We start from the raw sequence: 56,557 nt of genomic DNA on the forward strand, positions 1-56,557 counted from the left end.
TTAGTCAGAGCTAAAAGCTTAATAGAAACGACGTTAAAATCAGAGGAAGAAAACTTTAAAGACACTTTGATGAAAGGTATCAATCTCCTGGAGAAATTCACTACAGATTTAAAATCGGGCGATACTTTGCCTGGAGAATCAGCGTTTAAGCTATATGACACCTACGGATTTCCTTTGGATATTACACTTGATATTTTAAAAGAGAAAAAAATAAATTTTGACCAAAAGGGTTTTGATGATGCAATGGGAGAACAAAAAGAGAGAGCACGTGCTAAATGGGCTGGATCTGGTGAAAAATCTGTTGAGCAAGTATGGTTTGATTTGATCAATAAATTTGGCAAAACAAAATTTGTTGGTTATGAGTTCAATGAAGTAAGTGATGCGAAAATACTAGCTATAGTTTCCTCTAAAAATGAAGTAATTGATTCTGCAAAGGAGGGAGAAAAGATAACCATTATACTTGATAAAACACCTTTTTATGGCGAGTCAGGTGGACAAGTGGGAGATACTGGCAATCTGATCAAATCTGATAGAAGTATTATTATAGTCGAGAATACCAATAAGGTTAATGACCTATATTTGCACAGATGCATAGTTAAGTTCGGTTCAATTTGTAAAGGTAACACAGTTGCAGCAAGCATTGACAAGGAAAGAAGGCAAACCTTAAGAAGAAATCATTCAGCTACACATCTTCTGCACTTTACACTCAGAAAAATTCTAGGTGATCATGTCACTCAAAAAGGTTCCCTAGTTGCACCGGATAAGTTACGATTTGACTTTAGTCATAACACTCAAGTTACTCAGGATCAGCTATTCTTAGTAGAAGATATGGTAAACTCTCTAATCAGAGAAAACCTTTCTACGTCTACAAAAATTCAGAGCATGAATCAGGCAATAGACGAAGGAGCTATGGCGTTATTCGGCGAAAAATATAGCGATCAAGTAAGAGTAGTGAAGATTGGAGATTCAAGGGAACTGTGTGGTGGCACACACGTTGAACATACTGGAGAAATTGGTTTGTTTAAGATAGTAACAGAGAGTTCTGTTGCTTTTGGAGTGAGGAGAATTGAAGCTTTAACTGGTCAGGAAGCAATCAATTATGTACGTGATAATGAAATTAACTTAAAAAAAGTTGCAGAATTCGTAAAAGCGCCAGTGAGTGAAATAACAAGCAGATTAAGTATTTTAAGTCAAGAACACAAAAAATCCGAAACCAAAATAAAAAACCTATATAAAAAGCTTGTGAGTGCAGAGAATATAAAAAGCACCGAAATAAATGGAATAAATTTTATAAGCCACACTTTCACTGATATTCCAGCAAATGTAATAAGAGAGTTTGTTTTGCAGCAACAAAAACCAAAAACGGTAATAGCTTTTACGGCAACAGAAAAAGATAAAACAGTCTTGATTATTAAAGTAAGTAAAGACTTAATCAATAAGATTAGCGCAAAAGAACTAATATCCATAGCAGTTAAAAAGAACTGTGGTGGGAATGCTGAACTTGCACAAACAGGCTGTGATAGCAATAAAATAGATGATGCCATTACAGCCATTTATAGCAAAATAACAGCTTCTAAGCACTCTACGTCATACCACCACGAACCGTCATACCGCCGCGGCGCTAACAAGCAGCGGGATACTTAACCATCGTCTACACCGTCATACCGCGATTCATTCGCGGTATCTCTTAGCCGCTAACAAGAGATCCCGCTAACAAGCAGCGGGATGACGAATTACTATGCCGCCGCGAACCGTCATACCGTTGCAAACCGTCATACCGCGATTCATTCGCGGTATCTCTTAGCATAGATCCCGCTACCTGTTAGCGGGATGACGGTTGTCAGGCTAGCTGTCATCCAAGTAGCTCGACTACTTGGATCCAGGAAAAAGAATGGTGTCATGAAAGTAGCTGACACTGATTCCTTTATGATGGTGTCATCCCAGTGCCCAGACACTGGGATCCAGGAAACTTAATTGCAAGTAATGCATTGGATTTGGTGAGTATGGGTTTTGCGTTATAGAATGAAGCACTTTTGGTGAATTTATAAAGAAAGCTGGATGCCAGTGGGCTTTGTTGCATCGCTCAAGTGAAAAGAACTGGCAGTTACTGACAAAATTCATTATAAATAGCGATTTAACTGTTGAAGAAAAAATATGCCACAAAAAATGAGGGTCAGTAACCATAGCGAATATAACAAATTTCTAGAAAAAAGAGGAAATATTTTTCATTATATCAACGAAGCCATAGAAAAGTGGTACGAGAATGGTCCAAAAATACCAGGTGGCAACAATATTTATAGCGATAAAGTTGTAATTTTGGTGCACATAATAACTTGTTTATTTAGAATAGGCCTGAGGCAAACAGTTGGGTTTATAGCAGGATACCTTGAGCAAATTGGGAAAAATTTGCAAGTTATCAGCTATTCACAATCATCAAGAAGGTTTAAGAAACTCAATATTAAGATCAATGATTGCAGAAAATAATATGGAAGATATCGAAATTGCTATAGACAGTACAGGAATTAGTATATACAACAACACTCCTGGTCATAGCAAAGAAAATAGCGAAGATAGAAAGTATCGCAGCTATGAACAGACAAGAAAATTGCATGTAATGTTGAATACAAACAGCAAAAAAGCCATAGCTGTAAAATACAGTAACGGTGTCTACTCTGATCACTATGGAGCTTGTGATTTGCTAAAAGAAGTCGATTTTCAGTATGTCATAAAAGTACTATATGCAGATAGGGCATATGACAGAGAAAAGCTCTATAAGCTGTGTAATCAATATGGTATAAAAACGAAAATTCCTCCGAAAAACAACGCAGCAGAGCATCCAAAATTGGATTATATGCTTGATAGAAATGCCGCTATTCAGTTAATGAAATTACATGGTGAGAATGGTATAAAAAGATGGAAAGAAGAAGTAAATTACGGAAAAAGATCGTATATTGAAGGATTTTTCTCAAGGTTGAAGCGAATATTTGGGTTTAGTTTTAGGAGCAAATCTGAAATTAATCGTGAGAAGGAACTGCTACTCAAGTGTTATTTGCTTAACAAATTTACTGAAATAGGCATGGCTAAGTTTGAGATAGCTTCATGAATTTATTGTACGTTACCTACTATCCGAAGAGCGATGCAACAAAGCCATCCCAGTGTCACGCACTGGGATGACAAAAAAAGGAGCACTGGAATGGCACCATTTGTTATGTTTAACAAAGTTCGTACTTAGCTTCATGTTAGCCATAAATATTTAAGAAATTTACCAAATGGAAAAAAAGGCAAAAGAAGCCCCATGGTTAACTAGTTCTGACGCTGGTTTCCATCCAAGACGGCAGTAGCCCCTTCGGTGTCATTCCAGTGTCAAGCACTGGAATGACACCATTTTGGATGGAAACCAGTGTCAAGCACTGGAATGACAAAGGAGAGCAGTGTCAGCTACTTGGATGACACCTTTTTTCTACTTAGTGTGGGTTATACAAGAAGTCTATTGTATGGCTATTGCTGGTCGTATATTACTTATAGCTTATCTATTCAAATTGCAACTTTGTTTTTCATAATTAATTATTGACAGAAATTATTAATTGGGTTATTATTAAATTATCGTTAACAAGTGAGGCAAAGAAATGATGATATCCAATAATTCTTCATTGCTAAAAGATAGTCAGGAGCTTACTAAAACTAAGCAGACTATATGGAAACCTTTAATTGCTGTTTCATTATTATCTATATTTAGTTTCATATCTGGTCAATATCTTCCTTATGTTATTATAGCAGTTTCTGGTTCTGGTCCTATTGCAGCAGTTCCTTTAGCAATTTTTGCTGTTTCTACGGTTGTTGCACTTATTTCAGTGACATATCTTGTTAAACTGGCTATTTCTAGAGATGATAATAAGAAAGAAGTAGGTCTTAATGGATAGAAATTCGGCCATACTCCATCTCAAGAACCACAAAAATTTGTGTGTAAAAATTGTACTAATCTGGAGAATAAATCAAATGTACCTACTCCTCAATCACCTCCAGTAACGTTTGGAACACAACCAAATCCAAGTGTCAGTGTACCACCGCCGCCACCTCCTCCATTGCCACAAGATGCTGCACTACCACCTCCGCCTCCGCATTTTTTTACAGCTTCCAAGCGTACGGAGCAACCTAAGAATGATGCACCGAAGAAGGCTGGTGAACCTGAGAATAATAATCATTCTACTCTGTTTGAACAGATAAGAGGAGGTACTACGTTAAAAAGAGTGGGCAGCAACAAAATTTTACAAATGAATTGAAAGCAAAATTAGAAAGTAGTGGGGGCACTGACAAAAAAGAAACACCAGAAGAGTTTGCTGCAAGAATAGATAGGGAGCAAGCAGAGAGAAAGAAGTCGGATGATAATGATTCAGATTAGACAAAGAGACTTAAGGAGAGAGTAGCAGTCATGCAGTTCTCAGATAGTGAAAGTGAGCATTCTGATTCTATTAGCGATTCAGATTGGACTACAGATGAAAGCAAAGACAAACAAAAAGAGATAGAGCAGGAAAAAGAGGAGCAGACAAAACACACAAATTCCCCATCAAGCAAGGAAGAAGGAAGCGGGGGTCTTGACAGTGGTATAGGATCTAGAGCCACATCTCCGATACATCCTGAACAAGAAACAGAGGAGTCACCGGTACCGCCAAGTTCGTGTGTTGATTCACCACAAGTAAATAATGTTGACTCAGTGGATAATGAGGTGCAAGATTCACCTCCTCTTTCTGTTGAGGATCGCATAGCACAGTTTGGTGGAAAAGCGTTGCGATGCCAAAAGGAAAATGTTGTACAAGGACTATGATAACTATGAAATGGTCAGCCATGCACTTTCCTTCCTTTTCAAAATAAGTTTACCTACAGGTCTGATTGTATTAAGATTACTTAATACAATCAGATCTATTATATGCGTTTATCCAAATATTACCTGCCAACTCTAAAGGAAAAGCCTGCCCATGCTAAAATTATCTCCCATCAATATTCTTTGCGTGCAGGTTTAATAAAGCAGATAGCATCTGGCATCTATACGTGGTTACCACTTGGTCTCTTAGTGCTTAAGAATATTGAAGATATTATCAGAGATGAAATGAACAAATCCGGTGCTATTGAAGCATTAATGCCTTGTGTGCAACCAGCAAGTCTTTGGCGAGAATCAGGGCGTTACGATGATTACGGTAAGGAAATGCTACGCATAAAGGATAGGCATGAGGAAGATATGCTTTTTGGTCCAACGCATGAGGAGATAGCAACTGATTTAATTAGAGATGTGGTAAAAAGTTACAAAGATTTGCCACTTTGTTTATACCAAATTCAATGGAAATTCCGTGATGAGGTAAGACCACGTTATGGTGTTATGAGGGGCAGGGAATTTTTGATGAAGGATGCATACAGTTTTGATGTAGATTACGAAGGTGCACTGAATTCATATAATTTGATGTACAAAACTTACATAAAAATCTTCAAACGCATGGGATTTACTCCAATTGGAGTTCGAGCTGATACGGGGCCAATTGGAGGAAATTTGAGCCACGAGTTTCATATATTGGCAAACACTGGTGAGAGCACTTTATATTATGACAATAAATTTTCTGAACTACTAGAGAGTGAAGATATTGAAAGTTTAAAGAGTATATATGCAGTTGCAGATGATATGCATGATCCTGAGACTTGCCCTATATCACAAGAACAGTTAAATGTTAGTAAGGGTATTGAAATAGGGCATATTTTTTATTTTGGTGATAAATATTCGAAGCCTATGAAGGCAAGTGTTACTTCTCAAGATGGAAAAAATGTCAATATACATATGGGTTCGTATGGCATTGGGGTTTCAAGACTTGTTGGTGCAATAATAGAAGCTTTTCATGATGATAAAGGAATTATCTGGCCAGAATCGGTAGCTCCTTTCAGAATTGGTTTAATCAATTTACAACCGAAAGTAACGGAGGCTGCAGATAAAATATATAAAGCTTTGAAAAGCGATGAAGTGCTTTACGATGATACGGAAGGGAGTGTAGGAGTAAAATTTTCTAGAATGGATCTGATAGGCTTGCCGTGGCAAATAATTGTCGGAAAAAAGGCAATAGATGAAAAGATAGTTGAAGTAAAAAATAGAGCAACTGGAGAGGTAAAGGAAATGCAGATTGAAGAAGCAGTAAATCACTTTAGCACAAAATGATACACGGTATCGGCACTGACATAGTATATATACCAAGAGTATCGAGGATATTACAAAAATACGGGGAAAAATTTCTCAATAGAATCTACACTGAAAAAGAAATAGAGCTAAGTAGAAAGTATAATAGTCAAGAAATGCGAGCAAGGTATTTTGCTAAACGCTTTGCAGCAAAGGAGGCTTTTGTTAAAGCACGAGGTAGTGGTCAGGGTATTATAATGAAAGATATAGAAATATACAATGATGTAAGAGGCAAGCCATATCTTACCGTTAGCAAGGATTTTATCTCCAAAATTCATCTTTCTCTAAGTGACGATGGAGATTACGCTACTGCATTTGTTGTAATTTGCGTCTATAGCTCACACAGATAAAGTTTACTCTTTTGTCATCCTATGGCTTACTGTATGAACATTCATTTTTAAAGGTAAACTGCACAGCAAATGGTCAGTGCTTGACACTGTCCTCCTTTGTCATCCCAGTGCCCAGACACTGGCTTTCTGCAATCTCATCGAAAACGTTTTTCTATGCTAGTTTGCTTGCTCACAAGCAAACTTTCCTGGATCCAAGTAGTCAGGGCACTGGGATGACATCTTTGTTGTGTTTAACAAAAACAAATGTTCGTACAGTTGTGGAATGAATCGCAGTATAGCTATAGCATACACAAACAACTAAAAAAACATAGCGGTTTTTCTATGATTTTAGTATAATTCTAGCTTTACCTAAACAAAAAGATGAATTATTTAATGGACTGTGTTTTAACGTCTCTTTCCTTACCATTTTCAATTACCGAGAATTATTTATTAATTACTGCGTTGATTCCACTTTTAAGTGCGTTAGTTATTTTTTTTACTGGTAAATGGCCCAGAGTGAACAATAGTATCACTGTCACTTCTTCTGTACTTCTATTTGCGTATACGTGTCTGTGCACTTTATATTGGGTGTACGGTGATCATTCTCAATTTATCCTCATGGATTTTGGTAATAATTTGCACATTAGTTTAAAGCTAGAGTCTACCGGAGTAATATTCAGTTTATTGATATCGTTTTTATGGATACTAACCAGTGTATATGCAATATGTTATATGCAGAATAACTATGCTGATAGCAATCACTCAAGTTTTCTATGCTTTTTTTCAATATCGATTAGCTGTGCAATGTTTATTGCTTTTTCTGGAGATTTGCTCACTACATTTGTCTTTTATGAGCTTCTAACTATTAGTACATACCCTCTGGTTACTTACAACTCAACAAATGAATCAATGATTGCAGGACGCTATTACTTTGGCGTGCTATTTTTCTCTTCTTTGGTATTATTTTTTCCTGCAATAGGCCTTTTATATAATGAATTTCATACTTTAGACTTTGTAAGTGGTGGAATATTCAAATTTGATACTTCACTCATCACTTTTATTGCAGTGTGTTTTGCTATGCTAATTTACGGAATAGGAAAAGCTGCATTAATGCCAATGCATTTTTGGTTACCAAAAGCAATGGTTGCACCAACTCCTGTGAGTGCACTACTGCATGCTGTTGCTGTTGTGAAATCCGGAGTTTTCATCATCATAAAAGTTATATTATACACTTTCGGCGTCGATAATATGCAACGTTTTGTGCAGCAAAATTGGTTTGCTGGAGGGTGGCTTCCGTACGCTGCTGGATTTACTATTATTACTGCATCATTGATTGCACTAAAGCAAAAAGAATTAAAGAAGTTGCTTGCTTACTCTACCATCTCTCAATTGTCGTATATTATATTATTCGCTTCAATTTTTAGTGATCTCAGCATGAGGGTTGCAATTTTTCAATTAGTTTGCCACGCATTTGCAAAAATCACTTTGTTTTTCGTTGCCGGAGCAATAATAACGAGAGCAGGTGAGAAATATATAGATAAGATTTACGGTATAGGACGCAGTATGCCAATTAGCATGACAGCATTTGCTATAGGTGCATTGTCTATGATAGGGGTGCCGCCTGCTCCGACTTTTTGGGGTAAATTTCTCATTTTTCAAGCTGTTTTCAACTCTGGCAATGTAATACTTTCTGTGTTTGTAACTCTAGTGTTAATTGTTAGTACTATACTCAACGCTCTGTACTTTTTACCGATAATTTACAATGCCTTTTTCTTAAAACCTTCTCAGAATTACTTTATTAAAAAAACACCAATTCTTCTAGTTTTACCTCTAGTTATTACTGCTATGTGCACTTTGGTTATTTTTTTTAGCTACCAAGTAATATTTTAAAATCTGTATTTATAACCATTAACAATAAATTTAAATGGTATTATACCAGCCAGAGTTGCTTTTATATTCGACAAAGTGAAGCTAATCTCCACAGTATTCTCCTTATTTTGCTCGGTTGTAAAAACTACAGTAGCATTTCCAGCAAATGTAACTAAGTCCTTGGTCGATCGATCAATAGATAATGTTATTACATTTATGTTGGCGATTTTTCTTTTAGATAAAGACAAATTACCAGCTTCATTATTCGTTTTTTCCTGAAAGCATTGATAGATTTTATGTATAGAATTGTTTCTTATAAAATTTTCTTGGTACTTCGGTTCAACGATCTTAATGGACTCGTATATTTCAATGTATTTACTTATTAAGTACCTCGCTGTGGAAGTGTATTCATCTTCCTTTTTACTGAAACTAAGCTTATGCATTGCAGAGAACTCATCTTCTGTGTGGTTCATATACTTCACAAAATTTAAATCTTTTTTAATAGGAAATAACAGGTATATGTTTAATGTTAATAAACATAAGCATACTAGGAGAAGCGATACTATTAATGCCATCCAAGATCTTTCTGCTACACAAAACAGATACCTATGGCAGTACCATTCGACTGCTTTACTGAAATAACTTTTGTTTTTTACTGATTCAAGCAATTTATCTTCCATAACACAATGCTACCAAATCCAATTATAATAACAACAAGATTAGATACTCTAAAAAACTTTAAAATATGTCTAAATTTTCCAAAATAGGATGAATGATTATATCACCTTGTTCCGCAATAAGGTAGAATTTGTCGATTTTGCTCACATCTATATTTATCATTTTTATACTGAAATTTTCAGGATTGTAAATATTACTTTCAGCACTTTTGTGATAATTATAATAATGTAATTTATTTTGATCATCAAAATAACCAAATTCATCAGCGAGGGTTCCCACTTTGCTACCTTTACCATCTTTGACTAGCCTAAATAGATCAATTGCATGGTTTTGAGATCCAGGCTCAATAGGACCTTCTGCAGCAAAAAACTTAGGTGCATGACCAACATATTCCTTAAATTTTAGATTATGAGTCTTTTTTACACTACCAAAATCCACAAATTTATATTCATCTGAAACGCCAGAATATTGTGGATCATACTTTTTATATTCAAAAAACTCATTACCTAAAAAATTACAAAACGTTAATTTATAATTATCATGATCGGATTTAACGACTTTAAGGTAATGAAAATCTCCAGGAATCTTTACTTCCTCTTCCGTAATATGATTACGTACAACAAGCTCACCATTTAGCATATGATAGCCAGTTTTTGGCAAAGTAGCTATATTGATTGTCTTGTTTAGCTTAAAATTTGCTTCATAAATGCCACTTAACAACTCCTTTCCTTTTTCTAGGGTTACGTCTTGATCTGAAGCTATATTCTTAATTAAGCTTAATTTTTTCTGCATGTTCAATATGGCTTTCGTCAAAACTTCTATTGATTGCCATACAGTTAATTTATTATCAGTCAAATTATATACTTCGAGTATTAAATTAACAGAATTTTATCATGAATTTATGTTAAAAGTATTATACTTCGTAAACTTATGTCATGATATTAACTACATTAGCTAAAACATGCTTTTTATCTAAGTGAAGTTGCTTAGCAACAACGAAAAGTTCATCTATTTTTTTCCACTGACTTAGCAGAATTTCAACACCATTTACCTCTCTCTTTATGCTTTCTAAAATGAAGGCCTGAATTATATATGATGCTAGTTCTAGTTCGATTTCGCTATTAATTACTTTATTAATCATATTGGGATTCTTTAAATCATGAAGAAATTTATAAAAGCATTTGTATGCTTCATAAGCATCACTACTTATTGTATTTATTATCATTCCTGGCATTCCAGGAAATAAAGTAATCATTTCGTCAAACGTTTGATTATCAAATTTACATTGAGATGAAGCAACTTGCTTTGTTTCATCATAAGTTAATGGGAGTAAATTTAGCTGAAAGCACCTACACAAGATAGTGGTTTGTATATCATATGGCTTATGGCTAATTATAAATATCTTAGAATTTTTTGGCGGCTCTTCTAATATTTTCAATATTGCGTTTTTAGCGTTATTAGTCATTGCCTCTAAGCTATCTATTATAGCTATTTTGTGTTCTGATTGAATGGGACTTAAGTGTAGAAAGTTTTTCATTTCTCTGACTTTTTCTATTCCGATAGTATCACCTTCAACAATGTGTAAGTCCAATGCTACTTCATTATAGTTTTTTATGAGTAACCAATTGGAGAAGGATTTTGCAAGTGTTGCTTTTCCTATACCTTTTTTACCACAGATCAGCCAAGACTGAACAGATAAGTTGTTCATTATTTTTTTTTTGGCTTGGTTGTGGCCTATTACTTTTTTCATTCTTTCTCCTATAGATTTTAGTTTGAAAATGCGTTGTTTACTGTTTGTAATGAAATTGCACCTTCCCTTAAAACCTTAATCTTATCTTCGGTTAAGTCAATAATAGTAGATTCTATACCAGAAACTAGTTCGTCATCTTCAATCACTACAGATAAATGTTGCTTAATGGATTGTGGTATATCGTTTGCCTTACATACACTTTCTTTTCCTGAAATATTTGTACTAGTTGCAACTATTGGAACTTTCAGTTTGTTTAGTATTGAAATTGCAATAGGATGCTCAGGAATTCTGATACCTATACTATCTTTAAAGAATTCGTTTGGCAATATGTTGTTGTTTTTAAGTGGTAAAATATAGGTAATTGGTCCAGGAGAAAAGTGGTTTATTAAATCAATATATCTTTCCTTTACCTTTGCTATTTTTGTCAAATTGTAAATATCACTAACAAATATAGACAGTGGTTTATTTTGAGAGCGTTTCTTTATCTGATATATTTTTCCTATAGATTCATTATCTAGTGCATTACAAGCAAGAGCATACACTGTTTCTGTTGGAAAACACACTAATAAATTGTTCTGTATTGCATTTATTATTTTAGATACCATATAGCTAAAAACTTATTCATAACAACTAGATCAGTTTTGTTGCACTGTATCTTATATAGTAACTGCTAGTTTTTGTAAACGTAATGCAACGCAGCTTACCATTTGTTATGCAGATTTGCTACAACCCAAACTCTTCATTGACTTTATCAATTATTGCCTGTGGTGGATCCTCTCCCCATCCTGAATACAAAATCTCTCCATAGTCTGCAACATCTATAGAGCCAGTTCTGCTTTTTGCTAGAAACATTTCTCTTTTCTCTTTATCAACTAATACATAATGCCACGCTGATTTTCCACGATCTTTACCACGGACTAAGTATATAAGATCTGACCTACTTCTTTTTGTTGCATCAGCAAAAGATCTTTCATTGACAGTTCTGCTTTTACTTTTTATGCCGCCACTTTCAGAAAAAGCTTCCTTGGATTCGGTTTTTTTGCCTGCTAATTCAGAAATTTTTCCTTTTTCCCCTAATGCCCGTTCTTTGGTGTTTTGAGACGAATACTTACTGGAAAAACCTTCCCCTGTACCGCCAGGAGTCCTGTTTGTGAAACGCTTAGTAAATGAATTATTGTCGTTGTTTTCTGCCATAAAAATCTCCAAACTTTAGATTGTAGAATCCAAACTTTTACTACACTTTATCATATGTTAATTAAATTAATATAAATGAAAAATAATATAGTAATTATTACAGGAATTACGGCCTCAGGTAAATCAGAATTATGCGATAACCTGATAGAAAAATATGGAAATATTAGTATAATAAATTGTGATTCAAAGCAGGTATATGAAGAAATTCCCATAATTACTGCTCAACCACCAAAGCAAGAAGTATTTTATAAACTATATGGTTATGTTTCAGCAAAAGAAAATTATTCCGTGGGTCTATGGTTAGAAGATTTAGAAAAAGAAGTTAATCACGCATTAGAAAATGCTCAAATACCTATCATCACTGGAGGAAGCGGGCTTTACATCAGCAGTTTAATCAAAGGCTTATCATCAATGCCACAAATAAGTCAGAAAGTGAGAAAAAACGTAAGTGAGCTCAGGAAAAATTTAAGTAAAGAGGAGTTTTACAAATTAGCGCTAAGCAAAGATCCAAGGATTCAAGGTAAAGTGTTCATGAATGACTCGCACCGCCTTTCAAGGGCACTTGAAGTTATCACTGAAACTGGCAAGTCAATTTTTGTATGGCAAGAGAATAGACAGCCTCCTTTATTCAATAATTTTAAGATATATACAATTCTGCCTAAACGTGAAGATGTATACCGAAAAATAAATTCTCGTTTCATTACAATGATTGAAAATGGAGCAATTGATGAAGTAAAAAAGCTACTTAGCATGAACCTAGCCCCACATTTGCCAGCTATGAAAGCACACGGAGTGCCAGAAATTATAAAGTACTTGAAAGGTGAGATTACTTTAGACGAAGCGATACAAATTGCTCAAACAAACACAAGACACTACGCGAAACGTCAGTATACCTGGTTTAAAAAACAATTTCTAAATGCTGAAGTGATTGATTGTGCAAACAAGCTCAAGATATTTTAATTCAGGCCGTGCTCATTACTACGAATAGGGGGTTCCATATTTTCCAGATGGTCGCTTACTTCTAGTGGATCGCCTAAACCATGCTCTATTTTTATTTTAAAAAATCCAAGCCTCTCGCACAATTTCTGAAAGTATTCTTTTATAATGTCAAATAAGCTTTTATCACCTATATTATAGTCCTTCAGTCTCTCAGGAACAGTAAGTGACAAGTTACCATTTGTGTATGTTACATTTTTATCATCTTGAGACTTAAGCGTGAATTCTAGTGAGCTGGATAGATCACACACCTTGTCACCGAATGTACCGTCACTCCTTTGGAAAAATATTGGTAATGTCATATCAGATTTAACACTCACATTATTTTGGCTAACACAGTCAATACTTATCACTTTTTCAGGGCTTTCTATTATGAATGAATGCTGGCTAAGTGCACCTTGAAACTCTATATGTACACCAGCTTCATATCCTGCTTGATTACAATTGATAACTAATTCTTCCAAGATAGAGTCACTTGGAACTTCTGCCTTAGCGTATTTGAACATCTCCTTAAAAACTTTTCTTGCAAATGGGCGGTAGTCTTCATTTTTACCTTCACTTTTTGGCAGTAAACTATCATGTTCTTTGTATAGCTCGGCAATCAAATCTCTACTTATACTTTTGCCGTTAATAACAAAATCCATTCTCTGAAAATCTAAGAACGCTGTATTACCAGAATTCGCTTCAGCATTGTCTTTACCAGCTCTTAACTTGCTAAGAGGTTGTCCGGAAACAAGTAAATTCAAGCATATTCCCTCTTTAACATAACCCTACTCATAGCTAGGTATATGAAATTCTCAGTGGATGTTGTGAGTAAATCATACTCCTTCGATAGCCTTCTATTCCTATTAACCCAAGCAAAAGTCCTTTCTACAACCCATCTTCTTGGCTGTACTTTAAACCCTTGTTCTCTTGTTGGTAGTAGCTCAGGTGGCGTATCTTTGTGCACCCAAAATCTACATGGAGGCCTTGTAACAATTTCAATATCTATGTCATATTCTTCCTTTATGTGATTCTTTAAATTTCTTCCTTGGTATCCCATGTCAGCCCACATTTTTTTAACTTTAGTATATTTTGTTCTCATATTGTTTAATGCTATTTTAATACCATCTCTATCATTTTCGTTAGCAGCGCCTACGTAACAACCTAGTATAAAACCCTGAGTGTCTGTAATTATATGCCTTTTTCTACCCTTTACTTTTTTACTTCCATCATAGCCTTTGATCCCCCCTTTTCTGTAGTCTTTACAGATTGACTATCTACTATACAGGCACTCGGCTGCTCATTCCTTCCTATTTTTCTTCTACTATATTTTGTAATTTCATAATTCATTTTCTCAAAAATTCCCTGCTTCTTCCATTGCCTGAACTGCTCATACACAGTCTTCCATAGCGGAAAATCATTTGGTAAATACCGCCATTGACACCCTGTACGCAATACATAGAAAATTGCTTCTAATATTTCTCTTTTGCTATACTTTGGCGGCCTTCCTCCTTTCTTGTATGATACTCTGAAGTGTTTTTCTATTCTTGCCTATTCCCTTTCGCTTAGATCTGTTGGATACTTTTTTCTCATCTTTACCCCGTACTAAAATTTCAGATATTATAGCCTTTTACTTGTTTCCGGACAACCTCTTAATGAGAGTCCCATTTCACGGTGTTCAAATCTACTCCTTCTTGTACCATCTCCCAAAGTGGGCTCATTTCTCTCAGTCGGCCAACATTTTTAGTAATAAGATCTGTTGCGTACAAAACTTCTTCTTTGGTTGTAAATCGGCCTAGGCCAAATCTAATTGATGAATGCTCAAGGTCATGGCCATTATTTAACGACCGTATGACATAGGAAGGCTCAAGAGACGCAGATGTGCACGCAGAACCAGAACTTACTGCTAAATCCTTGATTGCCATGATGAGAGACTCACCCTCAACATAGGGAAAGCTCAAGTTTAGGTTGCCAGGAATCCTATTTTCATAGTCACCATTTAAAACAACATCAGGAAATGCTTCTTTTATCTTATTGTACAAAATATCTCTCAGTCCTTCCAATTTGCTTGCTTCTGGTTCCATTTCTTCTTTAGCAATACGTGCTGCTTCACCAAAACCGACTGCAAGGGGAGTTGGAACTGTTCCAGAACGCATACCTCTTTCTTGTCCACCACCACTGATCAATGGTGTCAATCTAACACGAGAGCCCTTTTTACGAACGTATAATGCGCCTATTCCCATAGGTCCATAAATTTTGTGGCTAGAGAGACTCATAAGATCAATGCGCATCTCATTAACATCAATTGGAACTTTTCCAAAGCTTTGAGCTGCATCTGTGTGGAAAAATATATTATACTTTCTACATATTGCACCAATTTCTTTGACAGGCTGAATTATTCCGATTTCATTATTTACCATCATCACTGAAACCAGGATTGTTTGATCAGTAATTGCTTCCTCAAGCTTTGATAAATCTATAATTCCGTTTTGCTTAACAGGCAAATATGTAACTTTAAAGCCTTCATTTTCCAGATGCCGACAAGAATCCAAAACACACTTATGCTCCGTGCAGACAGTGATTATATGATTTCCTTTATTTTTATAAAAGTGAGCAACGCCCTTGATTGCTGTATTATTTGACTCAGTTGCACCTGAGGTAAAGATAATTTCTTTGCTATCTGCGTTCACCAGATCAGCGATGTGTTTCCTTGCTTTTTCCACTGCTTCTTCAGCAGTCCAACCAAATGAATGGCTGCGAGAGTGTGCATTGCTGAACTCACCAAAGTAAGGTATCATCACCTCTAAAACACGGGGATCCACTTTAGTAGTAGATTGATAATCAAGAAATATTGGTAATTTTATTTTAGCATCATGTATTTTTTTACTTTCAACATTCATAAAGCTACCACAGAGACAAAATTTACAACCATTTAATAGCACTAAAACTTAATTTTTTCAAGATATAATCTTGCATCAAGTACAAAAGTGTCATCCAAGTAGCTGACACATAACTGTACGAACATTTATTTGCGAAAGCAGTGTGTTAAATGTTATAGCCAGTTTTGCCTCAAACACAAAGGCAGTGCCCAAACACTGGGATGACACCCTACTGGTGGCAATTGCTTCCAAATCACAATGTTTGTACAATTGTGCGCCGTGTGCTGGAATCCGTTTTAGCCCTTATCTATATCTCAGTTCCACCAACAGTTATTGCGTCGACTTTGAGTGTCGGCTGACCAACTCCAACGGGCACATTTTGTCCATCTTTCGAGCATGTGCCAACACCAGGATCTAACTTTAAGTCATTACCAACCATAGATACTTTTTTCAACACTGTTGGACCGTCACCAATTAGTGTTGCCCCTTTGACTGGCTGTGTAATTTTGCCATTTTCTATTAGGTAAGCTTCCGAAGATGAAAAAACAAATTTTCCTGACGTTATATCAACCTGCCCACCACCGAAATTTACTGCATATAGACCTTTCTTTACGCTAGATATTATTTCCTTCGGTGTATACTTTCCGGGCAACATATAGGTGTTTGTCATGCGCGGCATAATAACTTCTTTATAACTTTCTCTTCTACCATTACCAGTTGGGCTTACACCCATGAGTTTAGCGTTCATATGATCCTGCATGTATCCTTTTAGGATCCCATCCTCTATCAATATATTATAACTGGGTGGAGTGCCTTCATCGTCTACGCTGATAGAACCGCGCAAATTGGGCAGAGTTCCGTCATCAACTACTGTGATGTCACTAGCTGCTACTTGTTTACCCACAGAATTTGAAAATGCTGAGACTTTTTTGCGATTGAAGTCGCCCTCAAGTCCATGACCCACGGCTTCGTGTAACAATATTCCTGGCCAGCCTGGACCTAAAACGACTGTCATTTCTCCGGCTGGAGTTGGAATTGCTTCAAGATTTACCAGTGCTTGTTCTAACGCTTGGTTTGCAACTTCTTTCCACTTTTTCTCAGAAATAAACTTACTATAAGAGTCCCTTCCACCATGCCCTGCAGAACCTCTTTCGGTACGGCCATCTTTTTCTACAATGACTAGCACATTAAAACGTACCAGAGGCCTGATATCGCTTAATCTGTGATCACCCTTTATTATTTGTACAACTTGCCATTCTCCACTTAGAGTTATTTTTACTTGCTTCACGCAGTTATTTTTGGACCTTACATACTCATTAACCTCATTGAGTAGCTTAATCTTTGAATTCAGATCCATTTCATTTATAGGGTTAATCCTCGAATATAGGCTTTTTGTCTCTTCGTTTAAATTTATTGAATTTGTCTTGTTTAAAGACACTGAGCTTTTTACCATAGAAGCAGCATTACTAATTTCTTTTTCGCTGATCTCAGAAGAACAAACGAAAGATGTACTATCTTCACAAAAAGACCTTAAACCAAATCCCCTTCTAGTATTCAAGTCCATGTGTTTTAATATGTTATCCTCAAAAACCAGGGACTCCGACTGGCAAAATTCTAGAAACAGCTCACCACCATCGCTATTGCTCAAAGCGTTATTGACTATTTTATACACGTTATTAATATTAACATTGTTTTGAGCAAAAAATATTTGATCTAGATTTGGCATTACCTTTGAACTAAAAATTGTTTAAGTATATTATTTAACTTTAACATAGTAAACTATAAAAAGCCCGGGTGGCGGAATTGGTAGACGCGCTAGCTTCAGGTGCTAGTAACTTTTTAAGTTGTGGAAGTTCAAGTCTTCTCTCGGGCACTCTTAGCTTCCATATTGCTTATTGAATTAATTAATGTTATAATATAACATATTAGGTAATATTCATGCTATGTATAGTGAAAAAAATAAGTTAGCCTGCAGAAAGAAGGTACGAACTTACTCGAAACGCTTAGTTACTACACTATCTACTATCTCTTTCATTGGATACATAGCGGCATTGGTCTTGAATATTCCTGTCTTAAGTCTGTATTTTAGTATTGCCGGCACTATATTCAGTGCACTTTCGTTTGCTTTAAATATATGGTCACTAAATGATCATTCCCGACAACAGAATCTTAATAAGAAATCTGGCATAAAAAACACTCCAGGACAAAAAAAGTTAACAAAGATCTATCTTGATATAGCATCCAGTGCTTCATTTCTAATAGGAGGTATTGCATCTATGTCGCTTTTTGAGTCTTCTGTTATTTATTTTGTTTCTACGCCTTTTTTTATTCTAGGCTGTGTTATTATGGCAGCTAATATCGTTCAAACTATGATTAGTGAACCACAGACAAAAAACGTCCTTGAGAATCTCTCTTCAAATACTACAAGAGTACAAGCTTAAGTATTAACTTATACAGGAATATTAGCTATATAATTCCACTGAAGGAAGCCATTCAAAAGAGTTCGATGTAATTAGCGTCAAAAAAGTGTAAGCAGAAATTGTGGGCTTATTGGGGTAGGAGCGCTTAGTACTCCTACTTCCACATCAATTACTTGAATAATTGCTCAAGCTATCAAAATAAAAGTTTTTATTCAGTAATTTGTGTATAAAGGGTACTATTTTACTAGTAGTGAAATAAATCAGAATGAAGTCTATTTTATTAACGAGGCCTTTATTGGACTCGTTCAATACAAGAAATATATTGAGAAAGTATGGATACAAAGTTTTTATAGAACCAGTATTCACAATAAAGTACTTAAATCCTGATATATCTGCGTACGAATTTGACGTTGTGATATCTACAAGTAAAAACAGTGTAAAGGCTTTTAGTCAAATATGCAAAGAGGATGACTTTCCGATTATTACAGTTGGTAATTCAACCATGCAGGCTGCAAAAAATTTGGGATTTTCTGATATAATCTCAGCAGACAGCAACGTTGATGGTCTGATATCATTCATAAAAGCTCATTATTCAAACGCAATAAAGTTCTTGTATATAAGGGGACAAGAAGTATCATGTGACCTAAAAAAGAGATTATCTGAAGAAGATTTTAACGTAAGAGAAGTTGTACTCTATAAAACAATCATTAAAAGGAGTCTAACTAATAGGTGTAAAAATTTACTGTTGGATGGTAAAATTGGTAGTGTTGCTTTTTTTTCCTCACAGACAGCAAGGGTATTTTGTTCATTAGTTCTAAAAAGTGGGCTATCTCATGTGATGAATAATACAGTTGCATATACTATGAGTAAAAACATTGCTGATAGTTTAAAGTTAATCAAATGGAAAAAAATTATAACATCGAGGTTGCCTACTGGGGAGAGTTTAATTGATATAATTAATAAGGATTGTTGATGCTAAAGATTGCAACTTGGAATGTAAACTCCATACGTAAAAGAGTTAACCAACTTTGTAGTTTTATAGTTGATAGTCAGATAGATATAATTTTGCTGCAAGAGATAAAATGTATGGAAGAGCAATTTCCTTATGCAGAGATAGAGAAGCTGGGATATGAATGTGCTGTCTATGGACAAGTTGCAAGAAATGGGGTTTGTGTTTTATCTAAATATCCGATACTGGAGAAGTTTAAGATTGATATCGTAGAAGGTTATCAAGAAGCGCGTTATATAGAGTGCATAATAAAGCACAATAATCAGAAGGTAAGGGTGGGAAGTGTATACGTTCCAAACGGTCAAAGCCCGGACTCTCAAGCATTTGAATATAAACTCAAGTTTTTTGATAATCTATATGAAAGGATGAGCACTTTGTTAAAGAATGAAGAGTTAACTATTATAGCTGGCGATTATAATGTTGCACCGGATGAAATTGATGTCTTTGATTCAAACTTATTGAATGGCCAAGTGTGCTTTCATATAAGAGAACGTGAGAAGTTAAGAGCGATCTTGAATCTTGGGTTTAAAGATGCGTTTAGAATATCTCACCCAAATTTGCAACAATTCACTTGGTGGCATTATCAAGGCAATTCACTCAGAAATAATCAAGGAATGCGAATAGATTATATGCTGTTATCACCACAAGCTGTAGATAAATTGGAAACATGCTACATAGATGATAGATTGCGTAAGCTAGAAAATCCGTCTGACCATACTCCTGTTGTATGTGCTATAGAATAATAGCAGATCTCTTACACAATTCACTTTTGGCAAACCTGAGTAGTCTTACCTTTGCTGCTCTGTGGTTCTTCCCTTCGTTTGTTTTCCTTTCCTGTCCAAGATTGATCGCGCTGCTCACTCTTTTCGTTTTCCCTGTTGTTTCTCTGGGAAATTTGTTCAGGAACAGGCTGTTGTTCACTCTTTTCTTTTCCTTGGGAAATTTGTTCAGAAACAGAGGTGCCTTTCTCAACTTCTGTAACTGGGGTTTTTAAAATATCATCAATGCCCTCGAGAATTTTTCCATTCAGTTTTTCTCTCTTTTCTGTATCATTTTTATCTTGTGAGTTAGGGTCATACAAAGTACCTTTTTTGTTATTTGAAAAAAGAACCTCCACTCCTCCTTTTATGGCAAATATTGTGCCGATAGCAGTAAGAACTACTCCGAGTGTAGTAGGACCAAAAATTAACATTGGAATAGTGGAAAGAAGGACAGGAAAAAAGATCTTGCTTAAGAACGTTGTTACCATCTCTTCATCACTGAGTGGTGGTTCATCCTCTTCTTTTTTATCTTTACCTAAGAATGGTATTTTTTCTTTCATCCCATCCATAAAGGAGCCAGAAATATTTTTCGGGTCTATTTTGATCCCTCCAATTAGCAGCAGCAGCATTTCCAATACAAACTTTATGGATGAATCTTTAGCTTCTGTACCGCGTATATCAGCTACACAGTCATCTACTACTTCTTTTATTTTACCATTTTCTAAATTCTCTTCATTAGCTAATTTTTTCTCTCTAATTTTCTCAAATACGGAAAGTAAAAACTGAGAAAAATTCTCTTCACTGAGTGGTTCTACATCTTCTAGCTTGACATTATTGAATATAATTTGATTCTGACTTAGCATGAAAGCGAGTACTGCCTCGTCATCTTCCTTTAATTCTTTAGGTTGTACTTTGTTTTTTAGCAATTGTATAAAGGCATCATGGATTACCTGATGTTCCTCTTTTTCAAAAATTTTCTCATCTTCGTTAGTTACCTGAGTAGGTAACTTTGGAGGTTTTGAACTTTTTACTTGTGGGCCTGTCATGGCTGACCTATTTGCATTTGCTATGTTTTATTCTAACATATTTTTCGTATTAGTTCAAATGATTTATACTCCTAGAATCCACGATGTTTAAGTCATAATTAAGAGCCCAGTTGTCGCCAACTTTTATTTCTACTTCAAGTGGTACAGAAATTTCTATTGCATTTTCCATTATATCTTTCATAAGTTTTGCTGTTTCTTGTACCTTTTCGTCCTCTACTTCAACCAGTAGTTCATCGTGAACCTGGAGGATTATTTTACCTACTTTCAATTGGTCAAAAAGCTGAATTGTCGCACGTTTTATTATATCAGCAGCGGTTCCTTGCAGTGGTGCGTTTATTGCTGCCCTTTCTGCAAATTGTCTTATATAAGGAATTGTATTGTTTATGTCTCTTACAAAGCATCTCCTGCCAAACAAAGTTTCTACATAACCATGCAATCTTGCGATAGACACTGCTTTTTCCATATAGGCCTTTATTTCTGGGTAACAGGAAAAATAGTAATTAATGTATTCAGCAGCTTCCGCAATGGTAATTCCAAGCCGCTTTGCAAGACCAAATGGGCTAATGCCATATATAATTCCAAAATTGATGGATTTTGCTTTGCGTCTTAATTGCTCATCTATTTCTTGCACTCCAAAAACTTGCCTTGCGGTGATCTCATGAATATCTTGTCCGTTTGCAAAAGCTTCTTTAAATGCTGCAACGTTTGCAACGTGTGCCAGGAGTCTTAATTCTATTTGCGAATAGTCAGCAGAAATTATCTTATGCCCTTTTGGCGCAATAAATGCTTGTCTGATAAGATTTCCCTCTTCGCTTCTGATAGGAATATTCTGTAAATTAGGATTGCTGGAGCTCAGCCTTCCAGTTGCAGTTGCAGTCGTTGAAAAGCTTGTGTGTATTCTACCATCAAGTGGATCAACTTGCTTTATTAATGCATCAGTGTAGGTGCCTTTTAATTTACTTAAATGTCGCCAATTTAAGATTTTACTTGCGATTTCTACCCCTTCTTCTTCGAGTGCCTCTAGAACTTCATAATTGGTGCTATACGATCCAGATTTTTTTGACTTTTTCTTTTTATTAAGCCCCATTTTGTTGAATAAAACATCACTTAATTGTTTTGGCGAAGCAATATTAAATCTTTCTCCTGCCAAATTATATATCTCATCTTCAAGCACGGCAATTACCTGCTGAAATTTATCGGACAGCTCCTGTAATTTTTGTATGTTCAGTAATATCCCATTTTTCTCCATATCAAATATTACTTTCATAAGTGGCTTATCGAAGCGCTCGTAAATTGTGAACAATTTTTCCTGAAATAACCTTTGCTTTAGCTTTTCATGAATTGCTATTAAAGTTTTTGCCGAGAAAATTTCTGCATTTTCACTCAAATTATGCGCAACTATGTTTGGAATACTGTGATCGTGTTTTCCTGTATCCAAGCTATACGACATTATCATCAAATCATCAACTGAATCTAGCATCTTCTCTACTGTAGGGAAGATTTTCCTGATTTCTTTAATGTTATGTATTATTTTAAGCGCCCCATTTGAGAGTAAAGTTGAGTTAATTATAATGAGTGCATCTTGTATGCTGTCTTGCTCTATATAAAAAATATTACTTTCGCTATAAGATAAGGAAATTTTATTTAATAAGTTGTCTTCAAAGTGGCAATGAATTGCAATTCTGCCTTCATATCTACAATGCTCCAAAAATTTCTCTAACTCTTCACTACTATATTCTATTTTCTCTTTTGTGCTAGACCCATTATAGGAAAAAAGCTTTTCCATTTTACCTATTAAAGAATTGAATTCATACTTCTTTAAAAAGGATAATAGTTTTTCCATATTTGGAGGGCGAACTTCACATTTTGCAATATCATGTTGAAGGTCTACTTTTTCGCATAGTGATAAAAGTTCTCTTGAAATTAGCGCTTTTTCCTTATGTTCAGCAAGAATATTACGAATCCTCGTTTGCTCGATGTTATCAATGTTCTCTATAATATTATTCAATGAATCAAATTCATCTAGTAATTTAGCTGCAGTCTTCGGACCTATTCCCGGAACGCCTGGAATGTTGTCAGATGCATCACCAGTTAGAGAAAATAAATCAAGAAGCTTGTGTGAGTTTACGCCAAATTTTTCTATTACTTGTTTTTCATCTATATATATATTTTTAATGGGGTCGAATATTAAAATATTGTGGTTCAAGAGTTGAAATAAATCTTTATCTGATGAAACGACTACCACTTTAAAGTCTTGGTGGTTGGCGTATTTTGCAGCTAGTGTTGCAATTATATCATCTGCTTCATAACCTTCAATCTCTTCATAGCTGAGGTTAAAAGCTTCTACCGCTTCCCTCAGTATGGTGAACTGTGGAGTTAGATCCTCAGGAGGCGTTACTCTGTTCGCTTTGTACTCAGGATATAAATTGTGCCTAAAATTCTTTTTCCCTGCATCAAGTGCTATAGTTAAGTAGTCCGAATGGGCAATGTACTTAAGAACCATATTCAGAAAGCCATATACACCACCTATTGGCATTCCTGTTGTGGTAGTTAAGTGAGGTAGTACATAGTAAGCTCTGAAAAGAAAACCATAGCCATCGATGATTGTGAAAGTTTTTTCTTTCATTGTAGATATTTATGCGTGCTTTTGATGGTCCACTATTTAGCTGAGAAAATCAAGTTTTTGTTTTTCTGCTTTTGAGCGTTGTAAGAGATTTTACCGAAAATAGCATTCATGATGGGGATGTACACATATGACCTTACCCAGAAAAAGTGGAGAGAAAGTGTGGAATGTTTTTTACAAAAAGAATGATGCATCAAATTGTTCTGGAATGCAATAGTTAATAGTGACGTTGTTTGTTATAAAAAATTTCTATGTATTCAAATATTGCAGTTCTAGTTTGTTGAGCAGAGTGTTGTGAAGTATCAATAAGTATTCCTCTTTTCAATGAGCTAAAGAAGCTTTCTGCAACAGAATTGTCGTAACAACAGCCTTTATTACTCATCTATATTCTTTACAGCTAAGAGATATTGATACCCTTGCGCAGTATATTGTGAACCTTGGTCACTGTGCAGCAGTAGATTTTTAACAGGTTTACGCCTATTAATGGCCATTAATAAAGAGTTCATAACCAATTGTTTATTTATTGCACTACTCATTAACTACCATACGTGAGAATTATTGCTGCCAAATATAGCCATCCCTCCTTGGTTTTGATGTAAGAGGTTGTCCGGAAACAAGTAAATTCAAGCATATTCCCTCTTTAACATAACCCTACTCATAGCTAGGTATATGAAATTCTCAGTGGATGTTGTGAGTAAATCATACTCCTTCGATAGCCTTCTATTCCTATTAACCCAAGCAAAAGTCCTTTCTACAACCCATCTTCTTGGCTGTACTTTAAACCCTTGTTCTCTTGTTGGTAGTAGCTCAGGTGGCGTATCTTTGTGCACCCAAAATCTACATGGAGGCCTTGTAACAATTTCAATATCTATGTCATATTCTTCCTTTATGTGATTCTTTAAATTTCTTCCTTGGTATCCCATGTCAGCCCACATTTTTTTAACTTTAGTATATTTTGTTCTCATATTGTTTAATGCTATTTTAATACCATCTCTATCATTTTCGTTAGCAGCGCCTACGTAACAACCTAGTATAAAACCCTGAGTGTCTGTAATTATATGCCTTTTTCTACCCTTTACTTTTTTACTTCCATCATAGCCTTTGATCCCCCCTTTTCTGTAGTCTTTACAGATTGACTATCTACTATACAGGCACTCGGCTGCTCATTCCTTCCTATTTTTCTTCTACTATATTTTGTAATTTCATAATTCATTTTCTCAAAAATTCCCTGCTTCTTCCATTGCCTGAACTGCTCATACACAGTCTTCCATAGCGGAAAATCATTTGGTAAATACCGCCATTGACACCCTGTACGCAATACATAGAAAATTGCTTCTAATATTTCTCTTTTGCTATACTTTGGCGGCCTTCCTCCTTTCTTGTATGATACTCTGAAGTGTTTTTCTATTCTTGCCTATTCCCTTTCGCTTAGATCTGTTGGATACTTTTTTCTCATCTTTACCCCGTACTAAAATTTCAGATATTATAGCCTTTTACTTGTTTCCGGACAACCTCTTATAGCATTTCTCATAATAGTCCGAACAGGTCATAGGAAGGCAGAATCAACAGCACGACGAAAGGATTCGAATAGAGGAATGTTTTTCCTGGCTCTGTTTTTTATAGCAAACCAATGATGCTCAATTTTGTTGAAATCTGGAGAATAAGGCGGCAGATACAAAATTTCTGCACCAACCCCTTTAGCAAGCTTTATCAGACTTATGAAAAGTAGCATTGTCAAGAATGACAGTCTGTCCAGGTTCCAAGATCGGTGTCAAAAATTGCTCAAACCATCCATTAAAAACATCCATATTACAGTGGCCTTCAAAGGTTAACGGAACAACTATCTTTCTTCCACTTAAGGCTGCAACCATAATGATTCGTTGAGTTTTCTTTCCAGATTTTAAGGCATAAAACCGCTGTCCTTTCTGGCAATATCCGTAGGGGTAGTCTTCGGTGTTATCAATGCCAGACTCATCTATATACACTAAGTTTTTAGGTTCTTTTGTCGCTATAATTTTCAAAAATTCAGCACGTTTTTCTTCGTTTCTTTCCTTGTATCCATATGTCTTTTTTTGCGCGTAAATCCAATTTTTTTAAGGGCTCGATAGATCGTTTGGATACTAACGTTGTTCCAAAGTTTAGCCATTTCCGATAGAGTCTTTCCTCCGTGTTCTCTGGCAAATTTGGCAAAGGTACCCCAGTCGGTAATTTTGTGATTGTAACCCCCATTTCCAAGTTTTTTTGATTGAAAGTCTCCTGTTTCTTTTCTTCTTTGCTGCCACTCCCATAAAGTAGTTCGTCCAATCTTAAATCTTGCTGCCACTGTTTCTCTGCTTTCTCCTTCGTCTAGCGCTTCCATTGCTTTTTTTCTTAAATCATAACTATATGCTGCTGGCATTCAACCTCCTTATCATCATCTACCCTTATCCTATCACATCCGGACTTTTATGGAAAGAGCTATAAGAGGTTGTCCGGAAACAAGTAAAAGGCTATAATATCTGAAATTTTAGTACGGGGTAAAGATGAGAAAAAAGTATCCAACAGATCTAAGCGAAAGGGAATAGGCAAGAATAGAAAAACACTTCAGAGTATCATACAAGAAAGGAGGAAGGCCGCCAAAGTATAGCAAAAGAGAAATATTAGAAGCAATTTTCTATGTATTGCGTATAGGGTGTCAATGGCGGTATTTACCAAATGATTTTCCGCTATGGAAGACTGTGTATGAGCAGTTCAGGCAATGGAAGAAGCAGGGAATTTTTGAGAAAATGAATTATGAAATTACAAAATATAGTAGAAGAAAAATAGGAAGGAATGAGCAGCCGAGTGCCTGTATAGTAGATGGTCAATCTGTAAAGACTACAGAAAAGGGGGGATCAAAGGCTATGATGGAAGTAAAAAAGTAAAGGGTAGAAAAAGGCATATAATTACAGACACTCAGGGTTTTATACTAGGTTGTTACGTAGGCGCTGCTAACGAAAATGATAGAGATGGTATTAAAATAGCATTAAACAATATGAGAACAAAATATACTAAAGTTAAAAAAATGTGGGCTGACATGGGATACCAAGGAAGAAATTTAAAGAATCACATAAAGGAAGAATATGACATAGATATTGAAATTGTTACAAGGCCTCCATGTAGATTTTGGGTGCACAAAGATACGCCACCTGAGCTACTACCAACAAGAGAACAAGGGTTTAAAGTACAGCCAAGAAGATGGGTTGTAGAAAGGACTTTTGCTTGGGTTAATAGGAATAGAAGGCTATCGAAGGAGTATGATTTACTCACAACATCCACTGAGAATTTCATATACCTAGCTATGAGTAGGGTTATGTTAAAGAGGGAATATGCTTGAATTTACTTGTTTCCGGACAACCTCTAAATGTACAATAAGAACTAGATTCCAGACTGGAATGACAGCAGTCCTACGTCATACCGCGATTCATTCTCGGTATCTCTAGATCCCGCTAACAAGTAGCGGGATGACGGTTGTCAGGCTAGCTGTCATCCCAGTGCCCAGACACTGGGATGGCTTTGTTGCATCGCTCTTCGGATAGTAGGTAACGTACAATAAATTCATGAAGCTATCTCAAACTTAGCCATGCCTATTTCAGTAAATTTGTTAAGCAAATAACACTTGAGTAGCAGTTCCTTCTCACGATTAATTTCAGATTTGCTCCTAAAACTAAACCCAAATATTCGCTTCAACCTTGAGAAAAATCCTTCAATATACGATCTTTTTCCGTAATTTACTTCTTCTTTCCATCTTTTTATACCATTCTCACCATGTAATTTCATTAACTGAATAGCGGCATTTCTATCAAGCATATAATCCAATTTTGGATGCTCTGCTGCGTTGTTTTTCGGAGGAATTTTCGTTTTTATACCATATTGATTACACAGCTTATAGAGCTTTTCTCTGTCATATGCCCTATCTGCATATAGTACTTTTATGACATACTGAAAATCGACTTCTTTTAGCAAATCACAAGCTCCATAGTGATCAGAGTAGACACCGTTACTGTATTTTACAGCTATGGCTTTTTTGCTGTTTGTATTCAACATTACATGCAATTTTCTTGTCTGTTCATAGCTGCGATACTTTCTATCTTCGCTATTTTCTTTGCTATGACCAGGAGTGTTGTTGTATATACTAATTCCTGTACTGTCTATAGCAATTTCGATATCTTCCGTATTATTTTCTGCAATCATTGATCTTAATATTGAGTTTCTTAAACCTTCTTGATGATTGTGAATAGCTGATAACTTGCAAATTTTTCCCAATTTGCTCAAGGTATCCTGCTATAAACCCAACTGTTTGCCTCAGGCCTATTCTAAATAAACAAGTTATTATGTGCACCAAAATTACAACTTTATCGCTATAAATATTGTTGCCACCTGGTATTTTTGGACCATTCTCGTACCACTTTTCTATGGCTTCGTTGGTATAATGAAAAATATTTCCTCTTTTTTCTAGAAATTTGTTATATTCGCTATGGTTACTGACCCTCATTTTTTGTGGCATATTTTTTCTTTCAAGGTTAAATGGCTATTTTATAATGAATTTTGTCAGTAGCCACCAGATTTTTCAGTTGCTATGCAACAAAGCCCACTGGGATCCAGAAATTTTAATTGTAAGTAAGCATACTGGGTTGATAAGTATAAAAGTAGCTAGAAAATAAACATTTTTGATGAGATTATATGGAAAACTGGATGCCAGTGTCAAGCACTGGCATGACACCCTTCACGGACTTTTAAATTACTTTAGCTATAAATATTAAGAAATTTACCAAATGAAAAAAAAAGGCAAAAGAAGCCCTGGGGTTATTATCCGCTTTAAAATATTGGCGTTTTTTATGTTTTAAACGCTTGACAAGCGAGATTCAGCCGCTTTTAATTGCAACTAACTTACGCTGCAAATGTTTAAGAAATTTACTAAGCAGAAAAAAAGACAAAGAACCCCCGAGTTAGCTAGTCTTTTACTATCTCTGTCGAGTATTGGCATTTTTTGATGTCTTGTAACGCTTTATAAGCGCGTTCAGCTTATTTAGATAAAAACCTAGATGTAGATGAAGCTTTGTAAAGACATACAGTATCTATATACTGCAAAAAATTGAACATAAGACGCCGATACATTAAGTAATCCTTACCTTTTAATCTGCAGATTGGCGAAAGCAAATACAATAGCTTCAGTTTCATGATAAGGGGGCTGGTGAGGTTTGTCAAGGAAGTTTTTTCGTTTCTATGTTGTCAGCTACTTGGATGACGCCAATCTGAGTTAACTACACCAACTCACATTCAGCAAAAAAGAAAGCTATCTCCTTACGAGCATTTTCTAGACTATCCGAGCCGTGGACTCTATTTTCACTAATATCATCAGCAAAATCACCCCTGATTGTGCCTTTATCTGCCTGCTTTGGATTGGTAGCTCCCATGATTTGTCTGTATTTACTTACTGCATTTTCACCAACTAAAACTTGAACTACCACAGAACTAGAGGTCATAAACTCTACTAATTCCCCAAAAAAAGGCCTATCTTTATGAATTTCATAAAACAGCTCTGCTTGTTTTTTTGTTAGTAACATCATTTTTTGTGCTGTGATTTTCAGCCCAGATTGTTCGATGTAGGAATTTATATTGCCTGTAATATTATTTTTTACTGCATCAGGTTTTAAGATTGAAAGTGTCTTCTCAATTGCCATATTATTTCCTTATATAGAATAGTACATTTATAGATTTATTTTATTACAAATTTTAATTTCATAGAAGTGATTTTTTATCTATAATTAAGGACAAATCATCAAGGAGGTATTGTATGGGTAAATGTTGTGAAAATAACACTACTAAACAAGCTGAATCTACTACTAAAAAATTAGTAAGTAACTTTAAGTCATCGCTTTTGTGTGGAACAAAAGGGTTTTTGACTTTTAGTCTGGCATTTTTAAGTTATTTGGAATATAGTTCACATCATAATACAAAATTAAAAGAAGGTGCTGCCTTTGCAATGAAAAGAAACACTATTCCATTTCTTGAAATGACAATCATAGCACCGCTTGTTTGTTTTGCACTGCCAGCTATGCTAGGCAGTATGAGCCTCATGCAATGCGCACTTTTATGTGCTGCCTTAATGATTGCCACATGTTTTATTGTCAGAACTTTTCATCTGCGTGAGAAGTTAATGGAAAAAATCACTAACCATAGTAGAAAAGAAATAGACGCGGAATTTAAGAAAGATACTATAAAATTTCCTATTTTTGATCAAAATAGAAAACACATCGAGTATAATTCGCCCAATTCAGGGCAACCACTGAATGAAACGAGTAGCACCTCTCTTTTCGTTAAAGTTTTACTTTTCCCTCTAAAGGTTCTTTTGAAGGTCCTGCAAAGTTGTATAATGCTATCTTTAGCTGCTGTTGAACTTCTTGAAACCGTGCCAAGTTTTTGTGTTGATCTGTTTTTTGATAGAAGTTTTGAATCCACACAGAGTAACATGCAGAGATTTGGCCACTTATTGTATGCAAATGTGAGAAATTTAGTGCCTATAACTAAATTTGATGAGTGTGTAGCTAATTTTATAGGTACCCCGAAAGTAACTTGTTGTAGTAGTGCGTAGGTGAAAAAGGCAGTTATCTTATTTAATCTTGGCGGGCCTGATTCACTAAATGCGGTCCGTCCTTTTTTATTCAACCTTTTTTATGACAGGAGAATAATCAATCTACCGAATCCCTTTCGGTTTCTTTTAGCAAAGTTTATATCTGCGAAACGAGAAAATACTGCACGAAAAATATACGAGGAAATTGGAGGTAAATCGCCAATTCTAGAGAATACAAAAATGCAAGCTAATGCTTTAGAACTAAAATTAAACGAAAATAGAAACCATGTACACAAGGTATTCATCTGCATGCGCTATTGGCGTCCATTTGCTGACGAAGTTATTGAAAGTGTAAAACAGTTTGATCCTGATGAAGTGATTCTGCTGCCACTGTATCCACAATATTCAACTACCACAACTCTGTCATCCATCGAGAATTGGCAAAAAAATGCTAAACGGTATGGCCTAAAATGCAATACAAAAATGATTTACCGTTATTATGATAACCAAGATTTTATTGAAGATCACGCTAATCTGATAGCTAAGTACTATAAATTGGCTAGCAAAATCGGTAAACCAAGAGTCCTATTTTCAGCCCATAGCTTACCTCTTAGTATTATTAAAAAAGGCGACCCTTACGCTTCACAGGTAGAAAGAAGCGTAGAGTTAATAGTAGAAAAGTTAGCTATTAATAACTTAGATTGGTCAATATGTTATCAGAGTAAGATTGGTCCTGTAAACTGGCTAGAGCCAAGCACTGAAAGTGAGCTATTACGCGCAAAAATTGATGGTGTACCTGTAGTTCTATCACCTATATCTTTTGTTTCTGAGCATTCAGAAACTCTAGTTGAACTTGATATAGAATATAAAGCAATTATCAAGGATGGATATTACTTTCGCGTGCCAACTCTCAGTGCCGATTCTTTGTTTATTAAATGCTTGGCTGATTTATGCATAAATCTCCCTTAAAGCCCTGATTTATAGTGCTTTTCTTTTAGGATTTTATGTGATAGAATAACAGAAAGTTATTATTTTATTAACTATTTCATGCCAAGCAAGCTAAAAGAAAAATCAAATACGGTTGCACAAAAGGTACATGATGCTTATAATCATGATATCAGGAAGGCAATCTGCATCACAACAGGTTTAACAGCCCTATTGTGTAAGATTTCACTGCAATTTTGCTGCGAGTTCATTGACAATAATAGATCCAATATCTTTCTTATACGGAATGTTGCTCGACTAGTAAAGTTTCCGACATCTATTCTATACATTGCCCATTCTGCATTTACTCTACAGGATCTAATTAAGGATTACAGAAACCCTGAGAGTAAAAAAGAGCTGGCAAAAATTGTGGGTAAATCGGCTAATCTTGCAAGCAGCATCATAGAAGCATTGATGATGTTGAAAGTCATCCATTTTTTTACTAGGAGTAATGCAGACGTAATAAGTCACATTCACTTAACATCAACGATCCTATTTCTGTTTATTTCGGAACCTATAAGCTACTATTATTCATGGAGAAAATACCTAGATAATAAGGATCCTGAAAAGTCTGCTAAGTGTAAGAAGGACCTTATTATCAGCACATTAACTTTGTCATTAGGTTTGTTAAACTTCATATTAAAAAGAATGGAGACTGCAACCATACCAATAAACTTAGGTAATGGTATAATCTATAATTTCAACTTAAGCGTAACAGTTAGCATAATATATAGTGCAGTATTTCTGGCAGTTCAGCTTGACAAATTGTTTCAACAACCTGTCAATGATGATCCTTCCACTGAACTTGATAGTGCTGGCCATAACCATATTCAGCACGGTAATGATGGTAATGATCTGCCCGATGGTAACGCTGTGGGAATGTAAGGGTTAGAGGTGAAAAGATTTTATTTCTACTGCCAACGCTAGTACTGCTAATTTGCTAACAATACTCCAAAGTGACAGAATTTTACCTTCCACAACCTGGCTAACATCATGAAACTCACAGTCAGTGGCATTCAAGCTAGAATATACATCTTTTCTGCTATTACATCGGTATAAGTAACATGTTGGAGTATCTCCTATATAGTATATTAGCGGTTCTGCAGAACTGCTTTTAAACATGTCAATGGTTGGTACACCTTCTTGTATAATAACGCTATTGATTGCTATTCCTTCTTTTATCTTTTTCATTTTATGACGCTTTTTTTTATTGAGGTTTAATATTTCCTCTCCACTTGTTGCTGTTATAATGCCCATCCCATATGTGCCATTGCTTGCTTTGATAAAAACGTAAGGTTGTGTTTTTATTTCATATTCCTCATATTTTTTTTGCACTAGAGATAATATTTGGTCAACTTTAGTTGCTACTGCTCCTAGTGACAAATCATCATCAAAATCAACTCCATCACAGCTCTCTGTAAGCACAGAAATTAGCCATGGGTCTATTTTAAATTCGCCACAAAACTCAGATGCTAATTCTTGATAGATTTCAAAATACTTAAATTTCTGCCTGCTATGCCAACCGTATAGTGGGCTTGGTACTATATCTTGCTTTACGTCTTTCAGCGTGTCTGGAATGTGGCTCGTCATATCACGGTTCAGTATAATAACATCAGGCACAAATCCTGAAGTTGTCTTTAGCAGAGAGTTTTCTTTCACAACAGTTTCATACTGTTCTATTAAATTGTATACTTCATTATGTAAAAGGCCAATTCTAGCTTCAAAACCTGCGAGTTGCAGTACTTTCTCTATAACAAATACGTTTTCTATATACATTTTATTGCGTGTATAATTTTCCGGTATTATAAGAACCTTTTTGTATTGATGTCTTTTAAAGTAGCTTTCTATCAATCTTGCTGCCATTGTTCTTGATTCTTCACTTAAGTTATTGAATCCTGCAGGAAATAAATTAGCGTCCACTGGGGCAATTTTGTAGCTGGAGTTTCTAAGATCTATAGAGCTATAAAATGGCGATGTAAGGCCATTAAATTTTGCTTCGAACCAATTATTTATACTTTTTTCCAAATCTGGGTGAATTATGTTTTGCATCTGCACTTTAAATGTTATAAGGAAGGTATTATATTATAAGCTATAGTTGAACATATTTAGTAAATTTGACTAAAGATTAAAGTATAATGAGATTCTTATTTAAAGTGATAGAAAAATGATTCAACACGATAACAATAAAATGTATGGCACTACTATACTGTCAATTAGAAAAGATAAAAGTGTAGTAGTAATAGGTGACGGACAAGTTTCACTGGGCCACACTGTTATAAAATCTGGAGCAAAAAAAGTTAGGCGTCTTTCTGGTGATTCCGTAATTGCTGGATTTGCCGGGGCAACAGCCGACGCATTTACTCTTTTTGAAAGATTAGAATCTAAACTTGACAAGCACCCAGGGCAATTAATGAGAGCATGTGTTGAACTTGCAAAAGACTGGAGAATGGATAAATATCTGAGGAAATTAGAAGCTATGATGATCGTTGCAGATAAATCTATTTCATTAGTAATTACGGGAACAGGTGATGTTCTTGAACCTGAAGATGGAATCGCAGCTATTGGCTCTGGGGGAAATTTTGCTCTATCTGCAGCAAGAGCTTTAATTGACATTAAAGGAATATCAATAGAGGAAATTGCGAAAAAGGCTATGAAGATAGCTGCTGATATATGTGTTTATACAAATCATAATGTGATTATTGAAAAAATAGAGGAGTGATATGTCTTCCAAGCAAAAAACTTTATGCACCAATTTTTCCAATCAGCCTATAACCCTTTCAGAAGGACGGTCTTGTAGTAGTGACACCTACGATGAAAAAAATGACCTCTATAAAGATACTAAGAGTGGTTTTGATTCAAATGACAGCGATGTTCAAGTTAATGACAGTACTCAAGTTTTGTTAGATGACCTGCCACCACAGAAGATAGTTAAAGAATTGGACAGATTCATAATCGGACAGGATGATGCAAAGCGTGCTGTTGCTATTGCGCTCAGAAATCGTTGGCGTCGCAATCAGGTTCCATTTCCATTGCGTGATGAAATCATACCTAAGAATATATTGATGATCGGTCATACAGGGGTTGGTAAAACTGAAATAGCTCGCCGCTTAGCAAAACTTGCCGGTGCACCGTTTATAAAAATTGAGGCAACGAAGTTTACTGAAATAGGATACGTTGGACGTGACGTTGATTCGATAATACGTGATTTAGTTGATGCAGCAATAGTTTTAGTTAAAGAGAAAGCCCGTAAAGCCTTAGCTAAAAAGGCTTTAATTTTAGCTGAGAAAACAATAGTAAACTCTATGGTAGGCGAAGATGCAACCGAAGAGAGTAAAAAAATTTTTAGAGAAAGGTTGAGGAATAAAGAGTTTGAGGACGGAGAAGTTTCTATTAACGTCAGAGAGAGCAAGAGTATGTTACCTACTTTCGATATACCAGGCATGCCAGGTGGGCAAGTTGGTGTGATGAATGTAACAGAAATAATGGGCAAGATGTTTAACGGGAGCAAAAAAACAAAAACTATTACGGTGAAGGTAAAAGAAGCGCGTGAAATATTAATTAATGAAGAAAGTGAAAGGCTAATGGATGAAGATAAGATAATCAAAGAAGCCATTGATCTTGTTAGTAATGACGGTATAGTATTTTTGGATGAAATAGACAAAATTGCAGCGCGTACAGAAGTAAAAGGTGAAGTAAACAGAGAAGGAGTGCAACGCGATCTGTTACCATTACTTGAAGGAACAACTGTTACAACTAAGTATGGCCATGTAAAAACAGACTATATATTATTTATTGCATCTGGTGCTTTTCATCAGTCTAAACCATCTGACCTCTTACCGGAATTGCAGGGCAGATTACCGATCAGGGTAGAACTTAAGGCACTTACTCAAGAAGATTTAATAAGAATATTAAAGGAACCAGAATCTAGTTTGTTAAAGCAGTACATAGCTTTAATGAAAACAGAAAATGTGACACTTGAGTTCACTGATGATGGTATAAAAACCATAGCTGAAATAGCGTTTACAGTTAATAGGCAAGTGGAAAATATAGGCGCAAGAAGGCTTCACACTGTTATGGAGAAGCTTTTAGATGAGATAAGTTTCATTGCTTCTGAGAAAAATAGCGAAAAATTCATTATAGACAGCAAGTATGTAAAAGATAAACTTGAGTCAATTTCGAAGCAGCTTGATTTATCTAAGTTTATACTTTAGGAAAAACGAAAAGCCTACTTTAAGTAGTATAGAAAGTGTTCAGAAGGTCAGCCAGTAGACCTAAAATTTCAGCTATATTCTTTAGGCTGTTTTTCAACAGTAGAATGGTGTGCTGCGACCTCTTGCTTAACATCTAAGCTTAAGTCAATTATTGAGATATTTTCTTCATCATAATCTATGTCTTTTATTAACATATCGTCAGTAATAGTCAAAAGGTCAGGCGGAGAAAGAATAGTTCTTTTATTACCAGCTCTCATTCCCACAACTCCAAGCTCTATAGCAAGTGGTATTTTTTTATCGCCAACCCTAAATTGCACTGTTTGATCTTTGGCTATATATTCTCCATTATGCTCCTTTACGCTATATTTAACCGATATCTCATCACCGCACCTTACTTGTTTTCCAGTCTTGTTAATTAAGTCATTAAAAACCATCAGATTATTTACTGAGTCGGGATATTTATCCTTTACTTCGATCAGTTTGACGTAATAAGAATTAAAATTCATTTTGTTATCATTGGCAATAGTAACTACACGCTCTCCGCCTTCTTTCATACCTATTACCCCTAAACTCACTTCTTTTAGGTTATCTTGACCTATTTTCAAAGTAACATCAGAAACTTTGCTAGGGAGTGTTGCTAAGTTATTATTAGAAATTTTATATATTTGCAGTAGGACTTCCAGGCCGCAGAAAGCCTTGCTGCCACTGCCTTCAGTAATTTCATAAAAATTTATCGAATCTTCTTCTTTTTGCTGCGTCATTTCTTCTAAATATTCTGTTAGCCCATGCTTTTCAATATAGCGGTCAAGTGCTGATTCAAGTATTGGCTTCACTAGGTAATGTGCTATCGTCTGTATCAAACCACCATGCGTGGCACTTATCTCATAAAGCTTGTCCTTTTTTTCCGGTTTACCTTTGTTTATATAGACAATAGTAAACACAAAAGCAGAAGTTAAAGTGAGAATCATTACTATGGAAATAAGCATTTGTAATATAATTTTTCTAACCATCTTTCTTTACTTGATTCAATAAATCATATAAATAATTAGTATCCCCTGAAAGCGCACTCAAATTATCCAAGCCTTGTTTAAAGAGGCCGTCTATATAGTTCTCTACTTCACTTTTACCAAGCACAGACATAAGATTATTTGTTTTATCTTGTTCGTAGTCTTCAATATCATCCTTAGCTTGAAAGATAAGCCCTAGATTTATTCCATAGTTATATAACGCTTTACGTTGCTTGTCTATAGCATTTCCTATTATAGCGCCTATTTCACATGAAGCTGCAAATAGTTTTGCGGTTTTCATCAAATGAATTTCTTTTATTTTGTTAAAATCTGCACCAATATCTAAAGCCTGTCCTCCCACCATTCCCCTAATTCCTATTGCCTGAGAAAGAACTTTTATGATCTCACAGCGTTTCTCATTTAACGAAGATAATACCTCAAAAGCCAGAGTAAGTAGTGCATCTCCGGCAAGCACTGCTGTTGCTTCATCAAATTTTTTATGGCAGCTTAGCTGGCTTCTGCGAGTATCACTGTTGTCCATGCACGGTAAATCATCGTGAATTAGAGAGTAAGCATGAACAAATTCAATTGCTGCAGCAACTGATATTACTTTTTTAGCTTCCGCGTTAAACACTCGCGATGAAGCTACGACTAAAAAGGAGCGTATATGTTTTGCAGGAGCAAGGAGTATATAACGCATAGCTGATATAAGCTTATTCTCGCTATTTTCGGGTAAGAGTTTATTTACTTCTACAATAAGCAAATTTTTTGTTGTTTCGTCTAGCATTTTTGAATTGTTAATTGTTTAGCACGTAACGCTAGCCAGCTAGGGCAGTAGAAAACTTTACTGTAGTTTACCAGTTATAAAAGATATTGCAAACATAAAAATTTTTTATAACATCAAAGAATAGGTTATTTTTTTGGTAAGAAATGTGAATAGCGAACTAGCAAAGAGCACTAGAGAAGACATAGAAGAAAAAGTAAAAAAGATTATACTAGAGCACATTAGTAAGGATGTAGAGAAATTCAACAGCTCTTCAAAGCTTTCGGAGCATGGTACAGACAGTTTAGATGCAGTTGAAATCATCATGGCGGCAGAAGAAGAGTTCGGAATAGAAATTCCAGATGAAGACGCACAAAAAATGGAAACTATGGAGCAAATAGTTGAGTACATTAATAATAAAAAAGGCTAATAGTTAGTGTTAAATGAGCAGAAGAGTAGTAGTCACTGGTGTTGGTTTAATCACTCCACTAGCGGCAGATGTTGACAACACTTGGTCAAGGCTAATAAAAAGTGAGTCTGGCATAAAAGCAATCAATACGGATAGATTTGACTCTTCTGATCTTGCTTGCAAAATTGCAGGGCAGGTGCCGTTGCAATCAGACAACATTGAGCACCATTTCAATCCACTAGATTATATTTCTGAGAAAGACTCAAAAAGGACAGATCGTTTTATTCATTACGGTATTGCAGCAGCTATTCAGGCAGTAGATGATTCATTAATTTTGGAAAGCCAAAATATCAATCGGGAACGCGTTGGTGTAACTATTGGCTCTGGTATAGGTGGTCTTCCGTCAATTCAGGAAAATGTAATTACCATGCAGGAAAAAGGGCCCAGACGTGTCAGTCCATTTTTTGTCCCTGCAAGTCTAATAAATTTGATATCTGGCCATATTTCTATTAAATACGAATTTACAGGTCCAAACGATTCAGCAGTAACCGCATGTGCAACAGGTGCGCATGCAATCATAAACTCAGCAAGAACTATAAAACTTGGTGAAGCGGATGTTATGATTGCAGGTGGAGCAGAAAGTGCACTGTGTAGAGTTGGAATTGCAGGTTTTGCATCTATGAAGGCGTTATCAACTAAATTCAATGATAAACCCAAAGAAGCTTCAAGACCATGGGATGCAGAACGCGATGGTTTTGTTATGGGTGAAGGAGCAGGTATATTGGTGTTGGAAGAATACGAACATGCAAAAAAAAGGGGGGCAAAAATACATGCTGAACTGGTTGGGTACGGACTCACAGGAGATGCGCACCACATTACAGCACCACATCCAGAAGGAAGAGGCGCATTTAAGGCAATGCAGCTTGCTTTAAAGAGCGCACAAATTAATCCCAATCAAGTAGGGTATATCAATGCACATGGAACTTCAACGCCACTTGGAGATAAAATTGAAGTAATAGCAATGAAACAGTTATTCGGTGACTACGTTTATAAAATACCTGTTTCTTCAACTAAATCTTCTATAGGACATTTACTTGGTGCTGCAGGGAGCGTTGAAGCAATATTCAGTATTCTTGCGTTAAATAATGGAATTATTCCGCCAACCTTAAATTTACACAAGCCTTCAGAAGGATGTGATTTAAATTTTGTACCGTTTAAAGCTCAGGAGCATAAAATTCAATATGTACTTTCTAATTCGTTTGGTTTTGGTGGCACTAATGCATCGCTCATATTTGGACAAGTTTAGTTGATGTTACCCCAGTGTCTTCCTCTTGTCATTCCAGTACCCTCCTCTTGTCATGCAAGCAGCTCTCCTACTGTCATCCCAGCACGTGACACTGGGATGACAAACGGTTGTGAAAGGGAATACATATAAAAATTAAACTATCAATAGCAATTCAAAAAGAAAAAATATTCTATTCATCCCTGAAGAAGTATTTTATTGACAATTTATGAATAAAGATCAGTAATGCAGAAAAGGAATTGATAGGAGTATGCATGAATTTAACCACTATTAATTGTACGTTATTTGTTGTAATTACATATTTTTTGACGTGCATTATAGCTTGGTGCTTACCTTTCAAATACATAACATTATTAACAACATTTGTTCCGGCTTCAGTTGCAATTTTGCTAACCATTTATAATAAACAGAAGGTAAGGGATCTTTTTAAACTTAGTTCGCCAAAAAACTGTCTATTAGGGTTTATACTTATTCTGGTAAGTATGCTAATTTCCAATGGTCTTTTGTCAATTTACTGCGGTTTTTCATTTTTCCGAGAGTCTTTTACGTTAGACCGTGTAAAGGATTTGAGTGCAGTTTTGAGTCCATTAGTGATGTTATTTGTTTTATTATCAACCTTTGTGATGTGGATCATTATGTCTCTTGGTGAAGAGATCGGTTGGCGTGGCTATCTTTTGAAAAATCTTAAAAGCAAAATATCAAATTTTTATATCAGAGCAATTATTGTCGGTATTATTTGGTCAGTATGGCACATACCAACTTATGTGGTTGCTGGCTCAGCTTTGTGGAAGGATGGCTTTACATTCCCGACTATTTGTGCTTATACCCTTTATATTTGTGCAATGTCTATAATGTTTACCTGGTTGTTTGAAAAAGACAACTCGATTTGGCCAGTAACTATTGCTCATGCAACAAATAATCTTGTGTATAGTGTTTTGAGCATTCTAATGCCGTCTCCTCCTCTGTCAACTTTCGATGCAGTAATTCGCCTTACATTAGGAGCAGCTGGTTATTTCATTGTTGCAATTGGTGTTATTTGGTTTGATAAAGCTCGAGAGCGTCATTTGAGTAATTCATAGTATAAAATTTCGGGGGCAATTCGCATCAGGTGTCATGCAGGTAGCATGACACTGGGATGATGAGGAAGAAAAAGCAAATTTTGCCTTTTACGGTCAATCTATTATACTTAGTAAGACTTCAATAAACTAATGAATTATACTTTATATCTAATTAAATGCACAAGATATTAATAAGAAATAACTACAAACCTTTGGTCGGAAAAATCAAGATTAATGGCTCAAAAAATGCTGTTTTACCAATAATGGCAGCAAGTCTATTAAGTAGCTCCCCGGTAATTTTGCATAATGTACCTGATTTAATTGATGTGCATCTAATGTCTAAGTTGCTTGAAAGTCTTGGAGCAGAAGTAAACTTTATGCACAATAAAAATTATAAAGCGAACCATACTTTGAAAATTGACTGCAGCAATATCAACAATCACGTGATGCCATATAAAACCGCAAGTAAGCTAAGAACTTCTTTTCTAATATTGGGTCCAATGCTTAGCAGATTTGGCAAAGCGAGAACAGCATTTCCTGGTGGATGCAACATTGGAAAGCGTCCCGTTGATATGCATATTAAAGCATTAGAAGAAATGGGAGCTAAAATTGAAATTGACGGCTATAATATAATTGCAACAGTGAAAGGAAAGCTACAAGGAAAAGAAATCACATTTGAGAAAATAAGTGTTGGCGCAACAGAAAATGTAATAATGGCAGCAACATTTGCAGAAGGAGTGACAACAATAAACAATGCTGCAACTGAGCCGGAAGTTCTTGATTTAATAGATTTTCTGAAGAAAATGGGTGCTGATATTGAAATTGATAATACAAAGGTCATAATAACAGGAGTTGAAGCACTAAATGGATGTGTTCATAAAATAATACCAGATCGCATAGAAGCAGGCACCTATGCACTAGCTGCTATAATAACCGGTGGTAAGTTGGAGTTGGAAGGAATAAATCTATCTGATATAAGGTGTATTACAAATGAGTTGGAGACTATAGGAGCTATGGTTGAACTGTATGATGGAGGCATTGTTATTTCCAGAAAAAATGGCTCTATTAAGTCTGCTAACGTTGCGACAGATCCATACCCCAATTTTCCCAGTGATATGCAACCACAACTGATGTCTGCAATGTGCATCGCTGATGGGATATCAGTAATTGAAGAGAACATTTTTGAAAACAGATTTACACATGCAGATGAATTGAGAAAGTTAGGTGCTAATATCAGCATCGAGAAAAGCAAAGCTACTATAAGTGGAATAAAAAGCTTATCTGGAGCTAATCTATATGCTACTGACTTAAGATCAACAGCAGCTTTGGTGCTTGCTTCTTTGGTAGCCGGTGGAGAAACTATAATAAACAATTCACATCATTTATGGAGAGGATATGAAGCAATGCATGAAAAACTCAATTCATGTGGAGCTGATATCTCCATTTCGTCTTGAGGATATTTTATGAATGAAGCAACCAAACGAACTATAGTAAAAGAAATAGATGCAATCTTATATGAAGAACATAAGGTATTAGACCATGGATTTATTCGAGTAGTGGATTATATGGGCTCTGATAGCGCTATAGTTCAAGCTGCTCGTGTTTCTTATGGTAAGGGAACAAAACAGATAAGTCAGGATGAAGCACTTATAAAGTATTTAATGAGACATCATCATACAACTCCATTTGAAATGTGTGAAATTAAGTTTCACGTGAAACTTCCAATTTTTGTTGCAAGGCAATGGATAAGGCATAGAACTGCAAATGTGAATGAATATTCAGCAAGGTATTCAATACTTGATAATGAATTTTATACACCTAAACCAGAACAAGTTGCAAAACAATCTGACAATAATAAACAAGGTAGCGGGGAAGCTTTTGATCCAGATACCTCAAAGGAAATAATAGATTCTCTAACAAATGACTCTAATTTAGTATATTCTCATTATGAAAAATTTATTGAGCAGGGGCTTGCAAGAGAAATTGCCAGAACTAACCTAATGCTTAATTACTACACGCAATTTTATTGGAAAATAGATCTGCATAATCTCCTTCATTTTTTGAAGCTTAGAGCTGATAAGCATGCCCAATATGAAATCAGAGTTTATGCAGAAGTTATGCTGGATATAATAAAAAAATGGGTTCCACTGGCCTACAATGCCTTTGTTGAATATTGCCTAGAATCAGCCTGTATTTCAAGAACTGGTCTAGAAATAATTCGCAAATTAATTAAAGGGGAAAACGTTACTAGAGAAGAAAGTAATATTGGTAAAAGAGAATGGGGCGAGCTGATGTCTATACTTGATAAACAATCTTAAAGATAAAGGCATACGTGTCAATCTCCTCTGTCAGTTAACTCTCGTTCACCAGATTGAATCTTGCTTTTTACATCACATTAACTCATCACTTTTATAGAACATCTCATTAAAATCATTTAGAGTTCCAAAATCCTGACCCTTGATAAACAGGTGATCATTAGCAACATGTGCTTCATCAAGAGTAAACAGCTCGTAATGATGATTGTGAGCGGGCCTAACAATTTCATTATATAAAACCATTACTTGTTCGTAGTTATATCCATCGCCAGCATGATATTTACCACGTACGGTATCATAAAAATTCTTTACATCATCATATGTCACTTGCAGCTCCACCTTATACTTTCCCACTTCAAGAGGACTTCCTGTCTTTATTTTTAAGGGATGTTGTGAATTTGCAACACTGTTAGAAGTTTCTGCTTCAATATCAGAATTTTTATCCATATTTTCTATCACACTTGCCATAACAGTTTCTTGTTCATCTTCTGTTGGTTTTGTTTGTTTTTCAGTCTTATTACTGCTACTGTCAGTTTCCACAGTTACTTTTTTTACTTCTATATCTTTTTGAGCTTTCTCATTACTTTGCTTGTGTATTTCATCTCCATGCAATTTTTTCTGCAGAGCTTTTTTCGTATCAGCATAATCATCACGATTGCTTTGCAAAGCTGGTTTATAACTGCTGCTATCATCCGCTTGCATTTGATCTATATAGTTAGATTCTTCTTCCTGTATAGTATTTTTTGCGTTATCCTCACCAACCGTTCCTTTCTCCCCAGACTTGGCTTCACTCTCTACCACAACTTCTTCGTCTACTTGCTCATCATCAATTGTAAATTCAGTACCTATCTGATTGCTATCTTCCTCCAATTCATTAGATAATTTTTCAGATAGCTGGTCACCACTCAAATATGGTTCCTTTGAATATTTAGCATAATTATGGGGATCGGTTCTGTTTTCTGAATAAAACCCACTTTCAAAGTCTGAGTAGGAGCTTTGATTGAGCACAAAAAATAAGTTTTCATAATTAACCAGCATATCACTATCAGGGCTAACAAAATTTAAATATTCATCGCCTTCCCATTCTGGGTGGTGTCTATACTCTGCTATGTAGTATTTACTAGAGTCGAGAGGTATCTTGTCACCTTCTTCCCCATCAAGTTGTAAAACTACTGCTGAATGCCCATTACCTAAATCATTACCTTTTACCACTTTGAATATTTTAATCTCATCCTTTTCTACAAGTTCTTTTAACTCCTCGTTCTTTTCATTTAACTCTTCCTCCCTTTGTCTTTCTGCTTCTCTTTCTCTTGCCAATCTTTCTGCTTCTTCATCAGCTTTCTTCTGCAGTTGTGAGAATACATTTTGTAATATATCTTGTGTGGTTAAGCTATTTGTGTTGCTTAAAAAATTATCTAACACATTTGATGCAATTGGTGACAATTCACCGTGATCATCAAATACTTTTTCCTTTGCTTTATCATAGTGATTTGGGTTATAGATTGCATACAGAGGATAAAAACCATAATCTGCAATTGACGCTCCGTCAGGTGATAGTTCCATTGAGAATCCATAGTAATTAAGTGGAAGATTGGAGGTTAAATATTTACCGTTATCATCCCTAACGTGTAGCTCACTTCTACCATTGTGCTCACTATATTTGTTGTAGTAGATATAAAAATTCTCATGGTTAAGATTGAAGTGATCATCTAGATTATCGAATTGAATTGTACTGCCAAGCTTCTCCCGCAAAAGATTTTTGCTTTCATCTGTAAGCTTTATATGTGCAGAAAAGTAGTATCGATCTATAGGTTCGCCTTTTTCTATTTCAAAGTTCAAAGTAATCTTGTCGTTGACCATTGGTAGCCTCCACAAATTCTATAAATCATTTTATTTATCAATCATACGGTCTGTACTATGAAAAATGTGTTAAACATTAAGATTTTCTCTGTACCGATTCATCTATATTGCCAAGCTTAATAAAGTTACAAGCTCTTTAAAACAATGTTAAACTCAATCACTATGGCAAAAACAGTTGACGTATTACTACCACTTCCAATTGATCAGTTATTTTCATATGCAATTGAGGAAAGTACTGAGATTTTACTTGGAGATTACGTAGTAGTGCCATTTGGCAAAAAACGCTTAATCGGAATAGTTTGGAAATACAGTGATAAAAGTAACCGAGAATTAAAATTTATTGAGCAAAAAATCGATTTACCAAATATTAGACCAAAATTGATTGCATTTGCAGAGTGGGTTGCGCAATACAACTTAATACCTATTGGTATGCTTGCCAAAGTGATAATGGGAGGAGTGTTAAAAGTAAATCACATAGATAAATTGGTTTGTGTTGAACAAAAGCAGGAAACAAGTGAAATAAGCTGCAAATTGAGTCCTGAACAGCAGGTAGCTAGTGATAAAATAATCAGCAATTTGAACGAATATTCAGTGACTTTGCTTGACGGTGAGACCGGGTCTGGAAAAACCGAAGTTTATCTCTCTGTGATTGCACAATTGATTAAGAATTACACTGCCGTTCCAAATGCTGCTCAGACTTTACCATCCCAGTGCCCAGAGACACAACTGTACGAACATTGTGATTTGGGTCTACCAAGAGGGTGTTATCCGAGTAGCCTGACACTGGGATCCAGTTTTTCATATAACCTCATTACAAATGTTTATTTTAACTTAAAACCAATACCTAATTTACAATCAAAATTCCTGGATTCCAGTGTCAAGCACTGGAATGACACCTTTGTACTCAAGGCAAAACCCACTGTAACATTTAGCATACCGTCTTTGCTACGTACTAGTATGACACCAGAATATGTTGAAATGACATCAGGAGAAGGTAATGCGCAAGTGCTAATCCTCTTGCCTGAAATTGTTTTAACTTCACAATTGGTAAACCGTATTCATGGTCAGATATCAAAAAACTTAGTTGAATGGCACTCAGAGCTCACTCCAAAAACTCGCCGGAATAATTGGCTCAGCATAGCGAATGGAAATGCGCAGATAATTATTGGTGCACGGTCAGCGCTTTTTTTGCCTTATAAAAACCTAAAATTGATTATCGTTGATGAAGAGCACGACTCATCTTTTAAACAAGAACAGGGAATTATATATAATGCTCGAGATATGGCGATAATCTTAGCCAAATTTGAAAATATTCCGATTATTTTATCATCAGCTACTCCACTGCTTGAAACGATTCATCATGTTAAAAACGGGAATTACAATCATGTAAAGCTAACTAAACGATTTGGTGGTGCAGAATTGCCACTCATTAAAGTAGTAGATATGAGGAACAACAAGCAATGGATCTCCTCTGAGCTTTTTGAAAGCATCAAACAAACCATAGAGAAAAAACAGCAGGTTATGCTTTTTCTAAACCGCAGAGGGTATGCACAACTGGCAATTTGTAAAAAGTGTGGATATAAAATTTCCTGCTTAAATTGTGCTGTTTGGCTTACATATCACAAGAAAAAAAATGCTCTTTTGTGCCATCATTGCTCTTATCAATTAAAACTTCCAGAGAAATGCTCTAATTGCCAAAGTGAACAGCCATTGTCCCTCTACGGCATAGGAATTGAAAGGTTGCTTGAAGAAATGGTGAAATTAATACCAAACGCAAAAACTGCGATGATAAGCAGCGATCAGAAGTCGGTTAGTAACGTAATTGACTTGATATTGAAAGAAGAGGTGAACATTATAATCGGCACACAAATAATTGCTAAAGGGCACAATTTTCCCAAATTAACTTTGGTTGGAGTAATGAATGCAGATTTGAGTCTCGAAAATTCTGATTTGAGAGCAGCGGAAAAGACGTATCAATTATTGCACCAAGTTGCAGGCAGATCAGGAAGGTTTAATGAAAAAGGAATGGTAATAGTGCAAACCAATAATCCTGAAAGTTCAATAATAAAAGCATTGCTGCATCAAAAAAGAGACTCATTTTATGAAATCGAACTTAAGTCAAGACGCGAAGCCAAAATGCCACCATTTAGCAGATTAATAGCGCTTATAATCTGTGGTAAGAATCAGATTGCAACACAAAAAGCAGCGAATGAAATAGTAAAATCTCTTCTTTGTCATCCAAGTAGCTTAACTACTTGTATCCAGGAAAAAAATGTAGGTGTAGACAAAAAGGAATTTGAAATTCTTGGCCCATCACCAGCAGCGATAAATTTTTTAAATAATAAGTATCGGTATAGGGTATTATTAAAAATACACAATAAACACAGTTTATCTATACAAAAAAAGCTGAAATATTGGATTAAAAATTGTAACTTGAATTCGAGTATTGCAGTGATAATAGATGTTGATCCTGTGAGTTTTTTTTAACGAGTTCCGTTAAGCCTTCTTGCCAATTACCACAACATTCTCACTGGGAAAAAAATAATCAGGTACAGCCATATTTTTCGGTGCAGGACCCCCAATTACTCGACCTGATGTATCATAATATGAACCGTGGCAAGGACAGAACCAACCATTACCATCTCTTGTAGCGTGGTCAACCGGTACACACCCAAGATGTGTACATATTCCAAGCATAATTAACCATTCGTCTTTTCCTTCGTATACTCTCTGCTCATCTAATTGAGGATCCCTCAAGCTCTTCACATTCACAGCTCTTGCAGCCTCAATTTCTTGCTTTGTGCGTCTACGAATGAATACTGGTTTACCTTGCCACTTTACTTTTACTCCGTGTCCTTCCTGAATTCCAGACAAATTCACCTCCACTGTGGAAGTTGCTAGAACTTCAGCAGAAGGATTCATAGATTTAACCAGTGGCCAAAGTCCACTTGCAGCTCCTATACCTGCCATAGCGCATGTAGTTAATGTTATAAAATCTCTCCTACTCTTATTTTTAGTAAGATCTTTAACAGGAGGTGTTTTTTTATCCTCTTTGTCTGCCAGTGGTTTTTTATTTTTAGTTAATTTTTTGTCCATTGATCTTTACTTAGCCATAAGTATATATTTTAATTTAAATACTGCGTATTAATCAACAAAAACTTGCGCTTTTTGTTTAACCTATACTACGGTTAAGAAGCGATAGAGTTTTCAACTTCAAAAATACTATCTTCAGTGGAATCAGGATCTTCAATTTTCGCTACTGACACCACTTTTTCTCTACTTTCTGTTTTAAACAGAGTGACTCCTTGAGTGCTGCGTCCTGCAATTCTAATCTCATTGACCGAAATGCGAATTAACTTTCCTTTATCTGTAATAAGCATTATATTATCACCCTGCTCAACTGGAAAACTAGCAACAACATTACCGTTTCTGCTAGTAGTAAGAATATTGGTGATACCAACACCACCCCTGTTAGTTACTCTATACTCATACGCAGAAGTTCTTTTACCAAAGCCATTTTCAGTAATAGTTAATATAAACTCCTCATTCACTGCAAGTTTTAAGAATAATTCGTTATCTATTCCTAAATCATTCAAAGTCTTTTCCAATTTAGAATCAATGGAGTTATTAATTGCAGTCCCCAGTCTTTTTGCAAGTGGAACTTTTAAGTAAAGTTCTTTTGTTTCTGTTGCTACACCTATCCCATTTAATATGGTCATGGATATCACGCTGTCATTCTTTACAAGTTTGATACCTCTTACGCCATCTGAATTGCGACTCTTAAATTGACGCACATCACTTACAACAAATCTGATACTTTTTCCAAGCGTTGTTGAAAGTAAAACATGGTCAATTTCATTACATACCTTAACCGATACTAATTTGTCTCCTTCATCGAGCTTTATTGCTATTTTTCCATTGCTTGGAATATAGTGAAAGTCCGCTAAAGAGTTACGCCTTATGTTTCCATAGGCAGTAGCAAAAACTATGTTTTGATTTTCGTCATTTTCACTTGGCAATGGCATGATATTAGTTATAGTTTCACTATCGCTAAGCGGAAATATGTTAACAAGCGCTCTTCCACGTGCAGTTGGTTCTGCAAGAGGCAACTTATAAACCTTTAATCTATAGACTCGGCCAATATTAGAAAAGAATAAGAGGCTAGTGTGAGTATTTGTCACAAATAATTCTGTAATTACATCTTCTTCTTTTAATCCCTGTCCTAGCTTTCCTTTTCCACCACGACGCTGAGTTCTGTAGTGAGAAAGTTTCACACGCTTGATATAACCATTCATAGTTACGGTTATCACCATATCCTCTTGTGGAATTAGATCTTCAGCTTCAATGTCCGCGTCTGACTCCTCTATTGAAGTTTTTCGCGGCACAGCAAATCTGTTCTTTATTTCTTGTAGATTGTTTTTTATTTCTTTCATCAACTTCTCTCCTGAGCCAAGAAAAGCGATATATTCTTTTATCAGGTTGATCATTGAACTTAGCTCAGCTTCTAATTTGTCTTTTTCAAGGCCTGTTAAACGCTGCAGTTTCATATCAAGGATAGCCTTAATCTGTAGCTCAGTTAATCTATACACTCCATCTTTCAAAAAGCTTGAGCTATCTGAAATCAACTCGATAATAGTGTTGATTTCATTCGAAGTTTTCCATTCTTTATTTAAAAGTTCTCTACTTGCTTCCGCAGGATCTTTTGCACCGCGGATGATTTTTATCACTTCATCTATGCTGAGGACCGCAATGTAGAGCCCTATATATATATGAGCTTTTTCTCTCGTTTTTCTTAGACGAAATTCTGTTCTCCTGATTAACACTTCTTTTCTAAAGTCAACAAAAGCAGCTATGATTTCTTTTAACGACATCAAAGCAGGCCTGTTGTTATTGAGCACTAAAGTGTTAACACTAAAACTACTTCTTAGTGGAGTTAGCCCCAATACTTGATTAAGTATAAAACTTGCTTCAGCATTTCTTCTGAGGTCAATTACTACTCTAATACCAGACTTATCGGACTCATCCCTAATTTCTGTTATACCATCAATTCTTTTTTCTTTTACAAGCTCACCTATCTTCTCAATTAATTTTACTTTATTTACCTGGTAAGGTATTTCATCAATCACTATTGCTTGCCTATCTTGTGGCAGATCTTCTATATGAGTCTTGCCTTGCACAACAATTGATCCACGACCAGTTGCAAATGCTGATCTTATTCCAGACCTTCCAAGAATTGTTCCCCCAGTTGGAAAATCCGGCCCTGGCATCACTTCAAGTAACTCATCCAAAGTAACTTCAGGATTATCTACGTATAACATACAAGCATCTATTATTTCTCCAAGGTTGTGAGAAGGAATATTGGTTGCCATACCAACTGCAACACCACTTGCACCGTTTACCAATAGATTCGGAAACTCTGCAGGCAGCACAACTGGTTCTGTTTCATTTCCATCGTAGTTTGGCCTAAAATTAACTGTATCTTCATCAATATCATTCAGTAAAAAGTGCGACACTTTTTGAAGTCTTGCTTCTGTGTATCGCATTGAAGCTGGTGGATCTCCATCTATCGAACCAAAGTTACCTTGCCCATCAATAAGTGGTAAAAGAAGAGAAAAATCTTGAGCCATCCTGACCAAGGAATCGTAAATAGCTGCATCACCATGTGGGTGATATTTCCCCATTACGTCCCCAACTATACGAGCCGCTTTTTTATATGGCTTACCGGCATCGAATCCAGCTCTTGACATTGCATATAATATGCGCCTGTGAACAGGTTTAAATCCATCCCGCACGTCAGGTATAGCCCGGCTTATGATAACGCTCATTGCGTAGGAGAGATAAGAATCTTCCAGCTCTTTTACTATTGAGATTGGTACTATATTATCCTGCATTTTTTATACTTTAATTGAAGTAATTAATAATACTAACATTCAGTTAAGCAAATGGGCAATGACAGACTTGAACTGCCGACCTCCTCGGTGTAAACGAGATGCTCTACCAGCTGAGCTAATTGCCCCTTTAGATTTAATTCTATAGCTCAATATTATTATTGTAAACAAAAATAGCAATAAATTGTATCCGTTCAGCAGAGTGGCAAAATAGGTAGACAAGGTGATCTAAAAAGATAATCATAGAGTAAATGTGAGGTAAGTCCTTACAATAAATGGTGTCGTCCAAGTAGCCGACACTGGGATCCAGAAAAAAGAATGGTGTCATTCCAGTGCTTGACACTGGAATCCAGCTTTTTCATAATCATTAAAACGTTGTATTTTAACATAAAACAGCTATTTTTATGCTCGCCAACTTAATAAAATTCCTGGATCCCAGTGGGCTTTGTTGCATCGCTACTTATGAAAGGCTAACTATAATTAGGATTATAAGCAACTTATTGAAAATCTTGTTTTTTTGCAATCAATCTGATCAAATTTAAGAATAGTAATTTGTTATTTATATTAATAAATTTAATTCTATTGAAAATAGCTAAAGCATTGAAATTCTTGAATTTTAGCCGGATTAGTGAGTGGTAGTGAAATTTCTTTTACTCAAATTTAGGTATTCACTGACCGTTCTTGTTGTAAATACCAGAATAATAAGCTACTGATATTCTCCACCTTTTTTATCTTTAATCCATCATAGCTAGCGATGCAACAAAGCCATCCCAGTGTCAAGCACTGGGATGACACCCTCCTAATAGGCCAAAATCACAATGTTCGTACAGTTATGCATTTGTTGTGTAAATTACCTTTGCAAACAAATGTTCGTACAGCTCTGTTTCACACACTTTGCTTCAATATTTGCACATTAGCCACTCCCTTGAACAGATACGATAAATTAGATTTAGGTGAGCTATAAGCTTTTATGAAATCTTTGAGTGCGTGCTGTGAAGTTTTATAAATTTTAGTCTTGCTGTCACTTTGTATAAAGGTATTTTTTCACTCACATCTTTCGAAGTTGTAGCCATGTTCAACAATTTTAAGTAGAATATTGTAGCATTTTGAAAATCTGAAAGTTTATCTAGAATAACAGCTAAATTATAAGTATAAAAAATATTGTTTTCATCGAGGGAAATAGCAGTTATCATATACTCTTTACCTTTTACATAATCCTCCTTTTTCATATAGATCATACCTAAATTTGCTAATAAAGGAGCATAATTTTTATGTATATCATACAATTTTAACATTTTACTCAACGCCAGATCAGGATCATATTGTGAGATTATCGTCAGAAAATTTTTTAATATGTAAGGGTTACTAGGGTGTTCTTTTAACAGTCTTGTGTAAATCTCTACAGCTTTTTTGTATTCTTTATTAGCGTAATAAATATTTCCCAATCCAATTAAAGCATTTTTATGATAAGGAAACTTTGCGATAATCTGATTAAGGAGAGAAATAGCTGCTTCATTATCTCCTGATTCAAAGGAATCTTTTGCTTTTTTTAAAGTAGAGTATATGTCAAAACTCTTGCCAGAATTCTGCGAAATTTTGATATTAAATTTGTCACTTTTTCTCTCAATAACATCAAGATCTTTATATTTTTTATCAGCTTTTATATGCTTGACAACACTATCGAAGGCCTTTTGTATCTCCAAATTTTCACTAGCATAGGTAACAGAAGACCTCCATAAAATCACAACGCAAATTAACATGCAGATAAACATAGGTCCTAGTGTTGTGGCATTGGCTGCAGCGTGTAACCAGTAAACCTTATTTCTTTGAGCTATGCGTAACACATTACAAATTCATAAATGCTAAATTACCTATCTCATACAATAATAAAGATATTATTAATTAGCGGGACGAACATGCTGTGTAGCTTTTCAGAATGCATTTATCTTTTGTCTTCCATATTTCGCTTTATTTCCACAAAAATGCTTCAATTTATCTTAACATTTTGTCAACTACCTTTGTAGATTTAAAAGGGCATTTTTACATATTCCATATGGCTGCCAGTTGCACCCCTCACATGCGTACTCGAATTTCTTTAAAGACATTTTCTCCCTAATCTTTTTTACTGCCTCATTCCAAGTTAAAGTCTCGCCAATTTTAATTCCTAAAATTTCCATATGCCTTCTATCTAGCTCTAAAACTTTAGCTTGTGTGGTGCATTTACCTTGTTTAGTCTGATTTGGACAAGCACTACAGATATTATCAAGGTTACCAACTACTTCGATTTGAGTACTAATTACTTTGCTTGCTATCCTTTTATAATTTTCTACAAAACCCTGAGAATACCCATATCCCCGAAACGCGAGGGTGCACATGAAATGATGAGGGCGGAATTTTATCATTTTTTCAAATATTGCAAAGCTGCTACAAGTAGAAAAATTTTTACCAAACCAGGAAGGATAAATGGTAAAACACCCACCATTATTGCTTGTCCCAGACCCAAGTAAACAGCAAGCCAACTAACACCACAAATAAAGATTACAACTGTACCAGCCAGACAACTTAAAGAATTACACACAAATGATTTATATTTAGAGTTCAGTAATTCATTTACTTTGCTCATTACCATAACAGCAGCTAAACAGCCAATTAAATATCCACCGGTTGGTCCAAGAAGAGCGTGATAACCACCAGAAAAATTCGCAAGAACAGGCAATCCTGCTGCACCAAGTGATAGATATGTAAGCACAGAATAGAATGCTGTTCTGCGGTTAAATTTAAGCCCAATAAGCATTACTCCTAAAGTTTGCAATGTGATAGGCACAGGCTGCAATGGTATACTTATTTGAGCCATCAAGAATAAAAGTAAAACGCAAGACAATATTTCAGCCAGTGTTGATCTGCTGCTAGATTGTGTTATAAACATACCTTCCCAATAAAAATAACTTATTAAATGTAATATATGTGTATGAGAGGTTTTGCAATTTAAATTTTGCTTATATTGTGCTACAATGAATTATTTATGCACTATTAAATTAAAAATGATGAGTAAACAAGATCTATTATCGTTGATGAAAGCAAGACACAGCGGACGTTCATACGATCCTACAAGAGCAATATCTCAGGAAGACATGGATATTTTAATGGAAGCTGTAAGGCTGACTCCCTCATGTTTTGGTGATGAACCCTGGAGATACGTAATATGCAACAAACAGAACAATCAAAGCGCATGGGAAAAGCTGCTAAATTGCCTTGATGAATCTAATCAAAAATGGGCAAAAGATGCACAAGTGTTAATCATATCTTTAAGTGCTAAAAACTTCCGTAAACAAGGTAAAGGAGAAAATCTTTGGGCTAATCATGATACTGGTGCAGCAAATTATGGACTTATGTTACAAGCTGCAGTTATGAACTTAATGGCCCATCAAATGGGTGGATTTGATAGAGATAAAATAGTGAAAGAGTTCAATATACCCAATGACTTTAACGTAATGTCAGTGATAGCGGTTGGTTACGAAGAAGAGGGTGCTGAAACAAGTAAGAAGAAAAGAAGACCGATAGAAGAAATATTTTTTTATGATGAGTGGCCAAAATTCTGAAAATTTTATCAAAATGCACGGCACTGGTAACAATTTCGTTATCATAGACTCACGTTCAACAAACAATTTAGACTGGAACCATAGACAAATTGCTGATCAAAGCAGTTGTGATCAAGTGATAATTATAACAATGTCTAATGCTGCAGACTGTTTTATGCATATCTATAATGCTGATGGAAGTCGAGCTGAAATGTGCGGAAACGCAGCACGCTGTGTTGGATATTTGATAATGTCAGAAAAAGGTGCTGAATACTCCATTATTGAGCTAACAAGCAAACGCATTTTAGAGTGTTTTAAAGTGGGTGATAAATCCATAAAGGTTAACATGGGTAAACCTTTGCTAAAATGGCATGAAATTCCCTTGTCTACTGAGTGTGACACTCTTCACTTACCTATAGAGCTTGAAATGCTAAAAGATCCTGTTGCAGTAAATATTGGCAATCCTCACATAGTTTTTTTTGTTGATAACATAAGTGAAATACCATTGCGAAATTTAGGACCAAAGCTAGAAAATCACGCATTATTTCCTCGGAAAATTAATGTTAGTATTGCACAAGTTGAAAAGTCTGGAGAAATAGCTTTAAGAGTTTGGGAAAGAGGTACAGGCATTACTGCATCATGCGGTAGTGCAGCCTGTGCAGCACTTGTTGCATCCACACTACGTGGATATCTGGTTGCCCAACAGACTTCAGTAAATTTACCAGGAGGCAAGTTATTAATCGAATGGGCAAATAACGTATTCATGACCGGTGATATAGGGTTTTTGTGATCCTAATTCTAGTGATGCATTACTTCCAATACCTTCTTACCAATTACTGCAGGGGTTTCAGCAATTGCAATTCCAGCGCTCCGCATAACTTCTAGTTTTGCACCAGCACTTCCACCGCTGGAAGAGATGATTGCTCCAGCGTGTCCCATACGTCTTCCTGGAGGTGCCGTTTGGCCTGCTACAAAACCAACGATTGGCTTTTTAGTTTTTTCTGTTTTTACAAAATGTGATACATCTTCTTCTTCGTTTCCACCTATTTCACCAATAACTACAATACCATGAGTATCGTCATCTTTTAAAAAGAGCTCCATACAGTCAACAAATGTCATACCATGAACTGGATCTCCCCCAATTCCGATACATGTGGATTGACCAAGACCAACAGCGGTTGTTTGTGCTACTGCCTCGTAAGTTAAAGTTCCGGAGCGAGACATAATTCCTATGTGTCCACGCTTATGGATATGGCCAGGCATAATTCCTATTTTGCATTCTTCAGGTGTAATAATTCCCGGGCAGTTGGGACCAATCAATCGACTTTTTGAGCCGATAAGCGCACGCTTAACTTTCACCATATCAAGTATAGGAATGCCCTCTGTAATACAAATTATCAATTCTATTTTTGCATCTATTGCTTCAAGTATTGCAGCAGCAGCAAATTTAGCAGGTACATATATAACTGTAGCATTTGCACCGGTTTTTTCTTTGGCTTCTGCTACAGTATTAAAAACCGGTAAATTAAGGTGAGTGCTACCACCCTTTCCAGGAGTTACACCTCCCACCATTTTCGTTCCGTAATCAATTGCTTGCTCTGAATGAAATGTGCCTTGTGCACCAGTAAAACCCTGGCATATTAATCTTGTATCTTTGTTTACTAAAACGGACATGCTTTATTTTACCTCTTTTACTATCTTTTGCGCAGCTTCATCTAGCTCATCTGCAGCAATAATATTTAATCCTGACTCTTCTAAAATTTTTTTTCCTTCTTCAAAATTAGTACCTGATAATCTAACCACTAGAGGAACTTTAATGCTCATTTCTTTTGCAGCCGCAACAATTCCACTTGCGATAATATCGCAACGCATTATACCACCAAATATGTTAACCAGAATTCCTTTTACGTTGCTATCAGACAATATGATTTTAAATGCTTCAGTTACAGTTTCTTTACTCGCTCCACCACCAACATCCAAAAAGTTAGCAGGCTCTGCTCCGTAGTATTTTATTATATCCATTGTTGCCATAGCAAGACCTGCACCATTTACCATGCAACCAATACTGCCATCCATTTTGATGTAACTGAGCCCATACTTTGAAGCCTCTATCTCTTCTTTCACTTCCTCATCATAATCACGAAGTTCCATAATTTCTGGGTGACGATATAAAGCATTATCATCGAAATTAATTTTTGCATCGAGCGCAATAAAATCTCCAGAATTTGTTTCAACCAGTGGATTAATTTCAATTTGGCTCGCATCAGTTGCAATAAACGCATCATATATTTTTTTTGCAATGTTCGATATCTTTTCTATTTGTTCTGGACTCAAATGAAAACTGCTGCTTAACTTGCTGCTATCAAAACTTGTAGCAGGATCAATATCAAATTTCACAATTTTTGCAGGAGAATTTTTTGCCACTTCTTCGATGTCCATTCCACCTTCTGAGGAAAATATGAATATTGGCCTACTGAGCTTCGGGTCGATTACCAGGCTTAAATAATACTCTTTCTTAATGCTTGAGCCTTCTTCAACGTACACTTTTCTTACTTGCTGCCCGCTTGGCCCTGTTTGATGAGTAACTAAAGTCATACCAATCATGTCCTTTACAAACTGTTGAGCTTCTTCAACTGACTTTGCTAGCTTTACGCCACCGGCTTTACCCCTACCACCTGCATGAATTTGAGCTTTAACTACAAACACGTCAGATTTTAATTGACTTACTTGAGTCTTTACTTCTTCTGCAGATGTAGCAACAAAACCCTTTGGCACTGGGACATTAAATTTATGCAAAACTTCTTTCGCTTGATATTCGTGAATATTCATAAAATAACCAATG

Annotated in this window: 64 protein-coding genes, 2 tRNA genes and 1 pseudogene (1 of these 67 running past the window's edge); 32 read left to right on the plus strand and 35 right to left on the minus strand. The window is 35.7% G+C overall.

From position 1 onward, the window contains the following. Window positions 1-1,644, plus strand: the 3' portion of a protein-coding gene (gene alaS / locus ABWU47_RS01515; protein ID WP_077188397.1) for an alanine--tRNA ligase. Its footprint begins 990 nt before the window's first position; the window shows 1,644 of its 2,634 coding nt (coding positions 991-2,634); the start codon falls outside the window, past its left edge; it ends in the stop codon at window positions 1,642-1,644. A 140-nt stretch (window positions 1,645-1,784) separates the two neighbouring features. On the opposite strand, the gene ABWU47_RS01520 is transcribed toward alaS, so the two are convergent. Both ABWU47_RS01520 and ABWU47_RS07065 read right to left on the minus strand, forming a co-directional pair. Further along, complete coding sequence (locus tag ABWU47_RS01520) at window positions 1,785-1,955, minus strand: hypothetical protein (protein ID WP_353285726.1); 171 nt, start codon at window positions 1,953-1,955, stop codon at window positions 1,785-1,787. Further along, window positions 1,925-2,080 carry a hypothetical protein gene (locus tag ABWU47_RS07065; protein ID WP_236514716.1) on the minus strand — a complete coding sequence of 52 codons (156 nt, stop codon included), beginning with the start codon at window positions 2,078-2,080 and terminating at the stop codon, window positions 1,925-1,927. Before ABWU47_RS07065 ends, ABWU47_RS01520 begins: the two co-directional genes overlap by 31 nt. A 74-nt stretch (window positions 2,081-2,154) precedes the next feature. Between ABWU47_RS07065 and ABWU47_RS01530 the strand changes: the two genes are divergently transcribed. The 10 genes from ABWU47_RS01530 to ABWU47_RS01575 all read left to right on the plus strand — a co-directional run bounded on the left by ABWU47_RS01530 (window position 2,155) and on the right by ABWU47_RS01575 (window position 8,430). Next, window positions 2,155-2,484, plus strand: coding sequence for a transposase (locus ABWU47_RS01530; protein WP_007548762.1), 330 nt, complete (start codon window positions 2,155-2,157; stop codon window positions 2,482-2,484). Next, window positions 2,468-3,103 carry a transposase gene (locus ABWU47_RS01535; protein WP_082246250.1) on the plus strand — a complete coding sequence of 212 codons (636 nt, stop codon included), beginning with the start codon at window positions 2,468-2,470 and terminating at the stop codon, window positions 3,101-3,103. Before ABWU47_RS01530 ends, ABWU47_RS01535 begins: the two co-directional genes overlap by 17 nt. Window positions 3,104-3,626: 523 nt before the next feature. Further along, complete coding sequence (locus ABWU47_RS01540) at window positions 3,627-3,920, plus strand: hypothetical protein (protein WP_236717761.1); 294 nt, start codon at window positions 3,627-3,629, stop codon at window positions 3,918-3,920. Window positions 3,921-3,959: 39 nt separating this feature from the next. Next, window positions 3,960-4,280, plus strand: a complete 321-nt coding sequence (locus tag ABWU47_RS01545) for a hypothetical protein (protein ID WP_236717762.1) — start codon at window positions 3,960-3,962, stop codon at window positions 4,278-4,280. Next, window positions 4,277-4,399 (plus strand): hypothetical protein, encoded by a 123-nt coding sequence (locus tag ABWU47_RS01550; protein ID WP_255324038.1) that lies wholly within the window; start codon window positions 4,277-4,279, stop codon window positions 4,397-4,399. The genes ABWU47_RS01545 and ABWU47_RS01550 overlap by 4 nt, the downstream gene beginning before the upstream one ends. A gap of 30 nt (window positions 4,400-4,429) precedes the next feature. Then, complete coding sequence (locus ABWU47_RS01555) at window positions 4,430-4,822, plus strand: hypothetical protein (RefSeq protein ID WP_236514298.1); 393 nt, start codon at window positions 4,430-4,432, stop codon at window positions 4,820-4,822. 102 nt (window positions 4,823-4,924) lie between these two features. Further along, window positions 4,925-6,193, plus strand: a complete 1,269-nt coding sequence (gene proS / locus ABWU47_RS01560) for a proline--tRNA ligase (protein WP_077188395.1) — start codon at window positions 4,925-4,927, stop codon at window positions 6,191-6,193. Further along, a complete protein-coding gene (locus tag ABWU47_RS01565) occupies window positions 6,190-6,561 on the plus strand; it encodes a holo-[acyl-carrier-protein] synthase (protein WP_006279473.1) in 372 nt (123 codons plus the stop codon). Before proS ends, ABWU47_RS01565 begins: the two co-directional genes overlap by 4 nt. A gap of 11 nt (window positions 6,562-6,572) precedes the next feature. Next, the gene (locus tag ABWU47_RS01570) at window positions 6,573-6,827 is read left to right on the plus strand and encodes a hypothetical protein (RefSeq protein WP_174930867.1); all 255 of its coding nucleotides are present in this window, start codon (window positions 6,573-6,575) and stop codon (window positions 6,825-6,827) included. Window positions 6,828-6,933: 106 nt separating this feature from the next. Continuing rightward, entirely contained in the window at window positions 6,934-8,430 is a 1,497-nt protein-coding gene (locus tag ABWU47_RS01575; RefSeq protein ID WP_077188396.1) for a proton-conducting transporter membrane subunit, read from the plus strand. Here ABWU47_RS01575 and ABWU47_RS01580 read toward each other — a convergent pair. The 5 genes from ABWU47_RS01580 to ABWU47_RS01600 form a co-directional block, all read right to left on the minus strand. Continuing rightward, window positions 8,427-9,089 (minus strand): conjugal transfer protein TraJ, encoded by a 663-nt coding sequence (locus tag ABWU47_RS01580; protein WP_077188394.1) that lies wholly within the window; start codon window positions 9,087-9,089, stop codon window positions 8,427-8,429. The genes ABWU47_RS01575 and ABWU47_RS01580 overlap by 4 nt on opposite strands. A gap of 58 nt (window positions 9,090-9,147) precedes the next feature. Continuing rightward, entirely contained in the window at window positions 9,148-9,942 is a 795-nt protein-coding gene (locus ABWU47_RS01585; RefSeq protein ID WP_006279470.1) for a hypothetical protein, read from the minus strand. A 73-nt stretch (window positions 9,943-10,015) separates the two neighbouring features. Beyond that, entirely contained in the window at window positions 10,016-10,837 is an 822-nt protein-coding gene (locus ABWU47_RS01590; RefSeq protein ID WP_077188393.1) for an AAA family ATPase, read from the minus strand. A 17-nt stretch (window positions 10,838-10,854) separates the two neighbouring features. Continuing rightward, on the minus strand, window positions 10,855-11,442 hold the full coding sequence (locus tag ABWU47_RS01595) for an L-threonylcarbamoyladenylate synthase (RefSeq protein ID WP_006280292.1): 588 nt from the start codon (window positions 11,440-11,442) through the stop codon (window positions 10,855-10,857). A 118-nt stretch (window positions 11,443-11,560) separates the two neighbouring features. Continuing rightward, window positions 11,561-12,031, minus strand: a complete 471-nt coding sequence (locus ABWU47_RS01600) for a hypothetical protein (protein WP_010082479.1) — start codon at window positions 12,029-12,031, stop codon at window positions 11,561-11,563. Between the two features lie 75 nt (window positions 12,032-12,106). Between ABWU47_RS01600 and miaA the strand changes: the two genes are divergently transcribed. Beyond that, window positions 12,107-12,991 carry a tRNA (adenosine(37)-N6)-dimethylallyltransferase MiaA gene (gene miaA / locus ABWU47_RS01605; RefSeq protein ID WP_006280293.1) on the plus strand — a complete coding sequence of 295 codons (885 nt, stop codon included), beginning with the start codon at window positions 12,107-12,109 and terminating at the stop codon, window positions 12,989-12,991. On the opposite strand, the gene ABWU47_RS01610 is transcribed toward miaA, so the two are convergent. The 4 genes from ABWU47_RS01610 to tldD all read right to left on the minus strand — a co-directional run bounded on the left by ABWU47_RS01610 (window position 12,988) and on the right by tldD (window position 17,614). Then, window positions 12,988-13,773, minus strand: coding sequence for a hypothetical protein (locus ABWU47_RS01610; protein ID WP_353285727.1), 786 nt, complete (start codon window positions 13,771-13,773; stop codon window positions 12,988-12,990). The genes miaA and ABWU47_RS01610 overlap by 4 nt on opposite strands. Next, window positions 13,770-14,554, minus strand: a protein-coding gene (locus ABWU47_RS01615) for an IS5 family transposase (protein ID WP_238513981.1) whose coding sequence is annotated in 2 segments (ribosomal slippage) — window positions 13,770-14,233 and window positions 14,233-14,554 — 786 coding nt in all. Because the reading frame shifts where the segments join, the coding sequence is not laid out codon by codon here. Before ABWU47_RS01615 ends, ABWU47_RS01610 begins: the two co-directional genes overlap by 4 nt. Before the next feature lie 107 nt (window positions 14,555-14,661). After that, entirely contained in the window at window positions 14,662-15,909 is a 1,248-nt protein-coding gene (locus tag ABWU47_RS01620) for an IscS subfamily cysteine desulfurase (RefSeq protein WP_077188391.1), read from the minus strand. Between the two features lie 286 nt (window positions 15,910-16,195). Further along, complete coding sequence (tldD, locus tag ABWU47_RS01625) at window positions 16,196-17,614, minus strand: metalloprotease TldD (RefSeq protein WP_010962974.1); 1,419 nt, start codon at window positions 17,612-17,614, stop codon at window positions 16,196-16,198. 62 nt (window positions 17,615-17,676) lie between these two features. Here tldD and ABWU47_RS01630 point away from each other — a divergent pair. From ABWU47_RS01630 to ABWU47_RS01645, 4 genes are all read left to right on the plus strand, one after another. Next, window positions 17,677-17,761 (plus strand) — tRNA-Leu (locus ABWU47_RS01630). Between the two features lie 70 nt (window positions 17,762-17,831). Further along, a complete protein-coding gene (locus ABWU47_RS01635; RefSeq protein WP_077188390.1) occupies window positions 17,832-18,329 on the plus strand; it encodes a hypothetical protein in 498 nt (165 codons plus the stop codon). 244 nt (window positions 18,330-18,573) lie between these two features. After that, a complete protein-coding gene (locus tag ABWU47_RS01640; protein ID WP_077188389.1) occupies window positions 18,574-19,281 on the plus strand; it encodes a uroporphyrinogen-III synthase in 708 nt (235 codons plus the stop codon). Continuing rightward, window positions 19,281-20,060 carry an exodeoxyribonuclease III gene (locus tag ABWU47_RS01645; protein WP_006279450.1) on the plus strand — a complete coding sequence of 260 codons (780 nt, stop codon included), beginning with the start codon at window positions 19,281-19,283 and terminating at the stop codon, window positions 20,058-20,060. The genes ABWU47_RS01640 and ABWU47_RS01645 overlap by 1 nt, the downstream gene beginning before the upstream one ends. 20 nt (window positions 20,061-20,080) lie before the next feature. On the opposite strand, the gene ABWU47_RS01650 is transcribed toward ABWU47_RS01645, so the two are convergent. From ABWU47_RS01650 to ABWU47_RS01675, 6 genes and pseudogenes are all read right to left on the minus strand, one after another. Continuing rightward, a complete protein-coding gene (locus tag ABWU47_RS01650) occupies window positions 20,081-21,124 on the minus strand; it encodes a hypothetical protein (RefSeq protein WP_077188387.1) in 1,044 nt (347 codons plus the stop codon). Between the two features lie 49 nt (window positions 21,125-21,173). After that, a complete protein-coding gene (gene polA / locus ABWU47_RS01655; RefSeq protein WP_353285728.1) occupies window positions 21,174-23,750 on the minus strand; it encodes a DNA polymerase I in 2,577 nt (858 codons plus the stop codon). A gap of 214 nt (window positions 23,751-23,964) precedes the next feature. After that, window positions 23,965-24,129 carry an IS3 family transposase gene (locus ABWU47_RS01660; protein ID WP_353285729.1) on the minus strand — a complete coding sequence of 55 codons (165 nt, stop codon included), beginning with the start codon at window positions 24,127-24,129 and terminating at the stop codon, window positions 23,965-23,967. Continuing rightward, a complete protein-coding gene (locus ABWU47_RS01665) occupies window positions 24,122-24,283 on the minus strand; it encodes a DDE-type integrase/transposase/recombinase (protein WP_010082071.1) in 162 nt (53 codons plus the stop codon). Before ABWU47_RS01665 ends, ABWU47_RS01660 begins: the two co-directional genes overlap by 8 nt. Window positions 24,284-24,370: 87 nt before the next feature. Then, a protein-coding gene (locus ABWU47_RS01670; protein ID WP_238513981.1) for an IS5 family transposase occupies window positions 24,371-25,155 on the minus strand; the annotation gives its coding sequence in 2 pieces (ribosomal slippage) (window positions 24,371-24,834 and window positions 24,834-25,155; 786 coding nt in all). Window positions 25,156-25,293: 138 nt separating this feature from the next. After that, window positions 25,294-26,145: pseudogene (locus ABWU47_RS01675) on the minus strand (IS630 family transposase). Between the two features lie 172 nt (window positions 26,146-26,317). Here ABWU47_RS01675 and ABWU47_RS01680 point away from each other — a divergent pair. Continuing rightward, a protein-coding gene (locus ABWU47_RS01680; protein ID WP_353285762.1) for an IS5 family transposase occupies window positions 26,318-27,102 on the plus strand; the annotation gives its coding sequence in 2 pieces (ribosomal slippage) (window positions 26,318-26,639 and window positions 26,639-27,102; 786 coding nt in all). A gap of 102 nt (window positions 27,103-27,204) precedes the next feature. Here ABWU47_RS01680 and ABWU47_RS01685 read toward each other — a convergent pair. From ABWU47_RS01685 to ndk, 5 genes are all read right to left on the minus strand, one after another. Continuing rightward, window positions 27,205-27,327: a hypothetical protein gene (locus ABWU47_RS01685; protein ID WP_353285730.1), complete on the minus strand. Its 123-nt coding sequence runs from the start codon at window positions 27,325-27,327 to the stop codon at window positions 27,205-27,207. Next, entirely contained in the window at window positions 27,324-27,959 is a 636-nt protein-coding gene (locus tag ABWU47_RS01690; RefSeq protein WP_353285731.1) for a transposase, read from the minus strand. Before ABWU47_RS01690 ends, ABWU47_RS01685 begins: the two co-directional genes overlap by 4 nt. Further along, on the minus strand, window positions 27,943-28,272 hold the full coding sequence (locus tag ABWU47_RS01695; RefSeq protein WP_049973609.1) for a transposase: 330 nt from the start codon (window positions 28,270-28,272) through the stop codon (window positions 27,943-27,945). Before ABWU47_RS01695 ends, ABWU47_RS01690 begins: the two co-directional genes overlap by 17 nt. A 63-nt stretch (window positions 28,273-28,335) precedes the next feature. After that, window positions 28,336-28,488, minus strand: coding sequence for a hypothetical protein (locus tag ABWU47_RS01700; RefSeq protein WP_353285732.1), 153 nt, complete (start codon window positions 28,486-28,488; stop codon window positions 28,336-28,338). 541 nt (window positions 28,489-29,029) lie between these two features. Then, entirely contained in the window at window positions 29,030-29,449 is a 420-nt protein-coding gene (gene ndk, locus ABWU47_RS01705; protein WP_006279846.1) for a nucleoside-diphosphate kinase, read from the minus strand. Window positions 29,450-29,562: 113 nt separating this feature from the next. On the opposite strand from ndk, the gene ABWU47_RS01710 reads away from it, so the two are divergent. The 3 genes from ABWU47_RS01710 (at window position 29,563) to ABWU47_RS01720 (ending at window position 32,208) form a co-directional block, all read left to right on the plus strand. After that, window positions 29,563-30,360 carry a hypothetical protein gene (locus ABWU47_RS01710; protein WP_077188413.1) on the plus strand — a complete coding sequence of 266 codons (798 nt, stop codon included), beginning with the start codon at window positions 29,563-29,565 and terminating at the stop codon, window positions 30,358-30,360. Further along, on the plus strand, window positions 30,361-31,308 hold the full coding sequence (gene hemH / locus ABWU47_RS01715; protein ID WP_077188414.1) for a ferrochelatase: 948 nt from the start codon (window positions 30,361-30,363) through the stop codon (window positions 31,306-31,308). A gap of 78 nt (window positions 31,309-31,386) precedes the next feature. After that, window positions 31,387-32,208, plus strand: a complete 822-nt coding sequence (locus ABWU47_RS01720; protein WP_077188415.1) for a hypothetical protein — start codon at window positions 31,387-31,389, stop codon at window positions 32,206-32,208. Between the two features lie 3 nt (window positions 32,209-32,211). Here the strand turns inward: ABWU47_RS01720 and gshA are convergent, their stop codons facing one another. Next, window positions 32,212-33,372 (minus strand): glutamate--cysteine ligase, encoded by a 1,161-nt coding sequence (gene gshA / locus ABWU47_RS01725; RefSeq protein WP_006279841.1) that lies wholly within the window; start codon window positions 33,370-33,372, stop codon window positions 32,212-32,214. 115 nt (window positions 33,373-33,487) lie between these two features. Between gshA and hslV the strand changes: the two genes are divergently transcribed. Both hslV and hslU read left to right on the plus strand, forming a co-directional pair. After that, window positions 33,488-34,042 carry an ATP-dependent protease subunit HslV gene (gene hslV, locus ABWU47_RS01730; RefSeq protein ID WP_077188416.1) on the plus strand — a complete coding sequence of 185 codons (555 nt, stop codon included), beginning with the start codon at window positions 33,488-33,490 and terminating at the stop codon, window positions 34,040-34,042. Window position 34,043: 1 nt separating this feature from the next. Then, window positions 34,044-35,534, plus strand: coding sequence for an ATP-dependent protease ATPase subunit HslU (gene hslU, locus ABWU47_RS01735; protein WP_077188417.1), 1,491 nt, complete (start codon window positions 34,044-34,046; stop codon window positions 35,532-35,534). 68 nt (window positions 35,535-35,602) lie between these two features. On the opposite strand, the gene ABWU47_RS01740 is transcribed toward hslU, so the two are convergent. Both ABWU47_RS01740 and ABWU47_RS01745 read right to left on the minus strand, forming a co-directional pair. Next, window positions 35,603-36,544, minus strand: coding sequence for an FKBP-type peptidyl-prolyl cis-trans isomerase (locus ABWU47_RS01740; RefSeq protein WP_006279838.1), 942 nt, complete (start codon window positions 36,542-36,544; stop codon window positions 35,603-35,605). Then, window positions 36,537-37,328: a polyprenyl synthetase family protein gene (locus tag ABWU47_RS01745; protein ID WP_077188418.1), complete on the minus strand. Its 792-nt coding sequence runs from the start codon at window positions 37,326-37,328 to the stop codon at window positions 36,537-36,539. The genes ABWU47_RS01740 and ABWU47_RS01745 overlap by 8 nt, the downstream gene beginning before the upstream one ends. A gap of 145 nt (window positions 37,329-37,473) precedes the next feature. On the opposite strand from ABWU47_RS01745, the gene acpP reads away from it, so the two are divergent. From acpP to ABWU47_RS01760, 3 genes are read left to right on the plus strand one after another with little or no spacing between them, the layout of a single operon-like run. Beyond that, entirely contained in the window at window positions 37,474-37,734 is a 261-nt protein-coding gene (gene acpP, locus ABWU47_RS01750) for an acyl carrier protein (RefSeq protein WP_006279836.1), read from the plus strand. Between the two features lie 13 nt (window positions 37,735-37,747). Further along, window positions 37,748-39,019: a beta-ketoacyl-ACP synthase II gene (gene fabF, locus ABWU47_RS01755; protein WP_353285733.1), complete on the plus strand. Its 1,272-nt coding sequence runs from the start codon at window positions 37,748-37,750 to the stop codon at window positions 39,017-39,019. Window positions 39,020-39,022: 3 nt separating this feature from the next. Beyond that, window positions 39,023-39,148, plus strand: coding sequence for a hypothetical protein (locus tag ABWU47_RS01760; RefSeq protein ID WP_255324044.1), 126 nt, complete (start codon window positions 39,023-39,025; stop codon window positions 39,146-39,148). Window positions 39,149-39,188: 40 nt separating this feature from the next. On the opposite strand, the gene ABWU47_RS01765 is transcribed toward ABWU47_RS01760, so the two are convergent. Beyond that, the gene (locus ABWU47_RS01765; protein ID WP_236717763.1) at window positions 39,189-39,413 is read right to left on the minus strand and encodes a hypothetical protein; all 225 of its coding nucleotides are present in this window, start codon (window positions 39,411-39,413) and stop codon (window positions 39,189-39,191) included. A gap of 238 nt (window positions 39,414-39,651) precedes the next feature. Here ABWU47_RS01765 and ABWU47_RS01770 point away from each other — a divergent pair, with 238 nt between their 5' ends. From ABWU47_RS01770 to thyX, 3 genes are all read left to right on the plus strand, one after another. Then, window positions 39,652-40,095: a CPBP family intramembrane glutamic endopeptidase gene (locus ABWU47_RS01770; RefSeq protein ID WP_231115834.1), complete on the plus strand. Its 444-nt coding sequence runs from the start codon at window positions 39,652-39,654 to the stop codon at window positions 40,093-40,095. A 155-nt stretch (window positions 40,096-40,250) separates the two neighbouring features. Then, window positions 40,251-41,528, plus strand: a complete 1,278-nt coding sequence (gene murA, locus ABWU47_RS01775; RefSeq protein WP_006279833.1) for a UDP-N-acetylglucosamine 1-carboxyvinyltransferase — start codon at window positions 40,251-40,253, stop codon at window positions 41,526-41,528. A gap of 9 nt (window positions 41,529-41,537) precedes the next feature. Continuing rightward, window positions 41,538-42,392, plus strand: a complete 855-nt coding sequence (gene thyX / locus ABWU47_RS01780) for an FAD-dependent thymidylate synthase (protein ID WP_015589436.1) — start codon at window positions 41,538-41,540, stop codon at window positions 42,390-42,392. A gap of 72 nt (window positions 42,393-42,464) precedes the next feature. Here the strand turns inward: thyX and ABWU47_RS01785 are convergent, their stop codons facing one another. After that, the gene (locus ABWU47_RS01785) at window positions 42,465-44,249 is read right to left on the minus strand and encodes a hypothetical protein (protein ID WP_077188420.1); all 1,785 of its coding nucleotides are present in this window, start codon (window positions 44,247-44,249) and stop codon (window positions 42,465-42,467) included. A gap of 144 nt (window positions 44,250-44,393) precedes the next feature. Between ABWU47_RS01785 and priA the strand changes: the two genes are divergently transcribed. After that, window positions 44,394-46,736, plus strand: coding sequence for a primosomal protein N' (priA, locus tag ABWU47_RS01790; RefSeq protein ID WP_353285734.1), 2,343 nt, complete (start codon window positions 44,394-44,396; stop codon window positions 46,734-46,736). 9 nt (window positions 46,737-46,745) lie between these two features. Here priA and petA read toward each other — a convergent pair whose 3' ends face one another. The 3 genes from petA to ABWU47_RS01805 form a co-directional block, all read right to left on the minus strand. Next, window positions 46,746-47,345: a ubiquinol-cytochrome c reductase iron-sulfur subunit gene (gene petA / locus ABWU47_RS01795; protein WP_010963095.1), complete on the minus strand. Its 600-nt coding sequence runs from the start codon at window positions 47,343-47,345 to the stop codon at window positions 46,746-46,748. Window positions 47,346-47,437: 92 nt separating this feature from the next. After that, window positions 47,438-50,140, minus strand: coding sequence for a DNA gyrase subunit A (gene gyrA / locus ABWU47_RS01800; RefSeq protein WP_006279827.1), 2,703 nt, complete (start codon window positions 50,138-50,140; stop codon window positions 47,438-47,440). 52 nt (window positions 50,141-50,192) lie between these two features. Then, a tRNA-Val gene (locus ABWU47_RS01805) sits at window positions 50,193-50,265 on the minus strand. Window positions 50,266-50,891: 626 nt separating this feature from the next. On the opposite strand from ABWU47_RS01805, the gene ABWU47_RS01810 reads away from it, so the two are divergent. Continuing rightward, window positions 50,892-51,101, plus strand: a complete 210-nt coding sequence (locus ABWU47_RS01810) for a hypothetical protein (protein WP_353285735.1) — start codon at window positions 50,892-50,894, stop codon at window positions 51,099-51,101. Window positions 51,102-51,105: 4 nt separating this feature from the next. On the opposite strand, the gene ABWU47_RS01815 is transcribed toward ABWU47_RS01810, so the two are convergent. The 3 genes from ABWU47_RS01815 to ABWU47_RS01825 form a co-directional block, all read right to left on the minus strand. Beyond that, on the minus strand, window positions 51,106-51,981 hold the full coding sequence (locus ABWU47_RS01815; protein ID WP_006279826.1) for a tetratricopeptide repeat protein: 876 nt from the start codon (window positions 51,979-51,981) through the stop codon (window positions 51,106-51,108). Window positions 51,982-52,149: 168 nt separating this feature from the next. Next, entirely contained in the window at window positions 52,150-52,539 is a 390-nt protein-coding gene (locus ABWU47_RS01820) for a DUF1284 domain-containing protein (protein ID WP_006279825.1), read from the minus strand. Further along, window positions 52,536-53,063, minus strand: a complete 528-nt coding sequence (locus ABWU47_RS01825) for a biotin transporter BioY (RefSeq protein WP_006279824.1) — start codon at window positions 53,061-53,063, stop codon at window positions 52,536-52,538. The genes ABWU47_RS01820 and ABWU47_RS01825 overlap by 4 nt, the downstream gene beginning before the upstream one ends. 85 nt (window positions 53,064-53,148) lie before the next feature. Here ABWU47_RS01825 and ABWU47_RS01830 point away from each other — a divergent pair, with 85 nt between their 5' ends. Together ABWU47_RS01830 and dapF are read left to right on the plus strand one after the other, a co-directional pair. After that, window positions 53,149-53,736, plus strand: coding sequence for a nitroreductase family protein (locus ABWU47_RS01830; RefSeq protein ID WP_006279823.1), 588 nt, complete (start codon window positions 53,149-53,151; stop codon window positions 53,734-53,736). Next, the gene (gene dapF / locus ABWU47_RS01835; RefSeq protein WP_006279822.1) at window positions 53,717-54,505 is read left to right on the plus strand and encodes a diaminopimelate epimerase; all 789 of its coding nucleotides are present in this window, start codon (window positions 53,717-53,719) and stop codon (window positions 54,503-54,505) included. Before ABWU47_RS01830 ends, dapF begins: the two co-directional genes overlap by 20 nt. A gap of 8 nt (window positions 54,506-54,513) precedes the next feature. Here the strand turns inward: dapF and sucD are convergent, their stop codons facing one another. Continuing rightward, window positions 54,514-55,389 carry a succinate--CoA ligase subunit alpha gene (gene sucD, locus ABWU47_RS01840; protein ID WP_006279821.1) on the minus strand — a complete coding sequence of 292 codons (876 nt, stop codon included), beginning with the start codon at window positions 55,387-55,389 and terminating at the stop codon, window positions 54,514-54,516. Window positions 55,390-55,392: 3 nt separating this feature from the next. Continuing rightward, window positions 55,393-56,544, minus strand: a complete 1,152-nt coding sequence (gene sucC / locus ABWU47_RS01845) for an ADP-forming succinate--CoA ligase subunit beta (protein WP_006279820.1) — start codon at window positions 56,542-56,544, stop codon at window positions 55,393-55,395. Between the last annotated feature and the right edge of the window lie 13 nt (window positions 56,545-56,557).

The organism is Wolbachia endosymbiont (group A) of Gastracanthus pulcherrimus, from assembly GCF_964028265.1.
Lineage (GTDB): Bacteria > Pseudomonadota > Alphaproteobacteria > Rickettsiales > Anaplasmataceae > Wolbachia > Wolbachia pipientis.

Excerpts from the sequence above, each read along its gene's own strand:
- ABWU47_RS07065 (WP_236514716.1), bottom strand. The coding sequence starts at position 2,080 with ATGCAACAAAGCCCACTGGCATCCAGCTTTCTTTATAAATTCACCAAA.
- ABWU47_RS01530 (WP_007548762.1), top strand. The coding sequence starts at position 2,155 with ATGCCACAAAAAATGAGGGTCAGTAACCATAGCGAATATAACAAATTT.
- ABWU47_RS01535 (WP_082246250.1), top strand. The coding sequence starts at position 2,468 with ATGATTGCAGAAAATAATATGGAAGATATCGAAATTGCTATAGACAGT.
- ABWU47_RS01540 (WP_236717761.1), top strand. The coding sequence starts at position 3,627 with ATGATGATATCCAATAATTCTTCATTGCTAAAAGATAGTCAGGAGCTT.
- ABWU47_RS01555 (WP_236514298.1), top strand. The coding sequence starts at position 4,430 with ATGCAGTTCTCAGATAGTGAAAGTGAGCATTCTGATTCTATTAGCGAT.
- proS (WP_077188395.1), top strand. The coding sequence starts at position 4,925 with ATGCGTTTATCCAAATATTACCTGCCAACTCTAAAGGAAAAGCCTGCC.
- ABWU47_RS01565 (WP_006279473.1), top strand. The coding sequence starts at position 6,190 with ATGATACACGGTATCGGCACTGACATAGTATATATACCAAGAGTATCG.
- ABWU47_RS01575 (WP_077188396.1), top strand. The coding sequence starts at position 6,934 with ATGGACTGTGTTTTAACGTCTCTTTCCTTACCATTTTCAATTACCGAG.
- ABWU47_RS01580 (WP_077188394.1), bottom strand. The coding sequence starts at position 9,089 with ATGGAAGATAAATTGCTTGAATCAGTAAAAAACAAAAGTTATTTCAGT.
- ABWU47_RS01590 (WP_077188393.1), bottom strand. The coding sequence starts at position 10,837 with ATGAAAAAAGTAATAGGCCACAACCAAGCCAAAAAAAAAATAATGAAC.
- ABWU47_RS01595 (WP_006280292.1), bottom strand. The coding sequence starts at position 11,442 with ATGGTATCTAAAATAATAAATGCAATACAGAACAATTTATTAGTGTGT.
- ABWU47_RS01600 (WP_010082479.1), bottom strand. The coding sequence starts at position 12,031 with ATGGCAGAAAACAACGACAATAATTCATTTACTAAGCGTTTCACAAAC.
- miaA (WP_006280293.1), top strand. The coding sequence starts at position 12,107 with ATGAAAAATAATATAGTAATTATTACAGGAATTACGGCCTCAGGTAAA.
- ABWU47_RS01620 (WP_077188391.1), bottom strand. The coding sequence starts at position 15,909 with ATGAATGTTGAAAGTAAAAAAATACATGATGCTAAAATAAAATTACCA.
- tldD (WP_010962974.1), bottom strand. The coding sequence starts at position 17,614 with ATGCCAAATCTAGATCAAATATTTTTTGCTCAAAACAATGTTAATATT.
- ABWU47_RS01635 (WP_077188390.1), top strand. The coding sequence starts at position 17,832 with ATGTATAGTGAAAAAAATAAGTTAGCCTGCAGAAAGAAGGTACGAACT.
- ABWU47_RS01640 (WP_077188389.1), top strand. The coding sequence starts at position 18,574 with ATGAAGTCTATTTTATTAACGAGGCCTTTATTGGACTCGTTCAATACA.
- ABWU47_RS01645 (WP_006279450.1), top strand. The coding sequence starts at position 19,281 with ATGCTAAAGATTGCAACTTGGAATGTAAACTCCATACGTAAAAGAGTT.
- ABWU47_RS01650 (WP_077188387.1), bottom strand. The coding sequence starts at position 21,124 with ATGACAGGCCCACAAGTAAAAAGTTCAAAACCTCCAAAGTTACCTACT.
- polA (WP_353285728.1), bottom strand. The coding sequence starts at position 23,750 with ATGAAAGAAAAAACTTTCACAATCATCGATGGCTATGGTTTTCTTTTC.
- ABWU47_RS01660 (WP_353285729.1), bottom strand. The coding sequence starts at position 24,129 with ATGAGTAATAAAGGCTGTTGTTACGACAATTCTGTTGCAGAAAGCTTC.
- ABWU47_RS01665 (WP_010082071.1), bottom strand. The coding sequence starts at position 24,283 with ATGAGTAGTGCAATAAATAAACAATTGGTTATGAACTCTTTATTAATG.
- ABWU47_RS01685 (WP_353285730.1), bottom strand. The coding sequence starts at position 27,327 with ATGAATTTATTGTACGTTACCTACTATCCGAAGAGCGATGCAACAAAG.
- ABWU47_RS01690 (WP_353285731.1), bottom strand. The coding sequence starts at position 27,959 with ATGATTGCAGAAAATAATACGGAAGATATCGAAATTGCTATAGACAGT.
- ABWU47_RS01695 (WP_049973609.1), bottom strand. The coding sequence starts at position 28,272 with ATGCCACAAAAAATGAGGGTCAGTAACCATAGCGAATATAACAAATTT.
- ndk (WP_006279846.1), bottom strand. The coding sequence starts at position 29,449 with ATGGCAATTGAGAAGACACTTTCAATCTTAAAACCTGATGCAGTAAAA.
- ABWU47_RS01710 (WP_077188413.1), top strand. The coding sequence starts at position 29,563 with ATGGGTAAATGTTGTGAAAATAACACTACTAAACAAGCTGAATCTACT.
- ABWU47_RS01720 (WP_077188415.1), top strand. The coding sequence starts at position 31,387 with ATGCCAAGCAAGCTAAAAGAAAAATCAAATACGGTTGCACAAAAGGTA.
- gshA (WP_006279841.1), bottom strand. The coding sequence starts at position 33,372 with ATGCAAAACATAATTCACCCAGATTTGGAAAAAAGTATAAATAATTGG.
- hslV (WP_077188416.1), top strand. The coding sequence starts at position 33,488 with ATGATTCAACACGATAACAATAAAATGTATGGCACTACTATACTGTCA.
- hslU (WP_077188417.1), top strand. The coding sequence starts at position 34,044 with ATGTCTTCCAAGCAAAAAACTTTATGCACCAATTTTTCCAATCAGCCT.
- ABWU47_RS01740 (WP_006279838.1), bottom strand. The coding sequence starts at position 36,544 with ATGGTTAGAAAAATTATATTACAAATGCTTATTTCCATAGTAATGATT.
- ABWU47_RS01745 (WP_077188418.1), bottom strand. The coding sequence starts at position 37,328 with ATGCTAGACGAAACAACAAAAAATTTGCTTATTGTAGAAGTAAATAAA.
- fabF (WP_353285733.1), top strand. The coding sequence starts at position 37,748 with ATGAGCAGAAGAGTAGTAGTCACTGGTGTTGGTTTAATCACTCCACTA.
- ABWU47_RS01760 (WP_255324044.1), top strand. The coding sequence starts at position 39,023 with ATGTTACCCCAGTGTCTTCCTCTTGTCATTCCAGTACCCTCCTCTTGT.
- ABWU47_RS01765 (WP_236717763.1), bottom strand. The coding sequence starts at position 39,413 with ATGGTTAGCAAAATTGCAACTGAAGCCGGAACAAATGTTGTTAATAAT.
- ABWU47_RS01770 (WP_231115834.1), top strand. The coding sequence starts at position 39,652 with ATGTCTCTTGGTGAAGAGATCGGTTGGCGTGGCTATCTTTTGAAAAAT.
- murA (WP_006279833.1), top strand. The coding sequence starts at position 40,251 with ATGCACAAGATATTAATAAGAAATAACTACAAACCTTTGGTCGGAAAA.
- thyX (WP_015589436.1), top strand. The coding sequence starts at position 41,538 with ATGAATGAAGCAACCAAACGAACTATAGTAAAAGAAATAGATGCAATC.
- ABWU47_RS01785 (WP_077188420.1), bottom strand. The coding sequence starts at position 44,249 with ATGGTCAACGACAAGATTACTTTGAACTTTGAAATAGAAAAAGGCGAA.
- priA (WP_353285734.1), top strand. The coding sequence starts at position 44,394 with ATGTTAAACTCAATCACTATGGCAAAAACAGTTGACGTATTACTACCA.
- petA (WP_010963095.1), bottom strand. The coding sequence starts at position 47,345 with ATGGACAAAAAATTAACTAAAAATAAAAAACCACTGGCAGACAAAGAG.
- gyrA (WP_006279827.1), bottom strand. The coding sequence starts at position 50,140 with ATGCAGGATAATATAGTACCAATCTCAATAGTAAAAGAGCTGGAAGAT.
- ABWU47_RS01810 (WP_353285735.1), top strand. The coding sequence starts at position 50,892 with ATGCAACAAAGCCATCCCAGTGTCAAGCACTGGGATGACACCCTCCTA.
- ABWU47_RS01820 (WP_006279825.1), bottom strand. The coding sequence starts at position 52,539 with ATGATAAAATTCCGCCCTCATCATTTCATGTGCACCCTCGCGTTTCGG.
- ABWU47_RS01825 (WP_006279824.1), bottom strand. The coding sequence starts at position 53,063 with ATGTTTATAACACAATCTAGCAGCAGATCAACACTGGCTGAAATATTG.
- ABWU47_RS01830 (WP_006279823.1), top strand. The coding sequence starts at position 53,149 with ATGAATTATTTATGCACTATTAAATTAAAAATGATGAGTAAACAAGAT.
- dapF (WP_006279822.1), top strand. The coding sequence starts at position 53,717 with ATGAGTGGCCAAAATTCTGAAAATTTTATCAAAATGCACGGCACTGGT.
- sucD (WP_006279821.1), bottom strand. The coding sequence starts at position 55,389 with ATGTCCGTTTTAGTAAACAAAGATACAAGATTAATATGCCAGGGTTTT.
- sucC (WP_006279820.1), bottom strand. The coding sequence starts at position 56,544 with ATGAATATTCACGAATATCAAGCGAAAGAAGTTTTGCATAAATTTAAT.